Here is a 55,294-nt window from a genome sequence, read left to right as displayed (position 1 = left end):
CTTAGGGTGGACGCATGAACGATCGCATGGTGTGGATCGACTGCGAGATGACCGGCCTCTCGCTGTCCGACGACGCGCTCATCGAGGTGGCCGCCCTCGTCACCGACTCCGAGCTGAACGTACTCGGCGAAGGGGTGGACATCGTCATCCGCCCGCCGGAGCAGGCGCTGGAGACGATGCCGGAGGTCGTGCGTCAGATGCACACCACGTCCGGACTGCTCGCGGAGCTGCCGAACGGCACGACGCTGAAGGACGCCGAGGAGCAGGTGCTGGCGTATGTGAAGGAGTACGTGAAGGAGCCCGGCAAGGCCCCGCTGTGCGGAAACTCCGTCGGCACCGACCGCGGCTTCCTGCTGCGGGACATGCCGACCCTGGAGGACTACCTGCACTACCGGATCGTCGACGTGTCCTCCGTCAAGGAGCTGGCCCGCCGCTGGTATCCGCGGGCGTACTTCAACAGTCCGGAGAAGAACGGCAACCACCGGGCCCTCGCCGACATCCGCGAGTCGATCGCCGAGCTGCGCTACTACCGAGAGGCCATCTTCGTCCCGCAGCCCGGCCCGGACTCCGACACCGCCAAGTCGATCGCGGCCAAGCACGTCCTGCCCGCGCGCTAGCCGCCCCCCGAACGGCTCGGCGCTCCCGGCGGACGGCACACGGAGCGGCGCGCGAAAACGTGTGCGCGAGCACCCCTTCCGACCCTGTAGACTTCTTCTCGGCCGGTCGGGGAAACGACAAGTTCCACCGCCGGTCGTGGTGGGTGTAGCTCAGCTGGTAGAGCACCTGGTTGTGGTCCAGGATGTCGCGGGTTCGAGTCCCGTCACTCACCCTCGCCGATCAGCCGGTGACGTCGTCGCAAGACGCGTCACCGGCTGATTCGTTTGTACGGCGGCGGTGGGCCCCCGGGGTCTCACCGCCGGCGAAGGCACGGCCGGCGGCTCCGTGAGGTTCGCCGCGGACCGGCTACGACGACGCGCGCTGCACCAGTTCCGTGGAGAGCACCGCGTGCCGTCGCTCCAGGCCCCGGGACGCGGCCGGCCGGCGGTCGGCGATCTCGGTGAGCAGCAGATCGATCATGGCGCGGCCCATCTCCTGGATGGGCTGGCGGACGCTGGTCAGCGGCGGGTCCATGTGGCGGGCTATGGCGGAGTCGTCGTAGCCCACGAGGGCCACGTCGTCGGGGATGCGGCGGCCCGCCTCGCGCAGCACCTGCCGGGCGCCGGCCGCCATCACGTCCGAGCCGGCGAAGACCGCGTCCAGGTCGGGGCGGCGCTCCAGCAGCACGGACATGGCGCGGCGGCCGCCCTCCTCGGTGAAGTCACCCGGCTCGACGAGGAGTTCGTCCGCCTCCCGGCCCGCGTCGCGTAGGGCGTCGCGGTAGCCGTCGACGCGGCACTGGGCGCCGTACACGTCGAGGCGGCCCGTGATGTGGGCGATGCGGGTGCGGCCCCGGGACAGCAGGTGCTCCACGGCCGAGCGGGCGCCGCCGTAGTTGTCGGAGTCCACGGAGGTGAGCGTCTCGCCGGCCGAGCGGGGGCCGCTGATCACGGCCGGGATCTCCAGCTGGCACAGCATGTCCGGCAGCGGGTCGTCGGCGTGCACGGAGACCAGCAGGACGCCGTCCACCCGGTGGGCCGCCAGGTACTGGGCGAGACGGCGGCGCTCGCGGTCGCTGCCCGCGAAGATCAGCAGCAACTGCATCTCGGTGTCGGCGAGTTCCGAGCCCACACCGCGCAGCATGTCCGAGAAGTACGGTTCTGCGAAGAATCGGGTCTCCGGTTCGGGGACCACGAGGGCGATGGCGTCGGTGCGGTTGGCGGCCAGGGCGCGGGCGGCCGTGTTGGGGACGTAACCCAGCTCGGCGACCGCGGCCTCGACGGCGGCGCGGGTGGCGTCGCTCACCCGGGGCGAGCCGTTGATCACCCGCGAGACCGTGCCCCGGCCGACTCCGGCCCGGGCGGCGACCTCCTCGAGCGTGGGCCGGCCACCGCTCCGGCCCCGCGCTCCGTGGCTTACCATGGGCTCCGCCCCTCTCGACCGACTCGTGGTGCTGGCCTGGAATGTAACAGGACCGTTCGCCGCAGTGACCGTCCCGGGGCGCCCCCACCCTCCGCGTGACCGGCCTCCGGCCCCTCCTCGGCTCCCCGTCCTCCCCTTCCCCGCCGGTCGGCCGGATACCGACGGTGGCCGCCGCCGAGCGCCCTCGGTTAACGCTCAGATAACTGAACACAGTTGTCCGCGTCCGCTCCCTTGACACCCCGGCGCCGACCCGCGACTCTTCAACACATCACTGGTGGGAGCGCTCCCACAGTACCTGACACCTACACAACCCGCACGTTCCCCGCCCGAGCCGCAGCGCGCAAGAACGGGCCCAAACCATGCAGTTGGCCGGGGGGTCGGCACGTCAGGCAACAGGAGGACGCAATGCGCACGAGCATCCGCCGGTCACAGCGGCTGATGGCCCTCGCGGCCGTGGCCGCACTGACCACCGGGCTGCTGGCCGGCTGCGCCAAGGACTCGGACGACGGCTCGTCGGACGGCTCCGGCGGCGGAAACGGCAGTGGCAAGGGCAAGATCACGCTGACCGTCGGCACCTTCGGCGTCTTCGGCTACAAGCAGGCCGGCCTCTACGACGAGTACATGAAGCTCCACCCGGACATCAACATCAAGGAGAACGTCACCACCCGTACCGACGTGTACTGGCCGAAGGTGCTCACCCGCCTGCAGGCCGGCTCCGGCACGGACGACATCCAGGCCATCGAGGTCGGCAACATCACCGAGGCCGTGCAGACCCAGGCGAGCAAGTTCGTCGACCTCGGCAAGCAGGTCGACAAGTCGCAGTGGCTGGACTGGAAGAACGCCCAGGCCACCACGAAGGACGGCAAGCTCATAGGCCTCGGCACGGACATCGGCCCGATGGCCATCTGTTACCGCAAGGACCTGTTGCAGAAGGCCGGGCTGCCGACCGACCGGACCAAGCTCGCCCAGATGTGGAAGGGCGACTGGGCCAAGTACGTCGACGTCGGCAAGCAGTACATGAAGAAGGCGCCCAAGGGCACCAAGTTCGTGGACTCCGCGGCCTCCGTCTACAACGCGGCCCTCGGCGGCGGCGACGAGCGCTACTACGACAAGGACGGCAACGTCGTCTGGGACAAGTCCGACGGCGTGAAGAAGGCCTGGAACGCCGCCATGGACGTCGCCACCAGCGACATGTCGGCGAAGCTGAAGCAGTTCGACCCCACCTGGGACCAGGGCTACGCCAACGCCACCTTCGCCACCGTCGCCTGCCCGGCGTGGATGCTCGGCTACATCGAGCAGAAGTCCGGTGACTCCGGCAAGGGCAAGTGGGACGTGGCGGCGGCGCCCACCGCGGCCAACTGGGGCGGCTCCTTCCTCGGCGTGCCGCTCGCGAGCAAGCACCAGAAGGAGGCCGTCGCGCTGGCCAAGTGGCTGACCGCGCCCGAGCAGCAGGCCAAGGTCTTCGCCAAGCAGGCCAGCTTCCCGTCGACCCCGTCGGCGTACGCGAGCCTGAAGCCGGCCGCGGACACCACGGCGTACTTCTCGAACGCGCCGATCACCCAGATCTTCGCCGACTCGGCGAAGACCATCCCGGTCCAGTACTTCGGCGTCAAGGACCAGCCGATCAACTCCGCGATCACCGACGTCGGCATCCTCCAGGTCGAGCAGAAGGGCAAGTCGCCGTCCCAGGGCTGGGACGCGGCGTCCAAGGAGATCAAGGACGTGCTCGGCCAGTGACCAGCTCCAAGCAGGCTCTCGCGCAACCCGCGGCGAGCGCCGATGCCGCGCCCGGCACCCCGCCGGGCGCGGCCCGGGGCGCTCACGGTCGCGGTACCCCGGCGGGCCCCGACTCCTGGCGCAGCCGGCTGTACCGCTGGGACATGAAGGCGTCGCCGTACGCGTTCGTGTCCCCCTTCTTCATCCTGTTCGGTGCCTTCACCCTGGTCCCGCTGCTGTACACGGCCTGGTACTCGCTGCACGACGTGCAGCTGTCGGCCCTGGACCACCAGACCTGGGCGGGCCTGGACAACTACAAGAACCTGTGGTCCTCGGACTTCTTCTGGAACGCGCTGAAGAACACCCTGACCATCGGTGTCATCTCGACCGTGCCGCAGCTGCTGGCCGCGATCGGGCTGGCGCACCTGCTGAACTACAAGCTGCGCGGTTCCACCGTCTGGCGTGTGGTGATGCTCACCCCGTACGCCACCTCGGTGGCCGCGGCGACCCTGGTGTTCACGCTGCTGTACTCGTGGGACGGCGGCATGGTCAACTGGATCCTGCACTTCTTCGGGGTGAACCCGATCAACTGGCGCGAGTCCGACTGGGGTTCGCAGTTCGCGGTGTCCTCGATCGTGATCTGGCGGTGGACGGGCTACAACGCGCTGATCTACCTCGCCGCCATGCAGGCGATCCCGACCGATCTGTACGAGTCGGCGGCGATCGACGGCGCCAACCGCTGGCAGCAGTTCCGGCACGTGACCATCCCGCAGCTGCGCCCGACGATCCTGTTCACGGTCGTGGTCTCCACGATCGGCGCGACCCAGCTCTTCGGCGAGCCGCTGCTGTTCGGCGGGGTCAGCGGGTCCAAGGGCGGCTCCGAGCACCAGTACCAGACGCTCGGCCTGTACATGTACGACCAGGGCTGGATCATCGGCAACCTCGGCAAGGCCTCCGCGATCGCCTGGTCGATGTTCCTGATCCTGCTGATCATCGCCGCGGTCAATCTGCTGCTCACCCGACGGCTGAGGAAGTCCCAATGACGACCACTGAACTCACCCTGCCCCGGAAGGCCGGCCGTCGCCGGGTGATGGGCGCCGGCAAGCAGCTGCACGCGGGCCCGGTGGCCTACGTGGTGCTCACCGTCTTCGCGCTGGTCTCCCTCGCCCCGCTGGTGTGGACGGCGATCGCCGCGTCCCGCACCGACCGGCGGCTCGCCCAGACCCCGCCGCCGCTGTGGTTCGGCGGCAACCTGTTCGCGAACCTGCAGACGGCCTGGGACCAGGCGGGGCTCGGGACCGCGATGTTCAACTCGGTGATCGTGGCGGGCACGATCACGGTGAGCACGGTGCTGTTCTCCACGCTGGCCGGGTTCGCCTTCGCCAAGCTGCGGTTCCGCTTCTCCAGCCTGCTGTTGCTGCTGACCATCGGCACGATGATGATCCCGCCGCAGCTGGCCGTCGTACCGCTGTACCTGTGGATGTCCGACCTCGGCTGGTCCAACCAGCTGCAGACGGTGATCCTGCCGAGTCTGGTCACCGCCTTCGGCACGTTCTTCATGCGGCAGTACCTGGTGCAGGCGCTGCCGACGGAGCTGATCGAGGCGGCCCGGGTGGACGGGGCGAGCAGCATCCGGATCGTCTGGCACGTGGTCTTCCCCGCGGCGCGCCCGGCCATGGCCGTCCTCGGCCTGCTGACGTTCGTGTTCGCCTGGAACGACTTCCTGTGGCCGATCATCGCCCTGACCCAGCAGAACCCGACGGTGCAGGTGGCCCTGAACTCGCTCGGCACCGGGTACGTCCCGGACCAGGCGGTGATCATGGCCGGCGCCCTGCTGGGCACCCTGCCGCTGCTGATCGCCTTCATCCTCTTCGGCAAGCAGATCGTGGGCGGGATCATGCAGGGCGCGATCAAGGGCTGACGGCACCCCGACGGCTTCGCCGGCGGTCCTCCGCCCCGGGGGCCGGGCCACCGCCGCCCCGGCCCCTTCCCCCTCCTCCTCTTCCGCACCTGCCGCACCAGGTCTCCTACGACCCCAATGGGAGCGCTTCCATGCCTGAACCCGCTACCTCCGTGACCTTTCCTCCCGCCTTCCTCTGGGGCGCCGCGACCTCGGCGTACCAGATCGAGGGGGCGGTGCGGGAGGACGGCCGCACCCCCTCGATCTGGGACACCTTCAGCCATACCCCGGGCAAGACGGCCGGCGGCGACACCGGTGACATCGCTGTCGACCACTACCACCGCTACCGCGACGACGTGGCGCTGATGGCGGAGCTGGGCCTGACCGCGTACCGCTTCTCGGTCTCCTGGTCCCGGGTGCAGCCCACCGGCCGGGGACCCGCCGTCCAGCGCGGCCTGGACTTCTACCGCCGGCTGGTGGACGAGCTCCTCGCCCACGGCATCAAGCCGGCGCTCACCCTCTACCACTGGGACCTGCCCCAGGAGCTGGAGGACGCGGGCGGCTGGCCGCAGCGGGACACCGCCTACCGGTTCGCCGAGTACGCCGAGCTGGTCGGCGCGGCGCTCGGCGACCGGGTGGAGCAGTGGATCACCCTCAACGAGCCCTGGTGCAGCGCGTTTCTGGGTTACGGCTCCGGTGTGCACGCCCCGGGCCGCACCGACCCGGCGGCCTCCCTGCGCGCCGCCCACCACCTCAACCTCGCGCACGGCCTCGCGGCGTCCGCGCTGCGCTCGGTGATGCCGGCCCGCAACGAGGTGGCGATCAGCCTCAACTCCTCGGTGGTGCGGCCGTTTTCGCAGGACCCGGCCGACCTGGCCGCGGCCCGCCGCATCGACGACCTGGCCAACGGCGTCTTCCACGGCCCGATGCTGCACGGCGCGTATCCCGCGTCGCTGCTGCAGGCCACGTCCTCGATCACCGACTGGTCGTACGTCCTCGACGGCGACCTGCGCACGATCAACGTCCCGCTGGACGCCCTCGGCCTGAACTACTACACCCCGGCACTGGTGTCGGCCGCCTCCGGGCAGACCAAGGGCCCCCGGGCCGACGGCCACGGCGCCAGCGCGCACTCCCCCTGGCCGGGCGCCGACGACGTGGTCTTCCACCAGACGCCGGGCGAGCGCACGGAGATGGGCTGGACGATCGATCCGACGGGCCTGTACGACCTGATCCAGCGCTACACCCGCGAGGCCCCCGGGCTGCCCCTCTACATCACCGAGAACGGCGCGGCCTACGACGACAAGCCCGACCCCGACGGCCGGGTGCACGACCCGGAGCGCATCGCCTATCTGCACGGCCATCTCGCGGAGGTCCGCCGCGCCATCGCCGACGGCGCCGACGTCCGCGGCTACTACCTGTGGTCCCTGATGGACAACTTCGAGTGGGCGTACGGCTACGGCAAGCGGTTCGGCGCGGTGTACGTGGACTACGCGACGCTGGAGCGGACGCCGAAGTCCAGCGCGCGGTGGTACGGCGAGGCGGCGCGCACGGGGACGCTGCCTCCGGTGGAGGACGCGGCCTGAGACACCAGGAAGGGGCGCGGCAATCCCCCCGGAGTGCCGCGCCCCTTCAGCGTGGGTGCGTCAGTTGAACGCGCCGAACGCCTTCGAGAAGGCGAACTTGTCCTGGAGGATCGAGCTGCAGGTGGCGTCGGCGGAGTTCTTCGCGCCGCCGTCGCACTGCTTGTCACGGGCGGCGGACCACATCGACAGCCCGCCGAGGCCCTTGGACTTGGCGAAGTTCACCAGCTGGGTGGCGTCGTCCACCTTGAACACCTCGGAGGAGACGTCGTTGACGCCGATCATCGGGGTGACGGCGACCGTCTTCCACGCGGCGGAGTCGGACAGCCCGAGCACGCTCTTGACCTGGGCCTGGGTGGCGGTCGCGGCCTGCTGGGCGTAGTCGCCCATGTCGCCGTTGTACGAGGCGCCGTAGTCCATCGCCATGATGTTGACGGTGCCGATCCTCACGCCGTTGGACTTGGCGTCGGACAGCAGGTTCACCCCGTCCTGGGTGAGGCCCTCGGGCATCACGGGGAGGGTGAAGGAGACGTCCAGGTCCGGGTGCTGCTGCTGGAGCTTGGCGATGGCCTGGGCGCGGCGGGTGTTGGCGGCGGTGTTGGGCAGCGCGCCGCCCTCGACGTCGAAGTCGACCTTGGTCAGCTTGAACGCGTCGATCGCCTTGCCGTAGGCCGCGGCCAGCGCGTCCGCGGAGGAGCAGGTGGTGGCCAGTTCGGAGCCGGAGGCGCCGCCGAAGGAGACCCGCACGTCACCGCCCTTGGCGCGCAGCGAGCCGATCTGCGCGGCCACCGCGTCGCTGGTCAGGTCGGTCACGCCGCCCCACTTGGGGGTGCAGCCGCCGCCGTCGGTGACGAAGGCGAGGTTGTAGTTCTTCACGCCGGTCGCGTCGGCCGCGCCGACCAGGTCGAAGGCCGGGTACAGCGAGGTGTCGACGTACGGGGCGAAGCCGGCGGAGGCGGTGGTGCCGCTGCCGGTGGTCTGGGACGCGGTCGGCGTGGGGGCGCTGCTCTTGGTCGGGGTGGGCGTGGGGGTGGCGGTCGGCGACGGGGACTGGGTGGGGCGGCCGCTGGGCTCCGGGGTGGCGCCGCCGTCCGCGGAACACTGTGCGTTGCCGATACGACAGCCCGTCGGGTCGCCCTTGCCGTCGACCACGAAGCCGACGGTCACCGACTTGCCGGCGGCGAGGCCGTCGGTGTCCCACTTCGCGGGCTTCACGGTGACGTGCGAACCGCTGACGCTCGACTCGCCGTTCCACAGCGAGCTGAGCTTGGCGCCCGCCGGGAGGTCGAACTCCAGGGTCCAGGTCTTCTCGGCCTGGCCGCTGTTGTTGGTGACGACGTACTGCGCGGTGTAGCCGGTCGACCAGTCGCTGGTCTTGGTGTACGCGGCGTTCACGCCGGCCGCGTTGGCGGTGCCGGTGAGCACGAGAGCGCCGCCGCCGACCACGGCCGCGGCCACGAGAGAGCCGATCGCCTTGTTCCTGCCGCTGATCCTGCGCCGGTGCGTGGTCATGGGCGTGCCTGCCTTCGCTGTTCAGGGGGGTGGGGTGCGGCAGCACGCTAGCGATGTGGAATCGGGCAAATGGCCTGATCGGGACGGGGATTGCAGACCTTAGGGTTCGCTTAAGGAAGGGATCGGGGACGATTAATGGTCGAGACCAGTCGCGACCGGTTTGCGCAGTCGGCGGCGGCGCATCCGGTGTCCCCGCCCGGCCGGTTTGCGGCCGTCCAGCTGGAACCAGATCCGCACCTCGGTGCCGCCCAGCACCGAGGAGCCGATGCGGACGTCGCCGCCGGTGGACTCGGCGAGCCGGCGCACGATGTCCAGGCCGAGGCCGGTGGAGCCGGCGGTGCCGGAGCCGCGGCCGCGGGCCATCGCCGCCTCCGGGTCGGGTATGCCGGGGCCCGCGTCGGAGACCAGCACGATCACCGCGTCCTCGCCGTTGTGCACGTCCACCGCGAAGGCGGTGCCCTCGGCGGTGTGCCGGAACACATTGCCGAGCAGGGCGTCGAGCGCGGCGGCCAGATCGGCGCGGGCCACGGGTATCCGCACCGGCCGCTCCACGCCTGCCAGCCGCCACTTGCGGCCCTCGTCCTCGGCGAGCGCGGACCAGAACTCCATGCGCTCACGCACCACTTCGGCCGCGTCGCAGCCGGCGCCGGGCCCGGGCGCGGCCGTCTGCGGTTTGGCCTCGCGGGCCGTGCGGATGATGGTGTCGACCTCGCGCTCCAGCTGGGCGACGGCGGCCCGGGTCTGCTCGGCGGCCGGTCCGCCGCCCAGCGAGGCCGCGTTGAGCCGCAGCACGGTGAGCGGGGTGCGCAGCCGGTGCGAGAGGTCGGCTGCCAGTTCCCTTTCGTTGGCGAGGAGCTGGACGACCTGGTCGGCCATGGAGTTGAACGCGACCGCCGCGAGGCGGAGTTCGGTGGGCCCGTCCTCCGGCACCCGCGCGCCCAGCTTGCCCTCGCCCAGTTCGTGCGCGCCTTCGACCAGCCGCTGGGCGGGCTGCACCATGCGCACCCCGAGCCGGTCGGCGACGGCGACCGAGCCGACGATCAGGGCGAGGCCGACGGCCGCGAGCACCGCCCAGGCCGTGCCGACGCCGTTGGTGACCTCGGACTCGGGGACGTAGACCTCGACGACCGCGATGTCGCCGGAGCCGAGCGCGACCGGCTGGAGCAGGGTGGAGCCGCCGGCCACCGTGGTCGTGGAGGCCCGGCCCATTCTCCGTACGGCCTGGATGTCGCGGTCGGCGGCGCGCTGCCGGCCGATGTCGAGCGCGGACCGGCCGCCGTCGGCGGGCAGATGCACGGCCATCCCGGAGTCGGCGCCGGCCGAGGCCACGACCCGCTCCAGCTTGTCCCGGTCGGTGGTGATGGACAGCGCGGGCGCGACCGCGGCGGCCTCCCGCTCGGCGTTGGAGAACGCCCGGTCGCGGGCCATCTCCTTGACGACCAGGCCGAGCGGGACCGCGAAGGCGACCACGACCATCGTGGTGACCGCCAGGCAGACCTTGACCAGGGCCCACCTCATCGCGCCGGCTCCCCGTCCGCCGAAGGCTCCGTGGGCGGTTCGAGCTTCACGCCGACGCCCCGGAGCGTGTGCAGATAACGGGGCCGGGCGGCCGTCTCCCCCAATTTGCGGCGCAACCAGGACAGATGGACGTCGATGGTCTGGTCGTCGCCGTACGACTGCTGCCAGACCTCGGCGAGGAGCTCCCGGCGCGGGACGACGACCCCGGGCCGGCCGGCGAGGAAGGCGAGCAGGTCGAACTCGCGGCGGGTGAGGTCGAGGCGGGCCCCGTCCAGCTCGGCCTGGCGGCGCAGCGGATCGACGGTCAGCCCGCCGACCCGGAGCACGGAGGAGGGCGGGGCCTCCGCGCCGGTGGAGCGGGCCCGGCGCAGCACGGCCGCGATCCGCGCCGAGAGGTGCTCCACGGAGAACGGCTTGGTCAGGTAGTCGTCCGCACCGGCGTTCAGCAGCCGGACGATCTCCGACTCGTCGTCCCGGGCGGTGGCGATGATGACGGGGACGTCGGTGATGCCGCGGAGCATCTTCAGTGCCTCGGAGCCGTCCAGGTCCGGCAGTCCGAGGTCCAGGATGACCACGTCGAATCGGAAATGGGCGACCTCGCGCAGCGCCTCCAGTGCCGTACCGACGCTGCGCACGGTGTGTGCGGCCTCGGTCAGGTGCCGGATGAGCGCCGAGCGTACGAACTGGTCGTCCTCGACCACGAGCACACTTGCCATGCGCCGCACCGTACGCCATACGGCCCACACCCGGCTGGCGCCTGTGGATAACCCGGGACATGTGCGCACGGCGGTCCCCCTGGGGCAGTATGGCCCGCGATGCGCAGAGGACTCGTACACGTACTGGCGTGGCTGCTCGCGACGGGAGCGGCGGTCACGCTGTCGTGGTGGGGCGTGCACACGGTGATGGCCGGGACGGCGTACGACCCCCCGCGCGCCCTGCCGGTCACGGCCGCCGGCGCGACGGCTCAGGGCTCCAAGCCCCTGCCCTCGCCGACGCCTGACCCGTCCCCGTCGCGGCGGCCGTCGAGCACCCCGACGGCACCGGCCGCCACCCCCACCCGGTCCCCGAGTCCCACACCCACCCCCGCGTCCTCCCCCTCCGCGTCCGCGTCCGGCCAGGTCAAGTCGTACGACACCGACGGCGGCCGGGCGGTGTTCGATCTGGGCACGGCCGACGCCACGCTCGTCTCGGCGACTCCGGGGACCGGCTGGTCGATGCAGGTGTGGAAGACCGAGACCTGGATCCGGGTGGAGTTCACCCGGGACACGGACCGGGTGTCGGTGTTCTGCACCTGGCACGACGGGCCGCCGCACGTGGAGATCGGGAACTACTGAGCCACGCCCGCTGCAAGACGCAGGATCACCGGAACACCGACGGCGGCGGGGCCGGGGAGGCCACCGCCGCTTCGTCCGTCACGGGGGCCGCGCCGCCGGTGAAGTCCCTGAGCTGCTTGCCGTGTTCGACCCGGGCCGGGTGCGGGTCGGAGGCGGCCCGGCGGGTCAGTTCGGGCAGCGGGAGCGGGGCGTCGGAGGCGACCAGGACGGCGTTGCCGAAGCGCTTGCCGCGCAGCACGGCGGAGTCGGCGATCAGCGCGAGTTCGGCGAACCGGGCGGCGGCGGTGGCGATCTGGCCGCGCAGATGGGCCAGCGGCGGGCCGTCGGCGAGGTTGGCGGCGTAGACCCCGGACGGCTTCAGGGCGCGGCGGACCTCGTCCAGGAACTCGGTGGAGGTCAGGTGGGCCGGGGTGCGGGCGCCGCTGAACACGTCGGCTATGACCAGGTCCGCCCAGCCGTCCGGCACCTTGGCCAGGCCCGCGCGGGCGTCCGCCGACCGCACCCGGATCCGGGCCGCGGGGTCCAACGGCAGCTCCCGGCGGACCAGTTGGACCAGGCTCGCGTCCCGCTCGACGACCTGCTGGGTGGACCGGGGCCGGGTGGCTGCGGTGTACCGGGCGAGGGTGAGGGCGCCGCCGCCGAGGTGCACGGCGTGCACGGGCCGTCCGGGCGGGGCGACGAGGTCGATGACATGGCCGAGGCGGCGCTGGTACTCGAAGGACAGATACCCGGGGTCGTCCAGGTCGACGTGCGACTGGGGCGCGCCGTCGATCAGCAGGGTCCAGGCCCGGCTGCGGTCGGGGTCGGGGACGAGCTGTGCGAGCCCGCCGTCGACCGCCTCCACGACGGCCTCGGCGGCGGACGGCCCGCGTCGCGTGCGCCGCGCGTCCCGTGTGTTCCTGGACCTGCCCATCGGACCATTTTCGCAGGCCGGCCACTCCGGCGCCCGGCCGGGCGGTCCGCAGGCTCGCTGCGGCGGCCCCGGGCGGTGGCGCTACCTGCAGCTGTCGGCCGCCTCGATCATCCGGGCCGCCTCCCCGAGGGCCCGGCGCAGCACGGTCGGGTCGGTGGCGAGATCCGCCTCGCCGGGCGGCAGCAGCCAGTCGGAGCCCTCCACCGGCGGCTCGGGGTTCAGCCGGAGCCCGCGTCCGTCGGTCCGCGTGCAGGTGCTGCCGGGCACGTCCCAGCCGGCCGCGGTGCCCGCCGGGACGAGGAAGCCGAGGGTGGCGCCGCCGTCGTGCAGCACGGGGCCCACCGCGTCACCGGCGCCGCGCCGCAGGATGTCGACCGCCTCCAGGCCCTGCCGGGCCGGCACCGTCACGAGGTCGCACGCCGACGCGTCCCTCACGGCCCTGGACGGCGGCGCACACGCTTCGTTGCTCTGGCGGGACTCCCCGGTCTCCATGACGTCCTCCACCACACAGCCCTGTTGCGGTCCACCGGGTTCAACGCGCGAGCACGTCAACGGCTACGGCCGAAGTGCGCCGCAAAGGATGGCACTTCATGGCAGATCGTGGATGAGATATCCGGTTTGTAGCCAAACACAGCGTGGCGGGTCCCTCACAGCAGGTACGTTCATGCCCGCCGGAACCAGGGCGTCACTCGGACAACTCGTCACGAACCCGTCCCGGTTCCGGCATGGTTCGACGGTTCGCACGAGAGGACCCGGCCATGGCGTCGTCAACCGTGACCTCGTCACAGCCCGACCGGCCACCCCGGCCGAACCTCGCCTTCCGGCAACTGCGCGGCAGGCGCTCACCGGCCGAGTTCGCGGCGCTCGTACGGCGCGCCGCGCGCGAGATCGGTGAGCGGGTGAGCTGTGACGCGCGTTACGTCGGCAGGGTGGAGGCGGGTGAGATCCGCTGCCCCAACTACGCCTACGAACGGGTGTTCCTGCACATGTTCCCCGGCCGCACGCTCACCGACCTGGGCTTCGCTCCCCGCTCGTCCGTCCGCGGCCGCGCCGCGCGTACGACGGCGGACGCGGCCGGGGAACTCGCCGCCGAGGCGCCCGCTGAGTCGGCCGGGACCGTCGATCCGTATGACCCGCAGGACCCGTGCGGCGCGCCAGGACCGTACGCGAACGACCACCTGAACCACGAGGAGAGCGACGTGCTGCGTCGCGCATTCATGACCGGCGGAGGCGCCACGGTGGCCGCCGCCACGCTGGGCCCGCTGGGGCTCGCCACGGACGCCGCGCCGGCGGCCCGCCCCCCGCACCGGCCCGGCGGCCCCGAGGCGGCCGCCCTGGAGGAGGCCGTCCGGCGGATCCGGCTGCTCGACGACCGGCACGGCGCGGACGGCCTCTACCGGCGCGCGGCGGCTCCGCTGCGCGCGGCCTACGCCCTGCTGGACGCCGGCGCGACCCGGCAGACCACCGCCGACCGGCTGCACGCGGGCGCCGGTGAACTCGCCATCTCCGTGGGCTGGCTGGCGCACGACTCGGGCCGCTTCGAGGACGCCCGCTCGCACTACGCGGAGGCGCTGGCCACGGCCCGCATGACCGGCGACCAGGGGCTGGAGGCGCACGCCTTCTGCAACACCGCGTTCCTGGCGCGGGACGCCGGCCGGCCCAGGGAGGCGGTGCGCGCCGCGCAGGCCGCCCAGCGCGCGGCGGCTCCGCTGGGCTCGGCGCGCCTGATGTCCCTGCTCGCGCTGCGCGAGGCGGGCGGCTGGGCGGGGCTCGCCGACCGCACCGGCTGCGAACGGGCGCTGGCCCGCGCGCAGGCCCTCTTCGCCCGGGGCCGCTCGGACGCCGACCCGGAGTGGATGAGCTTCTACGGCGAGGCCGAGCTGGAGGGGCTGGAGGCGCAGTGCTGGTCCACGCTGGGCGACTGGCGGCGGGCGTCGCGGCACGCGTACCGCGCGGCCGAGCTGCAGGATCCGCACTTCACCCGGAACATCGCGCTCTACACGGCGGAGCTGGCCGACGACCTCGCCCGTGAGGGGCGGCCGGACGAGGCGGCCGCCGCGGGGCTGCGCGTGCTGTCCCTGCTGGACCAGGTCCAGTCGTCCCGCATCCAGGGCATGCTGGCCGGCACCGCGCGCGTGCTCCTGCCGCACCGGCGGGCGTCGGGGGTGTCGGAGTTCCTGGAGCGGCACGCGTCGATGCCGCGGGCGGCGCGGGTCTGACGGCCGTCAGCGCGAGCGGCACGCCTCGATGCCGTGAGCGGCGCGGGCCCGACGGCCGTCAGTGCACCAGGTGCCCGAGGTCGTTCCAGCTCTCGATCGCCGGCTCGCCGTAGGCCCAGCCGAGGACCGACAGCGAGGTCGGGTTGAGGCGGATCCGCGCGGCGAAGTCCAGCGGGAGGCCCAGCCAGCGCGCGCCTATGGAGCGCAGGATGTGGCCGTGGGCGAAGACCAGGACGTCACGGTCGGCCGAGCGGGCCCACGCCACCACCTCGTCCGCGCGTGCAGTCACCTCGGCGATGCTCTCGCCCTGGGGCACCCCGTCCCGCCAGATCAGCCATCCCGGGCGCACGGCCTGGATCTCGGCCGGGGTCAGGCCCTCGTAGGCGCCGTAGTCCCACTCCAGGAGCGTGTCCCAGGTGGTGGCGCGGTCGCCGAAGCCGGCCAGCTCACAGGTCTCACGCGCGCGTGCCAGCGGGCTGGTGCGCACCTCCGCTTCCGGCAGCCCGTCCAGCGGGGCCCGGTGCAGGCGTTCGCCGAGCAGCTTGGCTCCCCGCCGGCCCTCCTCCAGCAGCGGCACGTCGGTCCTGCCGGTGTGCTTGCCGGACAGCGACCAGTCCGTCTGTCCGTGCCGGGCCAGCAGGATGCGCGGTGCCATGGGAGACCTTTCCGGAAGCGGGACGCCACACAGACGTCGTGAAAACAAGAAAAGACGACTTCTCCATCATCGCGTACACCCCGCCGGGGCAACCCGGGGGGCGATCTCGGCGTCTTTGTGGGCCGGAGCGCCCTCATGGGCGGGATACGCACACCGTAAAGTGGCACGGTCGCCCGCCGGGGCGCGCCGCACAGCAGAAGGGGGAGGGCGATCGGATGCCGCAGACCGAGACACCGGCCACCGAGGAGGCCCGTACCCGGCTGCGCTGGTGGACCGAACTGCCACTGATCGTCCTGGTCTACGGCTGCTACTCGGCCGGCCGGCTCCTCGTCCGCGGTGACGTCTCCTCCGCCGTCGACCACGGCCTGGCGATCCTGCGCTTCGAGCAGGACCTGCACCTGAACGCCGAGCATCCGCTCAACCGGCTGTTCACCCGCGAGCCGTGGCTCGGCGTGCCGGCCGACTTCTGGTACGCCTCGCTGCACTACGTGGTCACGCCCGCCCTGCTGGTCTGGCTGTTCCGGGCCCGCGCCGAGCACTACCGGCGGGCCCGCACCTGGCTGATGACGTCCACGTTCATCGGCCTGATCGGCTTCACCCTGCTGCCGACCTGCCCGCCCCGGCTGCTCTCCGACGGGCACGGTTTCGTGGACACCATGGCGCACTACAGCTCGTACGGCTGGTGGGGCGGCGACGCGAGCGCGCCGCGCGGCCTGGGCGGCATGACCAACCAGTACGCGGCCATGCCGAGCCTGCACGTCGGCTGGGCGCTGTGGTGCGGGCTGATGCTGTGGCGGCACGGCGGCACGCGCGTGGCGAAGATCCTCGGGGTGCTCTACCCGCTGGGCACCGCGCTCGTGGTCATGGGCACCGCCAACCACTACCTCCTCGACGCGGTCGCGGGTGTCGCCGTGATGGGTGTCGGCGCCCTGCTCGCGCCGCGGGTGATGCGGGCCGTGGACCTGGTCCGGGCCCGCCTGCTGCCGCGCACCGCACCGGTCGCGCCGGGCGCCGGTTCCCCGATTGTCAGTGCCGGATGCCAGACTTCCGCGGGTGAGCGATTTCCACGGCAGCGCCAGGCGCAGCTCGACGCCGGGGCCGAACCGGACACCTCCCCCAGCGACGCGGGAGAAGGGGCTCCGGCACCGGCTCGCTGAGCTGCGCGGTCCCGACGTACCGGCCAAGGCCCTGGACGCGCGCGCCCTCGCGGCACTCGCCGCGAACCCCGGGTGCGCGCGGCGGGCGATCCTGGACGGCGCCGGAGTGGACAAGGCACGGCTGGCGAGCGCGCTGGGCGCGCCGTCCGCGTTCGGGCAGTCGCAGTTCGCGCTGACGCGCGGCAACGCGTTCGAGGCGAAGGTGAAGGCGGACGGCGGCGCGGAGCTGCTCCGGCTGGCGCACGCCCGCCTCGACCCCGGCGCGGCACCGCCCGAGGGAGCGGCCGTGCCGGACCTGACCGCGCACGGCCCCGAGGGCCGCACGGCCCGTACGGCGCTGGCGCTGCGCGAGGCCGCGCGGGCGGGCGGCTGGACCCTGCTGGACCACCCGATGCTGGCGCTGGACGTGGCCGGCTCGCTCGCCTTCCTGGAGCCGGACGCGGTGGTGGTGCACCCGGACGGCAGCTGGTCGGTGGTGGAGATCAAGTCCTTCCCGATGCTGGACGGTTCGGCGGACCCGGCGAAGGTCGGCGCGGCGGCCCGGCAGGCGGCGGTGTACGTGCTGGCCCTGGAGGAGGTCGCCGCCCGCCTCGACCCGGTTCCGGTCGTACGGCACCGGATCCTCCTGGTGTGCCCCAAGGACTTCTCCAACCTGCCCGCGGCATCCGCCGTCGACATCCGCAAGCAGCGCGCGGTCACCGCCCGCCAGCTGGCGCGGCTCACCCGGATCGAGGAGATCGCCGGGTCCCTTCCGGAGGGCACGTGCTTCGCGCCCGACCGCAGCGCCGAGGAGCTGACGGCGTCCGTCGAGGCGGTCCCGGCGACGTACGCACCGGAGTGCCTGTCCGCCTGCGAGCTGGCCTTCCACTGCCGGGAACGCTCCCGCGAGGAGGGCGCCGTCACCCACCTGGGCCGACCGCTGCGCGCGGAACTGGGCGGGCTGACCACGGTCGCGGACGTCCTCGCAGCGGCCCACGGCGAGACCGGCGACCCGACCGACCCAACGGTCACGGCCCTGCGCCGGGCGGCGGCCCTACGAGCGGAGGCCCTGCGGGCTGTGGACGGAGCGGCCGTGCGCACCGAGACCCTGCGGGCTGCGGCCGAAGGCGAAGTAGCCGAATCCACCCACCCGGCGGCCGGGACGTCGGCGGAGGTGGGCGTGTGTCGCTGATCGCCGCCCTTGCCCGGCTCGAGGCCGTCGAGAGCGGGCGGGCGCAGCCCGCCGCGACCGTCCGGCACCGGCATCTGTCGGCGCGCCCGCTGGTGTTCGTGCCGCTCACCACCGCCGGTGAGGCCGGCGCCCCGCTCGGCGCGCTGGTCGGCACCGACCGGGACGCGCCGCGTCTGCTGGTCGTGCCGCAGCCGCGCGACCGTGATCTGCGCTTCGCCTTCCTCGCCGAGCTGGCCGACGTCGTCCTGCCGTACATCGACTCCTACGCCGAGTCCGTGGAGGCGGCCGAGCGCACCGAGACCGACCCGGAGACCGGCAAGCGGGTCAAGGTCGAGGTCGAGCTGTGCTCGGACGCCCCGCAGCTGATCGTGCCGAGCCGCGCGGGCCTGGACTTCGTACGGCTGCTGGGCCGCTCGATGCGGTTCCGCCGGACCGCCGAGCAGGACCCGGAGGCCCCCTATCCGGCACCGCCCCGGGTGCCGCTGCTCGGCCGCTGGCTGACCCACTACGGCGAGCGGTCCCGGGTCCCCGGCTCCTCGCTGCTGCTGGCCCTCACCGACGTCCTCTCCCGGCACTGGGCGACCGGCCAGTCCAGCCTGGAGGACCAGCACCTGGGCGCACTCCTCGCCTGGATCGACCCCCCGGAGGGGACCGACGGCGCCGAGGCGGCGCGCCGGGCCGAGCTGGCCCGGGACGCGGCCGGCCGGCTGCTGTGCCCGCCGGCCGGTCCCGCCACCGACCCGGCGTTCGACAACAAGCTGCTGGCCCCGGCCATCGAGCGCTACGACCGCGCGCGCACCGCGCTCGCCGCCGCCGAGGACGCACCGGCCGCCGACGACCGGCTGGCCGCGCTCACGGCGGCCGAGCGGGCGATCCGCGACCTGGTGGCGAGCGTCACCCGGCCCACCTGGGACGCGGTGTGGCGGGGCCTGGACCTGCTGCGGGCGCTGCCGGAGGGCGCGCATGTCGAGGAGCGCTGGACCCGCGACCGCTGGTCCTTCACCGGCCACCGCGACCGGGTCCTGGCCGGCGAGCCCCCGCAGCCGCGCCGGGACGACGCGGTGACGGCGGCGAACAAGCTGGCCGCGCGCGAGCGCGAGCAGGCCCGGCTGGAGGCGCAGGAGGCGCTGGACGATCCGCTGGTGATGGCGGGGCGACGGCTGGCCGGGGAAGCCTTCGCGGGCGAGGTGACCGATGTCGTCATGGCCTACAGCGAGGGCAAGCGGCCGAGCCCGCGCCCGCTGGTGACGGTCCGCACGGACGACCGGCCGCATCTCGCCGAGCGCGCGAAGGTGTACCGCTCGCTGAACGGCAAGCCGCAGTCGGCGGAGTTCGCCGGGTACGAGGACTCGCCGGACGGGGGTGTGCTGGTCCTGCGCGTCCTGGACAAGATGGGCCGCGGCAAGGAGCCGGAGCCCGGTTCGGTGCCGGAGAAGGGCGACCGGGTCTGCTTCACGCTCTTCGAGCACGAGCAGCGCGGCGGCGCCAAGCTGCCCGACCCGGAGGAGACGCCGTGGACGCACGGCGGCCCGCCGGGTGAGCCCGCGCCGGAGGCCCCGGACACCGTGACCGAGGAGGACGTGCTGTGACGACGGTCGACTTCGACCCCTCGGCCGCCGCGGCCCGCGCCACCGACGCGATCCTCCACGACACCCTGCACGGCACCGAGCGCGGTGTGGTCGTGGACTCCCCGCCCGGCGCGGGCAAGTCGACGCTCGTGGTGCGCGCGGCCCTCGAACTGGCCGATGCCGGGCGCCCGCTGATGGTGGTGGCCCAGACGAACGCCCAGGTGGACGACCTGGTCCTGCGGCTCGCCGAGAAGAACCCGCAGCTGCCGGTCGGCCGCCTGCACAGCAGCGACACCGACCCCTACGACAAGGCGCTGGACGACCTGCCGCAGGTCCGCACGTCCGCGAAGGCGGCCGACCTGAACGGCCTGCCGGTGGTCCTGTCCACGGCGGCGAAGTGGGCGCACGTGAAGGCCGACGAGCCGTGGCGGCACGCGATCGTGGACGAGGCGTACCAGATGCGCTCCGACTCCCTGCTCGCCGTGGCCGGCCTGTTCGAGCGGGCGCTGTTCGTGGGCGACCCCGGGCAGCTGGACCCGTTCGCGATCGTCGGCAGCGAGCAGTGGGCGGGCCTGTCGTACGACCCCTCGGCCTCCGCCGTGACGACCCTGCTGGCCCACAACCCGACGCTCCCGCAGCACCGGCTCCCGGTCTCCTGGCGCCTGCCGGCCTCCGCGGCGCCCCTGGTCTCGGACGCCTTCTACCCCTACACGCCCTTCCGCAGCGGCACCGGCCACGGCGACCGCCGCCTCGCCTTCGCCGTGCCCTCCGACGGCTCCGGCCCGGACCGGGTGATCGACGAGGCCGCGGAGTCCGGCTGGGGCCTGCTGGAGCTGCCGGCCCGGCACACCCCGCGCACGGATCCGGAGGCGGTGCGGGCGGTGGCCGCGGTCGTACGGCGGCTGCTGGACCGGGGCGGCGCGGCGGTCTCCGAGCGCTCGGACGACCCCACCCCGCTCACCGCCGACCGCGTCGCCGTCGGCACGGCGCACCGCGACCAGGCGGCGGCCATCCGCGCGGCGCTCGCCGAGCTGGGCGTCGCGGACGTCACGGTCGACACCGCGAACCGTCTGCAGGGCCGGGAGTACGACGTGACGGTCGTCCTGCACCCGCTCTCCGGCCGTCCCGACGCCACCGCGTTCCACCTGGAGACCGGCCGCCTGTGCGTCCTGGCCTCCCGTCACCGCCACGCCTGCATCGTGGTCTGCCGCGCCGGCGTCGGCGACCTCCTGGACGCCTACCCGTCCACGGAACCGGTCCAGCTGGGCACCCTGGTGAAGTTCCCGGACGGCTGGGAGGCGAACCACGCGGTTCTGGCGCACCTGGCAGAACACCGGGTGAGCTGGCGGCCGTGACGGTCTGTTCCGCCTCTGTCCGACAGCAGCCCGCACGGCTGGGAAGCGAACCACGCGGTACCCGCGCACCTGGCAGAACACCGGGTGAGCCGGCGGCCGTGACGGGTCCGGGGTGATCGGCCGCCGCGGGGGGAGCTTCGGACGGGGCGGCCTCTTGCGGGGGCGCGGGACAATGGACGGTGGCCCACCTGAAGGCGGTGCCCAGCGAACCGTACGAGGAGGAGACAAGACATGGCGGAGCCCACGCCGCGTCGCAACGAACCGCGGCTACGCCCCGCGCCTCTGATCTTCGAGCCCGCGGAGGCGGCCGCCGATCCCGAGCACTTCTTCGACCTGGAGTCGATCGAGGATCCGCGGGCGCTGCTGGCCCGGGCCACGGAGCTGACCCAGGCGTTCCGCGCGGCCGCCGACCGGGCCGTGGAGTTCCAGGCCATCGCCGCGGCCCAGCTCGCCGACCCGCGCCGGTTCGACCGGCTGACCCCGGCGGACATCGCCGAGCGGGCGGAGTGGACCGAGGACTACGCGAAGAAGATGGTCGAGTTCGGGCGGGACCTGATGCGGGGCAACGCCGAGGGGCGGACGTCCCCGGATCCGGTGTGAGTCCACGCCCTGTGTGATTCCGGCAGTAACCCGTCTGGCATATGCCAGGCGGGCAAGATACTCCTCCCTCGCCTTCCCTGTCCCGGTTTTCGGCAACTCAGAAGGACCGTTCGCTCACGCCCGGTATACCTGAGTGTCATGAGCAGCGCACCGAACGTGACCCGAGTCACCTCCGACGGCGTCGACTGGCTCGCCTCGGCGGCGACGTACCCGCGCAGCACGGTCGCCCTCTGGGAGGAGCGCCCGGACGCCCCGGTGGTCCTGCCCTGCGGCACCGCCTTCGACGTGGTCAGCGCCCCGGCGATCTTCGGCCGCCGGATGCTGGACCGGCTGTGGGACGACGGCCCCGGCTCGGGACCGGTCGCGGTGTTCCGGGGCCGCGTGCTGCTGTTCGCCGCGCCGGGCACGGCACAGCGGCTGCCCTCGCTGCTGGCCTGGGAGGAGTGGGGCTCGAACCGTACGGAGGCGGTGCCGCCGCTGCTGTGCCACGGCACGGGCGACGCGGTGACCGTCCCGGCGCCGACCGGCTGCGACACCCCCGGCGACTCACGCTGGCTGGTCGCCCCGGACACGCGTCACCCCTGGCTGCCGGGGCCGGAGGTGGTCCTCTGGGCGGCCGTCCGAGCGGCCCGCGAGGCGGTGCGCATATCGATTTTTCCTCCCGCCGACCAGGATGCTAATGTCTACGACGTCAGCAGGCGCCGCTAGCTCAGTTGGTTAGAGCAGCTGACTCTTAATCAGCGGGTCCGGGGTTCGAGTCCCTGGCGGCGCACGATGGCGATGGCGAGGCATGTCCGCGGAAAAGCGCGGACCGGCCTCGCCATCGTTGGTTTTGCGCGGCTTCGCCGCGCGTTGTGGGGGCTTCGCCACCCACACCCCCATGGCTCCGTGAACCGGGGCCGAGAAGCGCCGGCCGGTGGAACGTCGGTCGAAAAGCGCCGGGTCGCTGCACAGGGGCCGAGAAAGCGCGCCGGGGTGGCGATGGCGAGGCATGTCCGCGGAAAAGCGCGGACCGGCCTCGCCATCGTTGGTTTTGCGCGGCTTCGCCGCGCGTTGTGGGGGCTTCGCCACCCACACCCCCATGGCTCCGTGAACCGGGGCCGGGAAGCCCCGGGACAGTGATCGTCAGCCGGAAACGGTCTGGGTGATGCGTACCGTCCAGGCTCCCGACGGGGTTCTGTCCTCCACACCCACCGTGACGCCCGTGCCGGGGACGGTGAAGGTTTCGCCCAGGGCTACCGGGGCGTCGGCGAGGGGTGGGTAGACCGAGGTCTCCCAGCAGGCCTCGGTGTGCGGGTGGGCGTCGACGACCTCGATCGGGCCGCCGCCGGACTCCGCTCCGCTGCTGATCCGGTACACCAGCACCCCCTGCCGGCAGGACGTCCGGTCGTTGCCGGCCGTGCCGCGCGCCTCGAAGCCGAGGACGCTGTCGGGGCCGGTGCGCACCAGCGCCAGCTTCACCCCGTGCCCGAGGCCGAAGGCCGGCGCGCCCGCCGTGCCCTGCACCGGGATGCCGGGCCCCGCCTCCAGGGGCTCCAGGGTCAGCCGGGTCGGGCCGGCGCCGCGCACGCACACCACCTGGCGCGGATCCAGCCAGCCCAGCTTCCACCGGTGCCAGGCGAAGAGATCCGGCGCGAGCCCGAACTGGCTGCCCATCAGATCCCAGTCACCGACGTAGGTGTCCCAGTCGCCCTTGCCGTCGACCGGGCGGTGATAAAGGTCGGGCAGGTCGAAGAGATGGCCGGTCTCGTGGGCGAGGACGAGCCGGTCCGGCGGATGCTTCTCGAACACGGTGACGACCCGGCGCACGTCCGTGCCGTCGACGTGCATGGGCGTGTCCAGGTTGATGACCTTCGTGGCGTCCGAGTCGACGCCGGGCGCGTCCGGATCGGCGACGAAGTACACGACCTGGTAGCGGGAGAAGTCGACCTCCTTGTCGGCCACCTTGAACGCGTCGTGCAGATAGGCGGCCCGGTCGTCCGCGTCCCAGTCCCGCTTCATGGCGTACGCCGTGGACGGCCTGGGCATGTGCAGCCAGTGCGTCAGCGGATGCGGGCGCAGGGTGAAGCGGCCGTAGGAGGCCTGGGCGTAGTAGCGGCTGGTGGCCGGGAAGTGGTCGGCCGTCAGATCGGCGGGAGTGGTGCGCGGGGCGGCGTCCGGGAAGGACAGGAACACCATCACGGCGTCGATCGTGCCGGCCGGATGGCTGTAGTCCGGGTTCCAGCTGTCCACGCCCTCGGAGTGGTGGGCGGCGGTCCGGTGCAGGGCGCACGGGGTCGTGGAGTACGGCTCGGCGGCGGCCGGGCCGGAGAGGATCGACGTCGCGGCGAGCGCCGACAGCGTGGTGCACACGGCGGCGGTGCTGCGCAGCATGGGCACGGCGTGACCTCCGGATGCGGTTCTCGGGCCCTGCATCCAGATTGAGAGTGTTCGTCGCGATATGCCCTGTTTGCCTGCACCACAAGGGTGAGCGCGCCACGCGCACGCACCGGCGCGCTCCGGCGCCCGACACCCCGAAACACTCACGGAACGTCACAACAGGTCGGGGGCCTGAAGAACCCGTCCAGGTGCGGGCAGAAACGATCTGTCAGAAACTGTGCTCCGTCCGGGACACTGGTGAATGGCTGGAAGGGCCCGGGGCCAGCCTCTATGATCGGCACACTTTCCGGCACGGACTTCAGATCGAGTGCACTGCGGGAGCGAGCGGTGAGCGGAACGTCCGAAGGGCCGACGCCCGCGGCAGACCTCGACCGGTCAGCCGTCACAGACAGTGACCACACCACCTACCACCGTGTCTTCGCGGCCGCCCCGCTCGCCATGGCCGTCGTGGACCGCGCCGGGCTCGTCGCCGGCGCCAACGCGGCCTTCGGCGAGCTGCTCGGCGCCGATCCGGACACGCTCACCGGCCGGGTCGCCGCCGACCTGGTCGACCTCGCCTCGGACGCGCGCAGCTGGCACGCCTACCGCGAGGTGCTGCGCGACCGGCAGGCGAAGCTGCGCTGCACCCGCCGGCTGAAGCACCCCGAGGGTCACTCCGTGTGGGTGCAGGTGACCGTGGCCCCGCTGAGCGGCGGGTCCGGGGTCCTGCTCTCGGTCGCCGACGTCAGCGCCCGCCGTGAACTCCAGGCGCGCCTAAGGCACTTGCAGATGCACGACCCGGTGACCCGGCTGCCCAACCGCACGCTGTTCTTCGAGCGGCTGACCGGCGCGCTGGAGGCGGAGTCGTACGAGCGCAGCGGCACCGGCCGGATCGGGCTGTGCTATCTCGATCTCGACGGCTTCAAGGCGGTCAACGACACCCTCGGCCACCGGGTCGGGGACCGGCTGCTCGCGGCGGTCGCCGAGCGCCTGACCCGGGTGGCCGACGAGGCGGGGTACGCCCGCGCGGTGACGCCGCTGGTGGCCCGGCTGGGCGGCGACGAGTTCGCGCTGCTCGTGGAGGACTCCACCGGCACCGAACAGCTCGCCGACCTCGCCGAGTCGGCGCTCAAGGCCCTGGAGGAGCCCTTCGATCTGGCCGGCCAGCGGCTGTCGTTGACCGCGTCCATCGGCGTCGTCGAACGCCATGCCGCCGGCACGACCGCCACCGGCCTGATGCAGGCGGCCGATACGACCCTGTACTGGGCGAAGGCCGACGGCAAGGCCCGCTGGACCCTGTTCGACCCCGAGCGCAACGCGCACCGGATGACCCGTCAGGCGCTCTCCTCCACCCTGCGTCCCGCCATCGAGCGCGGTGAATTCACCCTCGAGTACCAGCCGTTGGTCGGCATGGAGGACGGACGCCTGGCCGGGGTCGAGGCGTTGATCCGCTGGAATCATCCTCAGTTCGGCACACTGACGCCGAATCGGTTCATCGGACTGGCCGAGGAGGACGGCTCGATCGTGCAGCTGGGCCGCTGGGCGCTGGCCACCGCCTGCCGCCAGGCCCGCCGCTGGCAGACGGACCACCCCGAGGAGCCGCCCCTGTTCGTCAGCGTCAACGTGGCCGTGCGGCAGGTGTGGGACTCGGATCTGGTGGCCGATGTGGCCCAGACCCTCGCCGAGACCGGACTCGCCCCGCATCTGCTGCAGCTGGAGCTGACCGAGTCGGCGGTCATGGGCTCGGCCGGGCGCCCGCTGCAGGCCCTGCAGGCCCTCAGCGACATGGGCGTGCGCATCGCCATCGACGACTTCGGCACCGGCTACTCCAACCTCGCCTATCTCAGCCGCCTGCCAGTCTCCACGCTGAAGCTGGACGGTTCCTTCGTCAGGGGGTTCCAGTACGAGGAGGCGGCCAAGGGAGTCGTGCCGAACCCGGCCGACGAGGTCATCGTCGAGGCGATGATCCAGCTCGCCCACCGGCTCGGCATCACCGTCACCGCCGAGTGCGTGGAGACCTCCGCGCAGGCCGACCGGCTGCGCCGCATCGGCTGCGACACCGGCCAGGGCTGGCTGTACTCCCGTCCGGTGCCGCCGGATCGTATCTCCGAGCTGCTCGACGAGCAGACCTACGTGGTCGGCAAGCCGTAGGCGTCCGCGATCAACTCGTAGGAGCGCAACCGCAGTTCACCGCGGTGGGCGTGGGAGACGATCATCAGCTCGTCGGCGCCGGTGCGCTTGTGCAGGTCGTCCAGGCCGGAGCGGACCTCGTCGGCGGTTCCGTGCACGATGTTGGCCGTCCAGGAGGTGATGAACTCCTCCTCCATCGGGCTGAACTCGTGCTTCTCGGCCTCGTCCGGGTCGGGGAAGAGGCCGGGCCGGCCGGTGCGCAGCCGCAGCATGTTCAGGGCCATCGCCCGGGTCTGGCGGCGGGCCTCACGCGCGTCGTCGGTGGCCAGGGCGGAGACGCCGATCAGGGCGTACGGCTCGTCGAGGACGTCCGAGGGGCGGAAGGTCTGCCGGTACAGGTCCAGGGCCGGGATGGTGTTCTGCGCGGAGAAGTGGTGCGCGAAGGCGAACGGCAGGCCCAGCATTCCGGCGAGGCGCGCGCTGAAGCCGGAGGAGCCGAGCAGCCAGATCGGCGGGCGGTGCGGGGACTGGACGCCGCCGGGGGTACTGCCCTGCACGGGGCCGGGGATCGCGTGGATGCGGCGGTACGGGTGGCCGTCGGGGAAGTCGTCGTCCAGGAAGCGGGTGAGTTCGGCGAGCTGCTGCGGGAAGTCGTCGGCGCCCTCGTTCAGGGTGTCGGTGCGGCGCAGGGCGGCGGCGGTGGCGCCGTCCGTGCCGGGGGCGCGGCCGAGGCCGAGGTCGATCCGGCCCGGCGCCATGGCCTCCAGCGTGCCGAACTGCTCGGCGATCACCAGGGGCGCGTGGTTGGGCAGCATGACGCCGCCCGAGCCGAGCCGGATGCGCTCGGTGCGGGCGGCGAGGTGGGCGAGGATCACGGCGGGCGAGGAGGAGGCGACACCGGGCATCGAGTGGTGCTCGGCGACCCAGTAGCGGTGGAAGCCGCGCGCCTCGGCGAACCGGGACAGCTCCACGCTGGTGCGCAGCGCGTCGCTCGCGGTGCTGCCCGCGCCGACGGTCACCAGGTCCAGTACGGAGAGGGGGACGGGGGCGGTCCCGTGCGTCGTGCCCCGGATCTCGTCTGCCTCGGCTGCGGACACGGTGTGGGCCTCCTGTGTGTGGCGTGGGCTGTCCTGCCGTGCGGTAACAGGAGGCAGTCTCCGGTTATTCCCCGGCGCGGCTCACACCTGCACGATCGGCTCCCGCGTGAACAGCGCCCCCAGCGTCGGCGCGTTCACCCGGCGGTCGGCGAGCCTGAGCCCCTCCCACACCGAGACCTGGTTGGCGGTGAGCACCGGCTTGGACAGCGCCTTCTCCAGCAGCTGCAGGTGCGCGGCCGTGTGCAGGGCGGTGTCCGGCAGCAGGACCGCCTCCGCGTCCGGGGCGTCGGCCGCCCGCGCCAGCGTCAGCACGTCCTCCTCGCCCCAGGTGCCGACCTCGGCGGCGGTGATGATCCCCGAGGAGCGCGTCCCGGTGACCTCCAGCCCGCCGGCCCGCAGGAAGTCCGCGAACAGCGCGGTGATGTCGTCCGGGTAGGTCGCCCCGATCGCGACGCGCCGCAGGCCCAGCTCCCGGGCCGCGTGGACGAAGCCGAACGACGTCGAGGACGCCGGCATCCCGGCCAGCCGGGCGAGCGTGCGCACCTGCGCCTGGGCGCCGTCCCAGCCGTGCACGAAGCCGCCGCTGGTGCACGCCCACACCACCGTCTCGGCGCCGGACAGCCGCAGACTCTCCATGCCCGCCGCGAGCCGCTCGGCGGAGCCCATCTCGCGCAGCGCCGCCACCCGGTGCGCGTCCTCGCCGATGTCGGTGTGGACCAGGTCCACCCGGATGTCGCTGCCCAGGAGCTGCTCGATGCGCGGATAGTCGTCCTCGGCGGAGTGGCCCGGGTAGAGGAGTCCGAGTGCGGTCATGTCCAGCCTTCCTGCGTCTCTTCGGGCAGTACGGGAGGCCAGGCGCGCGCCGCTTCGTCCAGCAGCGCCTGGTAGGGCCCCACGGCCCGGGTACCCATCCGGCGCAGCGCAGCCCACATCGTGACCTGGTTGGCGGAGAGCACGGGGATGCGCAGCTCGGCCTCCAGCTGGGGGATCACGTCGTACGTCGGCAGGTTGGTGCAGGAGATGAACAGCGCGTCGGCGGCGCCGGGGCGGACCGCCTGCCGGGCCATGGCGACGACGTCCCGGTAGGGCACCTTCCAGATGTGCCGGGTCAGCCCCATGAAGGCGCACCCGGTGACCTGGACGCCGGCCTCGGCGACGAAGTCCTCCAGCGCCCGGGTCACCGACACCGTGTACGGCGTGACCAGCGCGACCCGCCGTATCCGCAGTTCCTCCAGCGCCTGAAGCAGCGCGCCGGAGGTGGTCACCGACGGCGGCGCGCCCGCGAGGCTCATCGCCGCGCGCATCGCCCGCTCCCCGGCGATGCCGCCGACGAAGCTGCCGGAGGCGCACGCGTAGGCGACGGACTCGGGCGCGACGGCGGTCAGGGCGCGCACGGCGTCGCCGAGGGTCTCGTGCTCGCTGACCAGCCGGGCCAGGTCCAGGCTCACCTCGACCGGCACGAACGGGGTCCGGGTCAGATGCAGCGACACCTCGTCGGGCACCCAGCGCCACAGCTCGCGGTCGAGCGCGAAGTCGAAGGGGGCCACCACGCCGACCCCGCGCTGGGGGCGGGGGCCGCCGAGAAAGGAGACGTCCATGGCTGCCACCCTCACGCTGGGAGACGAGCGGGCAACGGTGCGCGAATGCGCCCGTGTTGACGACGGTAGGTTCGGGTGCGAGCGTGGTCAATCCGCGCATGTGTGCGCGCTTCATCCCCGCATGTCAGACGGTCGGAGCCGCCCCGTATGACGACCCTCCCCACCCTCCTGGTGCTGGACGCCGACCCGCCGCCCCGGCTCGGCCGGCTCACCGGGCGCGCCCGGATCGTGCACACGGACGCGGCGCATCTGGCCGAGCGGCTGCCGCAGGCGGACGTGCTGCTGGTGTGGGACTTCACCTCGCACGCGGTGCGCGACGCCTGGCCGGGGGACGGGCCCCGGCCGGTGTGGGTGCACACGGCGAGCGCGGGCGTGGACCATCTGCTGGGCCCGGAGCTGGCCGCTTCGGAAACGGTGGTGACGAACGCGCGCGGGATCTTCGACGATCCGATCGCCGAGTACGTCGCGGCGCTGGTGCTGGCGGCCGCCAAGGACCTGCCGCGCACGCTGGAGCTCCAGCGGGAGCGGACCTGGCGGCACCGGGAGGGCCGGCGGGTGGCGGGCACGCGCGCGTGCGTGGTCGGCTCGGGTCCGATCGGCCGGGCGATCGTGCGCACCCTGAAGGCGCTCGGTGTCACGACGGCGCTGGTGGGGCGGGTGCCGCGGACCGGCGTCCACGGTCCGGCCGACCTGGACCGGCTGATCTCCCGCGCGGACTGGGTGATCGCGGCGGCGCCGCTCACCGAGGAGACGTACGGCATGTTCGACGCCCGCCGCTTCGGCGTGATGCAGCCCTCGGCGTTCTTCGTCAACGTCGGCCGCGGCCGGCTCGTGGACGAGGAAGCCCTCGCCCTTGCGCTGACCCGCCGCTGGATCGCGGGCGCGGCCCTGGATGTCTTCACCGCCGAACCCCTCCCGGCCGACAGCCCGTTGTGGGGGCTGCCGGGGCTGATCGTCTCCCCGCACATGAGCGGGGACACGGTCGGCTGGCGGGACGAACTGGGCGAGCAGTTCATCGAGTTGTACGAGCGGTGGGCGGCGGGAAGATCCCTGGTGAACGTGGTCGACAAGAAGCGGGGATACGTCCCCGGGCACTGACCCCTCGACCACACGGCCTCTTGGAGGGTGCATGCAGCTCACCGACCTGACCGCCGTCCAGCTCCTCGACGGTTACCGCAAGGGCGAGTTCAGTCCCGTGGAGGCCACCGAGCAGGCCCTGGAGCGGGCCCGCCGGATCCAGCCGGAGGTGAACGCGTTCGTACGCCTCACCGAGGAGGACGCCCTCGTGCGGGCCCGGGAGTCCGAGGAGCGCTGGCGGCGCGGCGAGCCGGCCGGGCTGCTCGACGGCGTCCCGGTGACCGTGAAGGACATCCTCCTGCTGCGCGGCCACCCGACCCTGCGCGGCTCCCGGACGATCTCCGAGCAGGGCAGCTGGGAGGAGGACGCCCCGTCGGTGGCCCGGCTCCGCGAGCACGGCGCGGTGTTCCTGGGCAAGACGACGACCCCCGAGTTCGGCTGGAAGGGCGTGACGGACTCCCCGCTGTCGGGGATCACCCGCAACCCGCACGACCCGGCGCGGACCGCCGGCGGCTCCAGCGGGGGCAGCGCGGCGGCCGTGGCCCTCGGCGCGGGCCCGCTGTCGCTGGGCACGGACGGCGGCGGCAGCATCCGCATCCCGGCGGCGTTCTGCGGCGTCTTCGGCCTGAAACCGACGTACGGGCGCGTGCCCCTGTACCCGGCCAGCGCCTTCGGCACCCTGTCCCACGCGGGCCCGATGACCCGGGATGCGGCCGACGCGGCGCTCCTCCTCGACGTCATCGGCGCACCCGACCCGCGCGACTGGTCGGCCCTGCCACCCGCGCCGGGCTCCTTCACCGAGGCGCTGCGGGGCGGCGTGCACGGCCTGCGGGTCGCCTACTCCCCGACCCTCGGCGGCCAGGTCGCGGTCCGGCCGGCGGTCGCGGCGGCGGTACGGCGCACGGTGGCGCGGCTCGCCGACCTCGGCGCGTACGTCGAGGAGAGCGACCCCGACTTCAGCGACCCGGTGGAGGCCTTCCACACCCAGTGGTTCAGCGGCGCGGCCCGGCTCACCGAGCGCTTCTCCCCCCGCAAGCGGCAGCTGCTGGACCCCGGTCTGCGGGAGATCTGCGCGCAGGGCGCCCGCTACAGCGCGCTGGACTACCTCGCCGCCGTCGACGTCCGCATGGACCTCGGCCGCCGCATGGGCCGCTTCCACGAGCGCTACGACCTGCTGGTCACCCCGACGCTGCCGCTGACGGCCTTCGAGGCGGGCGTGGAGACGCCGAGAGGCTCGGCCCACCGCCGCTGGACGGGCTGGACCCCCTTCACCTACCCCTTCAACCTCACCCAGCAGCCCGCCGCCACCGTCCCGGTCGGCACCGACGACGCCGGCCTGCCCGTGGGGATGCAGCTGATCGCCGCCCGGCACCGCGACGACCTGGTCCTGCGCGCGGCGCACGCGCTGTACGAGGCCGGGGCGGTCGGGGTGCCGGCGGTCACCGGCGCAGCGCGGACCGGGGAGCACCGGTAGGCGCGCCCGCTCACGCCCGGCGAAAGCTCAGCGTCTCGCCCGCCGCGCCGCTGCGCCACAGGTCGTTGCAGGCCTCGGCCATCTCGTCCAGGCCCTCCACCACCTGGCCCCAGACGATGCCCGGGACCCAGCCCACGTCGGCGTTGAGGAGCAGGTTGTTGCGTTCGTAGAAGAAGGCGAGGTCGACGACCGTGGCGCCGGGGCGGACCTCGCGGTCGTAGCCGTAGGCCTTCGTGCCGAGTTCGGTGCCGGCGAAGGAGAAGTAACAGAGGTCGCCGGGAATCGGGGTGACCGTCGGGTTCTCCAGTGGGGGTTCCGTGGAGGCGAACGGCGGGAAGAGGGCGTAGATCTCGTTGCGGGCGTATTTGGCGTGGTAGACGTCGCCCGCGAGCGGCAGCGCCTCCCACACCGCCGCGCAGGTCAGGGGCGCGCGGTCGGTCAGGAGGCGGGCCGTGCAGTGCACGTCTCGCTTGGTGAGGGACACGGTGACGAAGCGATCGGCCATGAAAACCAGGGTGCATACGACGAGTGCGCTTGGGTAGCCGCGCCGCCATGGCTCCACCAACTGGGAACGACGTACACACATTCCGGTCCAGACCTGGACACACCCGGCGCTCGGTGCTCGGTGGTCTCGCCGCTCTCGGGGTGCTCGGCGCGGCGGGCTGCTCCCGGGTGGCCGAGGCGTCCGGCACCGAGGGCGGCGACCTGCTGGAACGGCTCCGTGCGCAGGGCGTCGTACGGCTCGGGATCGCCGGCGAGGTGCCGTTCGGGTACATCGACAAGGACGGTCACCTCACCGGTGAGGCGCCCGAGCTGGCCAAGGTGGTCTTCAAGCGGCTCGGGGTGGACCGGGTGCAGCCCGTGCCCACCGAGTTCGGCTCGCTGATACCCGGGCTCAACTCCCAGCAGTTCGACGTCGTGGCGGCCGGGATGTACGTCAACCCGGAGCGCTGCCAGCAGGTGATCTTCGCCGACCCCGATTACCAGATGCTGGATTCGTTCATCGTCCGCAAGGGGAACCCGATGGGGTTGCACTCCTACCAGGACGTCGTCGCGAAGAAGGCCAAGTTCGCCACCGGCACCGGGTACGCCGAGATCCAGTACGCGGTCGACGCCGGCTACAAGCAGAGCGACATCCTGATCGTCCCCGACCAGGTCGCCGGGCTGAACGCCGTCGAGGCCGGACGCGTCGACGTCTTCGCCGGTACGGCGCTGACCACCCGCGCGGTGGTGAAGAAGTCCGCCAAGGCGGAGGCGACCCGCCCCTTCGCACCGCTGGTCAAGGGCAAACCGCACGTCGACGGCGGCGCGTTCGCGTTCCGGCCGACCGAGACGAAGCTGCGGGACGCCTTCAACGTGGAGCTGCGCAAGCTGAAGAAGAGCGGCGAGCTGTTCCGGATCCTCAGGCCGTTCGGCTTCACCACGGCCGAGATGACCGGCCTCACCGCGAAGGAGCTGTGCGGCGGATGACCCCGGGACTGTGGGAACTCGTACTCAAGGGTGTCTGGACCACCGTCCAGCTGCTGGTGCTGGGCGCGCTGCTGGCCGCCGCCGTGTCCTTCGTCGTCGGCATCGCCCGCACGCACCGGCTGTGGATCGTGCGCTTCCTCGCCGGCTTCTACACCGAGGTGTTCCGCGGCACCTCGGCGCTGGTGATGATCTTCTGGGTGTTCTTCGTGCTGCCGGTCGCCTTCGGCTGGCAGCTGGTGCCCCTGTGGGCGGGCACGCTGGCGCTCGGCCTGACGTACGGCGCGTACGGCTCGGAGATCGTGCGCGGCGCGCTGCAGTCGGTCGACCCGGCGCAGCAGGAGGGCGGTATCGCGCTCAGCTTCACGCCGGCCCAGCGGATGCGGCTGATCCTGCTGCCGCAGGCGGTGCCGGAGATGATCCCGCCCTTCTGCAACCTGCTGGTCGAGCTGCTCAAGGGCACCGCGCTCGTGTCGGTGATGGGCATGGGCGATCTGACGTTCAGCGCGAACCTGGTCCGGCTGGCGCTGCAGCAGAGCGCGGAGATCTACACGTACGTGCTGCTGATCTACTTCGTGATCGCCTTCCTGATCACCCGGCTGATGCGCGGCCTGGAGAAGCGGCTGAAGGCCGGCGTCGGCAAGAGCGCGGGCACCGAGTCCGCGGCGCGTGAGCTGAAGCGGGCGCAGACGACCGGGGTAGGGGGGCGCGTCGCATGAAGTGGGACTGGAACGCCGTGAGCGGCTTCATGCCGCACTTCTGGGACGGGCTGCTGGTCACCCTTCAGGCCCTGGCCCTCGGTTCGCTGCTGTCCTTCAGCCTGGGCCTGGTGTGGACGCTGCTGATGCGGGCGCCGACCCGCTGGGTGCGCTGGCCGGTCGGGGTGCTCACGGAGTTCGTGCGCAACACCCCGCTGCTGGTGCAGCTGTTCTTCCTGTTCTACGTGCTGCCCGAGTGGGGCGTGACCTTCTCCGCGCTGACCACCGGCGTCTTCGCGATCGGCCTGCACTACTCGACGTACACCATGCAGGTCTACCGGGCCGGCATCGAGGCGGTCCCGGCCGGCCAGTGGGAGGCGGCGACCGCGCTGAACCTGCCCCGGCGGCGGACCTGGACCGCGGTGATCCTGCCGCAGGCGATCCGCCGGGTGGTGCCCGCCCTCGGCAACTACGTGATCTCCATGCTGAAGGACACGCCGATGCTGATGACGATCACCGTGCTGGAGATGCTCGGCCAGGCCCGGCTCTACTCCCAGCAGCACTTCCAGTTCACCGAGCCGGTCACCGTGATCGGAGTGGCCTTCATCCTCATCTCCTACCTGGCCTCCCTTCTCCTGCGAGCCCTGGAGCGTCGCCTTGTCCGTTGAGACCCGTCCACAGCCCTCCCCGACCGACGCCGGGCCGGCCGAGCTGGTCCGCCTGGAGAACGTCACCAAGCGGTTCGGTTCGAACACCGTGCTGGACCGGCTGGACTTCTCCGTCGACGCCGGAAAGCACGTCACCCTGATCGGCCCCTCGGGGTCCGGCAAGACCACGATCCTCAGACTCCTGATGACCCTGACCAAACCGGACGAGGGCACGATCACCGTCGACGGCGAGCAGCTGTTCCCGGCGCCGGAGAAGCAGGTCCGGGAGGTCCGCAAGAAGATCGGCATGGTCTTCCAGCAGTTCAACCTGTTCCCGAACATGAGCGTGCTGCGGAACCTCACCGAGGCGCCGGTGCAGGTCCTCGGCATGTCCAGGGACGAGGCCGAGGTACGCGCCCGCGAGCTGCTGGAGCTGGTGGGGCTCACCGACAAGTGCGACGCGAAGCCGACCCGGCTGTCCGGCGGGCAGCAGCAGCGGGTGGCGATCGCACGCGCCCTGGCGATGCGGCCGCAGGTGCTGCTGCTGGACGAGGTGACCTCCGCGCTCGACCCCGAGCTGGTCGCGGGCGTGCTCGACCTGCTCAGGGACATCGCGCGCAGCACCGACATCACGATGCTGTGCGTGACCCACGAGATGGGTTTCGCCCGGGACATCTCCGACCAGGTGCTGATGTTCGACGGCGGCCGGGTGATCGAGTCCGGCACCCCGGACAAGATCTTCAACGAGCCGGAGCAGGAGCGGACCCGGGAATTCCTGAGCGCGGTGCTGTGACTGCGCGACGGGGGCCGGGAAGACCGCCCGAGGTCCAGGCCCTGGGTCAGGACGCTGGCATATGTCAGAGGGTCTGCGTCGCAGTTGGGAGGGGACCGGCGGGCGGAACAAACTCGCCAACCCCCTCTCCGCGCACCGGGTTTGCCCAGTATCGTGGGGACCGCAGGACCCACCGTACGGCCCAGTAAGCGAGCGCAGGGGGAGACCACCGTGGCGCTGATGCACGAGCCGACCGCCCCGTACCACTCCGCCCAGGACGCGCTGCGCGTGCTGGAGATCGTCGCCCGCCGCTCCTGCGGTGTCACCGACACCGAGCTGGCCCGCCGCACCGGCCTGCGCCCCGAGCGGCTCACCGCCCTGCTGCGCATGCTGCGCCGGGAGGGCTACGTGCAGCAGATCACCGGCGGGGCGTACGTCGCCGGGGAGACCCTGCGCCGGCTCACCTCCGCGCACGACCGGGAACGGGCCGTGCGCGAGAAGCTCCAGCACACCCTGGACCGGCTGCGCGACTCGGTCGGCGCGGCGGTCTACATGAGCCGGTACGTCGACGGCGAGGTCAAGGTCACCCAGTACGCGGCCGGCCCCACCACCCCGGCGGTCAACGAGTGGGTCGACTTCCGCACCGCCGCGCACGCCACGGCGGTCGGCAAGAGCCTGCTCACGCAGCTCGACCACAACGCACGCCGCGACCACCTCTCCCGGCACAAGATGGCCCGCCTCACCTCGCGCACCATCACCAGCGACAAGCTGCTGCTGTCCCGCCTGGAGTCCCAGCCGCCGACGGTCCCGGTCCTGGACCTGCAGGAGTACGCGATCGGCACGGTCTGCGCGGCGGTCCCGATCACGGCCGGTTCCTCGGTGGGCTGCCTGGCGCTGTCGCTCCCCGTGGAGCACGCGCACCGGCTGCGGCAGGCGGCGGACACGCTCAACCGGAACGCCGCCCCGGTGCTGCTGTCCCTCACGATCTAGGTCCGCCCCGGGTGGTCACGAGCACCCCTCGGGACCAGGTAGTATTTTCTTCGTCGCCGGACGCGGAAACGAGAAATCCGCGGAGGGCGGGAGTCATGCGCCGCTAGCTCAGTTGGTTAGAGCAGCTGACTCTTAATCAGCGGGTCCGGGGTTCGAGTCCCTGGCGGCGCACGATGGCGATGGCGAGGCATGTCCGCAAAAAGCGCGGACCTGCCTCGCCATCTCTGGTTTGGCGCGGCTTCGCCGCGCGTTGGGCGGGCTTCGCCACCCGCACCCCCATGCGCGGTGAACCGGCGCCGGGAAGCCGGCCTACTCCGTGAACATCATGTGCGCGGTCACGAGGAAGACGACGCAGAAGGCGATGGCCACGCAGCAGAAGGCCGCCCCGAAGCCGGTGCCGGCGGCGAGCCGGGCGCGGGCGGGCGGCAGCGCGGTGGCCCGCTCCGGCCGCTCGGGCAGGTACCGCACGGTGACGACGTCGCCCTCCAGGACGGTCGCGGGCCCGTTCCTCTCCTCGAACCGGATGCCGCGGCCGTCGTGGGTGGTGAACTCGTGGACGTGGTGCACGGCCGTGCGCACCGAGGTGTCCCCGCCGCCCCCGCTGGTCGTGGTGAACATCCTCAGGCACCGGCCCTCGGCGGTCAGCCCTCGGGACCAGGTCCGGTTGATCCGCCAGGCGCGGCGCAGCAGCCCGGCCAGGGCCGCCGCGAAGCCCGCGGTCATGAGGGTGGGTACGGCGTAGAAGAACAGCTCGAACATGAGGTCCCCCGAGGTCCGGTACGCCGTACCGCTCGGCCGGCGTGGGGGGAACGTACCCGGCGGCGGGGGCGGCGGCCCTCAAGGGAACCTCAGTTTCCGTGCTGTGACGGGACGCCCCTCAGAAGGTGACGTCCGAGCAGGCGTAGAACGCGTTGCCCGTGTCGGCGATCGTCCACACCGCGAGGATGACGTGGTGCCCGCTCAGCCCGGTCGGCAGGGTGCCGCTGTGGCTGAGGGTGGCCGGCGGGCGCTGGCCGTTGTACGGGACCGTCAGGAACGGGGTGAGGTTGAGGTCCGAGCGGGACAGGGGGTGGTTCTGGTTCCAGCCCTGCTTGGTGACGTAGTACTTGAAGTCCGTCGTGGCGTGCATGGCGGTGAACTGCCAGCGGAAGGTGTACGTCTGGCCGCCCGTCACCCTGGTGGTGGGCCATGCCCCGCCGGACGGGGTGGTCGGCGAGCTGAGCTGGGCGAACCGGCTCAGGCCGCCGTTGCAGATCTGGCCGTCGGCGGGCCCCGCGGCCGGGAAGCCCTTGGGGCCCTCGACGCTCTGCGGCTCGTACTGGATGTCGCCGCAGCCCGTCACCGTGCCGTTGGCGCACAGTTTCTGCCTGCTGATGGGGAGGTCGGTGTAGCCGTGCCCGCTGGCGCCGCCGGTGGAGAGCGCGAACGCTCCGGCGGTCACCACGCCCAGCACGACCGCGGACAGCTTGGTCCTGGTGTGCATACTGCCGCTCCTGAGAACGTGGGGAGTTCGATGAGCTGTGCAGGTACGTAGGTCTAGACCAAGTGTCAGGTTATTGCCGCTAGTTGAACATGTCCATACCAATCGCAGGCCGGGTCCGCGACGGCTCTCCCGCGCCGCTCACGCCGGCTCCCCGCGCCCCGAGCAGAACGCGACCGTCAGGTCCCGCACCAGCGCCTTGCGCTCGTAGTCGTCGAGTTCGACCAGGCCGCGCGCGGACAGCCGGGTCACCGTGTCCTCCACCGCGTCCACCACCGCGCTGAGCATGCCGGCCCGCTGCCGGGCGTCCAGCCGGGCGATCCGGCCCCGGCGCATCGCGGCCGCGACCTCCGGGGCGTACTCCGCCCGCACCGGCTGCACCGAGAACACCTCCAGGCCGGCCGGCGCCGCGTCCTGAGCCACCAGTCGGCTCAGCGCGTCCCCCGCCTCCGTCACCCCGCCCTCGCCCGCCGGCTCCACCGGCACCCGGGCCAGCGCCGCCTCCACGCACGCCCGCAGATAGGCCTCGTGGTCGCCGACGCCCAGCAGGGCCCGCGCGGTGTCCCGCACCCGCCACACCACCAGCACCACCACCCGCAGCGGCATCCCCTCGGGATCCGCCGCCGGCATCGCCTCGCTGCGCCAGTGCCGCAGCCGCACATCGGCCGGACGCCGCTGCAGCAGCGGGTTCACCCAGAACAGCCCGGTGCGCCGTACCGTCCCCCGGTAGCCGCCGAACAGGCCGAGCACCCAGGCCCGCCCGTCCCGCCCCCGGCCCAGCCCGCCGAAGCCGATCATCCCGAGGATCCAGGCCCCGGCGTACGCCGCCCACTGCGCCGCACCGAGCCCCGCCCGCGGGGACACGGGCAGCCGCAGCGCGTGCACGACGCCCGGCGGCAGCACCCCGGCCCACCACGAGACCGCCAGGCCGGCGGCGATCCCGGCCGCCCCGGCCAGCATCCCGACCGCCCCGGGCAGCACCGGCGCCGGACGTTCCACCAGCTTCGGGTCGGGCTGCGGCAGCGGCCGGCGGCGCACCGGATCCGCTTCCTCCGCGCGCGGCTGCTCACCGGTGCCCTGCCGGGCGGGCACCACGGCGGGCGGCAGCGCCACCGTCGCCGGGTCCACCGGGTCGGGGCCGTCGCGGTAGAGCAGATGGACCGGGATGTCGGTGGTGTCGTGGTGGATCAGCCGGGCCGTGCGCCCGCCCTCGTCCACGGGGTCCTCCGGGTGCCCCTCGGATTCGGGCGGTGTGTGTGACGTGGTCGTCGTCATGAGTGCCTCCAGCCTCCGCGCCAGATGCGCCGTGAAATGGGAGTGGGATGTAGCCGTGAACGGGGGTGATGTGGAGCGGTGAGGAGCGGGACGGTCAGCCGCCGGCCGTCCGGTTGGGGGCCGCCTCCAGGAAGAGCCGGCGCCAGGTCTCCGGACCCGGGTGGCCGTCCGCGGCGCCGCCCCGCCAGCCCTGGGTGCGCTGGAAGGCCTCCACCGCACGCCGGTCCGCGTCGCCCCAGCGCGGTCCGGGACCCGTGGGGTAGAACCCGCCGAACCCCTTCTCCACCAGGCGGCGGCCCAGCTGCTCGATGGAGGCGTTCTCCGCGCCCGGACGGAAGTGGTTCCGGCCGGGGTAACCGGCCACGCCGTGCGAGGCGGGCGCCCCCTGCGTGGCGTACGCGGCGAGCCGGTCGATGTCCGTCGCGCCGGGGACCACCGCGTCCGGCAGCGCGTCCGGCAGCGAGTCCTTGCTGGTCCCCGTGCTCAGGCCCTTGTAGCGGTAGGGGACGTACTTGTCGGTGTTGCTCCAGTAGGGATAGGGGGTGGGCTGGCTGCGGGCGTGCGGGGGCGTCTGCTCGTAGACCGTGTAGGCGGTGTGGGTGTCGTCCGTCCAGCCGCCGAAGATCACCACGTGGGAGCCTTTCTCGGGGTTGTCCGGGTTGTGGTAGAGCAGGATGTCGCCGGGCTCCAGCTCCTCCTTGGTGATCTTCACGCCGAACCCGCCGAGGCTGCCCGTCCACTCGTTGCCCGGCAGCCCCCAGGCCATGGAGACGTAGCCCGAGCAGTCCTGCCGGTAGCCGTCGGTCCAGTACTTGTCCATGCTGTACGGCACCTTGGCGGCCGCCCAGGTCTTGGCCCGTTCGATGATCTTGGCCCGGGTGGTGGCGGGGATCGGGGCGGTGCCGGGCCCCGCCGGTGTGCCCTTGGGGCCGTGCAGCGGGCCCCTGGCGCCCTGGGGGGTCGCGGGCTCGCCGTCGCCGGGCACGTGCGGGCGCTGGTCGGCGGGATGGCCGGCGGGGGCCGCGGCGGCCGGGGCGACCGCGCCGAGGACCGCGGACGCGGCGGCCACCGCGACGATTCCGCAGGCCGCGGCGGGACCGCCGAGGCGGCCCGCCGACGGGCGGGGACGCGGCCGCCGCCCCTCGGCGCAGCCGGGGCAGTCACAGTCGGCGGCGGGGTGGAACTCCTGGAACACCGGAGCCGTCATGCGATCTGCCTCACATTCGGTGGTGGTTTGTCCGCGAGTGTGCACGTTGATCAGTCTGCTAACTGGCCAGCGGACCGCCACTTTGACGGTCCGAATGATGTACACGGCCCCCTCCCGGCCGCCGGCCGATCACCCGGGGGTGGTCAAGGGCACCCCCGGAGGTCGGGTAGAGTTCTCCACGTCAGCAGGCGCCGCTAGCTCAGTTGGTTAGAGCAGCTGACTCTTAATCAGCGGGTCCGGGGTTCGAGTCCCTGGCGGCGCACCGACCGAATGGCCCCTCGCACCAGCGGGGGGTCTTTTCGCTTGGCCGAAAATCACCCCTGCCCGGAACCGAGCCCTCTGGCCGACCGGCCGGATACGCTCTCGCCATGGCGGCCCGGGACCTGCAGGAACGGATCAAGAAGCTGATCGTCGACCGGCGGCTGCCCTCGGGCGCCCCGCTGCCGACCGAGCCCGAGCTGATGGAGTACCTCGGCGCGAGCCGGAACTCCGTGCGCGAGGCCCTGAAGGCGCTCCAGGCGATGGGGATCGTGGAGATCCGGCACGGGTTCGGGACGTACGTGGGCTCGATGTCGTTCGCACCCATGATCGAGGGCCTGGCCTTCCGCACGGTCGCCGGGCACTACCGGGGCGAGGACTCGCTGCTGCAGCTGCTGGAGCTGCGCGAGGCCGTGGAGACCGGGCTGGTGTCGCGGCTGGCCGGGCGGCTGCCCGCGGCGGACCTCGTTGAACTGGACGCCCTCGTGGACCGCATGGAACGGGAGGCCGCCGAAGGGGCGGGCCTCGCCGAGACCGACCGCGCCTTCCACGCCACCCTCTACCGGGGGCTGGACAACGTGCTGCTGAGCGAGGTGCTGGAGGCGTTCTGGGACGCCTTCCACCGGGTGCAGCGGGACCTGGTGGACGTGCCGCAGGACCCCAGGGTCACCTGCCGGCAGCACCGGGAGATCCTGGACGCGGTCCGCTCCGGCGACTCGTTGCGGGCGGAGGAGGCCATAAGGGATCACTTCGGCAACATCCGTGTCCGCCTCTCCACCACCGGCGCACCCCGGACACCCGGAAGCACCGGCGCGTCCCCGCCCCGCGAGCCCCACGCGCGCCACAATGAACGGGTTTGAGCGGTAAACACCGTGTTTCGCGTCTTGCGATCATGCGGAGCACCGTAGAACCCTGGATGTCCAAGCTGCCGCTGTTTGGCGGCAGTTGGGGGGAAACGGTTGCGAGACGGCGGGGAGGGGGCCCCGCTCCTGAATCGACGCCGAGGGGGGCGTCGCGCGACCGGACGGCCGCCGTTGCCTGTCGCCGAGGTGGGGATGACAGGGGGACCGCGGACCACCGCTGATTCCGCACGCGCGGGCGCAAGGGGAAGCCGGCCGAGCGGAAAGGAACCGACGAAACACGCGGTGACCTGCGTGTGGGGGGAATGACTCATGACGTCGACGCCGACCGGCGCCGGACAGAGCCACGTTCACGACGACTCGTCACAGACCGCACAGCTGAGGGTGATCGGCCACCGGACGGGCCGGTTACGCCGGATCAGGAAGACCCTGCCGAGATACGACTACGAGCACTACAGCCGGCTCGCCGGCCCCCTCACCCAGCCCGACCCGGCCAAGCCGTACACCGTGCGGTACCGGTCGCTGCTCTCGCAGGAGCCGCACCGCGTGCGCGCCGCGCTCATGCTGGGCGCGGCCCCCGTGCTCTCCCTGGTCCTGCTGTTCTGGCTGCTCCAACCCGAGCACTGGACCGAACGCGACTATCCCGCCTACGACTTCCTGCCGGCCCTCGACGTGGTCATGCTCGTCTCGATCGGCCTGATCGAGTTCTTCCGCTGCATGAACGTGCTGTCCAACGCGCACGCCACGCTCGTCGCCCGCGACCCGGTCCCCGTGGTCCCCGAGACCGGCACCAAAGTCGCCTTCCTCACCACCTACGTGCCCGGCAAGGAGCCGCTGGAGATGGTGACGAAGACCCTCCAGGCGGCGGTGAGGCTGCGCCACCGGGGCCTGCTGCACGTGTGGCTGCTGGACGAGGGCGACGACCCGGCCGTCAAGGAGGTCTGCGCCCGGCTCGGCGTGCACCACTTCACCCGCAAGGGCGTCGAGCGGTGGAACCAGCCGAAGGGCCCGCACCGCGCGAGGACCAAGCACGGCAACTACAACGCCTGGCTGGAGGCGCACGGCGACGACTACGACTTCTTCGCCTCCGTCGACACCGACCATGTGCCGCTGCCCAACTACCTGGAGCGGATGCTCGGTTACTTCCGCGACCCGGACGTCGGCTTCGTCATCGGCCCGCAGGTCTACGGCAACTACGACACGTTCGTCACCAAGGCCGCCGAGTCCCAGCAGTTCCTCTTCCACGCCCTGATCCAGCGCGCCGGCAACCGCTACGGCGCCCCGATGTTCGTCGGCACCTCCAACGCCGTGCGCATCAGCGCCGTCAAGCAGATCGGCGGCCTGTACGACTCCATCACCGAGGACATGGCGACGGGCTTCGAGATGCACCGCGCCAGGAACCCGGCGACGGGAAGGAAGTGGAAGTCGGTCTACACCCCGGACGTGCTCGCCGTCGGCGAGGGCCCGGCCGCCTGGACGGACTTCTTCACCCAGCAGCTGCGCTGGTCCCGCGGCACCTACGAGACGATCCTCAAGCAGTACTGGAAGGGCCTGTTCACGCTGGGGCCGGGCAAGCTCTTCAACTACACCATGATGATCGTCTTCTACCCGATGTCCGCCCTCAACTGGATCCTCGCCGCGCTGAGTTGCGCGCTGTTCCTGGGCCTGGGCGCCTCCGGCGTGAACATCGACCCGACCGTGTGGCTCATGCTGTACGGCAACGCCTCCGCCCTCCAGATCGGCCTGTACGTCTGGAACCGGCGGCACAACGTCTCCCCGCACGAGCCGGAGGGCTCCGGCGGTGTGGCGGGCATGGTGATGTCCGCGCTGTCGGCGCCGATCTACGCACGCTCCCTGATGGACGCCGTACTGCGCCGCAAGAGCGGTTTCGTGGTGACGCCCAAGGGGGAGTCGGCGAGCCCCGACACGCTGTTCGGGACGTTCCGGGTGCACTGGTTCTTCATCCTGGTCTTCGGCGGCTCGCTCGCGGCCGGCTTCGCGCTCGGGCACTCCCACCCCGCGATGATCACCTGGGCGTGCCTCGCCCTGCTGATCACCGCCTCGCCGATCCTCGCCTGGCGGTACACGCTGCGGCAGGAACGCAGGCAGGCCGCGCCGGCGGCGGAACCGCAGGACGCGGTGCCCGCGGCGTACGCGGCCCATCCGCCGCTCCAGCGGCCCGTCTGGGCGGCCGGCGCGGACGGGGAGCGGGCCGGGGAGAACGAGCAGACCATGCAGATCGCGCTGGGCGGACTTGGGGGACATAAGGAATGAGGGACCAGGCCGGCCGCCGTCGCGTCCGCAGGCTCGCGATCGGTACGGCGGTGGTGTTCGCGCTGGCCGGGATGAACGGGCCGTGGGTCTATCGCTTCGGCACCGCGCGGTATCACCAGTACAAGATCAACAGACCCGAGTACAAGGCCGAGAACGGCCACTGGGACATCATCGAGTTCCCTCCGCAGTACCGCCAGGACACCATCCACGCGGCGCTCCTGCACACCGGCAAGGTGCTGCTCGTCGCCGGCTCGGGCAACAACCAGGACAACTTCGACGAGAAGAAGTTCGACACCCGCATCTGGGACCCGGTCAAGGGCACGATCAAGAAGATCCCCACGCCCAACGACCTGTTCTGCACCGGCCACACCCAGCTCGCCAACGGCAACCTGCTCATCGCGGGCGGCACCAAGCGGTACGAGAAGCTCAAGGGCGACGTCAAGAAGGCCGGCGGCGTCATGATCCTCTACAACGAGAACCCGGACAAGCCGATCACGCTGCCCGCGGGCACCGGGTTCACCGGCAGGAAGAACGGCAGGACGTTCGTCTCCCAGGACCCGGTGCTGGTCCCGCGCGCCACGAAGGTCTTCGACAAGGCCGGCAAGTGGCTGCGGAACAACCCCGGTTACGGCCGGGTCTACGTCGAGGCGCAGAAGGAGGGCGCCGCGTACGAGACCGGCACCCAGGACAACTACCGCATCCGGGGCCTGACCGGCGCCGACGCGCGCAACACGTACGGCATCGCGCAGAAACTCGCCCTCGACAAGAAGGACTTCGAGGGGATCAAGGACGCCTACGAGTTCGATCCGGTCGCCGAGCGGTACATCAAGGTCGACCCGATGAACGAGGCCCGCTGGTACCCGACGCTCACCACGCTGTCGGACGGAAAGATCCTCAGCGTCTCCGGGCTGGACGACATCGGCCAGCTGGTGCCGGGCAAGAACGAGGTCTTCGACCCCAGGACCAAGAAGTGGACGTACACGAAGACGGTCCGGCAGTTCCCGACGTATCCGGCGCTGTTCCTGATGCAGAACGGCAAGATCTTCTACTCGGGTTCGAACGCGGGGTACGGGCCCGACGACGTCGGCCGTGACCCCGGCATCTGGGACGTCGGCACCAACAAGTTCACCCGGCTGCCCGGGCTGAGCGACCCGGACCGGTTGGAGACCTCCGGGACCGTGCTGCTGCCTCCGGCGCAGGACGAGAGGTTCATGGTGATCGGCGGTGGCGGCGTCGGCGAGTCGAAGCTGTCCAGCAGGAAGACGCGGCTGATCGACCTGAAGGCGAAGAACCCGCACTTCGTGGACGGGCCCGAGCTGGAGAAGGGCACCCGGTACCCGCAGTCCTCGATCCTGCCCGACGACACGGTGCTGGTGTCGGGGGGCTCGCAGGACTACCGGGGGCGCGGCGACTCCGACATCCTGCAGGCGCGGATCTACCACCCGGACGGCAACGGCTTCACCCGGGTCGCCGATCCGCTGGTGGGCCGGAACTACCACTCCGGGTCGATCCTGCTGCCGGACGGGCGGGTGATGTTCTTCGGGTCCGACTCGCTGTACGGCGACAAGGCGAACACCAGGCCGGGGAAGTTCGAGCAGCGGATCGAGATCTACACCCCGCCGTATCTCTACCGGGGGACCCGGCCGCCGCTCGGCGGTGGCCCGCGGACGATCGCCCGCGGCGCTTCGGGGACGTTCACCTCCGATCACGCGGCGAGCATCAAGAAGGTGCGGCTGATCCGGCCGAGCGCGTCGACGCATGTCACGGATGTGGACCAGCGGTCGATCGCGCTGGACTTCACGACGTCCGGGAACAGGATCACGGTGACGGTCCCGAAGAACCGGAACCTGGTCACCTCCGGCTGGTACATGCTGTTCGTGGACGACGACCAGGGGACGCCGAGCACGGCGCAGTGGGTGAAGGTGCCGTGAGGCTCACTTGCTGTTCTCGGCGAGGGCGAGTGCGTAACTCGCCCACCACTCCCCTGCCTTCGGACCTCCCTTGCAGGTGCCGTCCGACTCCCCCGGGCGTTTGATCCACAGGTAGGCGTCCACCAGAAGGTCGGCCGTCTTCGTCGTGGGCGTTTCGCCCAGGGCCCGGCCCGGCGGGTTGCACCAGCGCTGGGCCGGGTCGCCCTGGGTGTAGGGGCCGTTGCCGTTGCGGCTGGTGTCGATGACGAAGTGTTTGCCGCCCACCTTCGCCGAGAGCTGCTTGCCGTAGGCGATGGAGTCCTGGGTGGAGTAGAAGTTGGAGACGTTGACGGAGAAGCCGTCGGCCTGGTCGATGCCGGCCTGCCTCAGGGGCTGGAAGATCTGGTCGGGGTGGCCCCAGCCGGCGTTGCCCGCGTCCAGGTAGACCTTGGTGTTCCTCAGGGACTTCAGCCGGGTGACCGCGCCCTTGAGCAGGTCGTAGCGCTCCTCGTGGAACCGGTCGGGGGTGCAGCCGTCCACGAGGTGGAGGACGGCGTCCGGCTCCAGGATCACGATGACGGAGCGGTTTTCGATGCCGCGGGCCACGGCGTCGATCCAGGCGCGGTAGGCGTTGCCGTCGGCCGCTCCGCCCTGGGAGTACTGGCCGCAGTCGCGGTGCGGGATGTCGTAGAGGACGAGCAGGGCCGTGCGGTCGGACTTCTCGGCGGCCTCGGTGAAGCCGCGGGCCTCCTGCTCCGGGTTCTCCGGGCCGATCCACTCCCCCACCGGCTGCTCGGCGATCTTCCGGATCCGCGCGGCCTCGGTCTTCTCGCCGGCTTTCTCGTAGGCGGCGAGCCGGCGCGCCGCGGTGCCGTCCGGGTTGACCCAGAACGGGTCGGCGGCCTTGGGCTGTTGGGTGATCGGGCCCCCCGGGTCCCCGTGCTTCTCCCCGCCCCCGGATGAGCATCCGGCGAGCAGCAGTGCCGCCCCCAGCACCACCGCCGCCGACGCCCGCGCGGACGCACGGGCCCCCCTGCTGTCGTCCATGCGATTCCCCCCTGGGCGCACCGGTCCAGGTGTCCAATCGTGGCATATCCGGCGGCCCGTCACGAGGTCGCGCGGGGGCGCGGCAGGGCGTGCGGGGCGGGGGGTACGGCGGTCAGCCGCTGGTTCCGGTGAGGTAGGCGGAGACCACGACGTTGGCCGTGTAGTGGTGGGCGGTGCGGTCGAAGGCGCCGCCGCAGGTGATCAGGCGGAGTTCGGCGCGGCCGGGGTGGTGGGGGGCGTAGGCCTGGCGGGCGTCGAAGCCGGCGCGGGGCAGGACGCGGACGTCGTCGATGGTGAACCGGGCGACCTTGCCGTCCGAGCGGACCACCCGGACGGTGTCGCCGGGCTTGAGGGTGCTGAGCTTGTAGAAGACCGCGGGCCGGGTCTCGGTGTCGACGTGCCCGACCAGGAGCGCCGCGCCGCGGGCGCCGGGCTTGGTGCCGGCGCCGTACCAGCCGACCACGCCCGGCTGGTCGTAGGGGGGCGGGTCGATGGCGCCCTGGGCGTCCAGGCCGCGGCTCACCACGGGTGCCTGCACGCGCAGTTGGGGGATGTCGAGGCGCTGGGGCAGGGCGTCGCCGAGCGGCTTGGCCGGGCTGGGCAGCCGGGGGGCGACGGCGAACAGGCCGCCGGTGGCGGGGCCGTCCGAGGTGTGCGGCACGCCGGTCACCCCGCGTCCCCACAGCCAGAGCCCGGACAGCAGCAGCGCCGAGGTCAGGCCGGTGGCGAGCCGCCCGGTGCCGGTGGTGTTTCCGCGGTCGTCGGTCATGGGCGGCGGTCAGCGCGGGCCGCGGCCGGCGCGGGCGCGCAGCGCGACGGCGAGGGCCGCGAGTGCCGCGAGGGCCAGGCCGGTCACCGTCTGGACGGTGTCGGGACCGGACTCGGTGGTGGCGACGGTCGCGAAGTGCGCGGTGCCGCCGCCGCCCGCGGGGACGGGGGCGATGGGTGAGGGAGGATCGGTGGGCTCGCGTCCCGGCAGGATGGACGGCCCGGTGCCCGGGCCGGTCCCCGTGGCCGGGCCGGAGACCGTGAGGCGTCCGGTGATCACGTAGTCGGCGCAGGTGACCCTGACGTCGTAGGCGCCCGGCTGCAGGGTGGAGCGGACGCGGGTCTCGCCGGACAGGGTGTCCTGGCCGCCGGTCAGCCGGGCGTCGGAGACGAAGGCGTCCGACACGGCGGTGCCCTGGGACCCGGGGCAGCCGCGGACCCGTACCGAGACGTCGGTGCCGGGCGCCGGGGAGGCGGGGGTCACGGAGACCGAGCCGGCGTCGGCGGCCTGGGCCGCCGGGGCGAACGCGGTGGCGGCCAGGATTCCTGTACAGACAGTGAGGCGTAGTGAGCCCATCGTGAACCTCCAGTTATCAGGAGGCTCCCCCGCCCCGGGCGCCCCCGCATCCTCGGGGGGCGCCAGATTGCTCCGAACGGGTGGACCCGGATTTCGACACCGCAGGTCAGGCCCGTTCTGGGGCGGTCAGACGACGAGGTCGACCAGGTCCGCGATGGAGTCGACGACCTGGGAGGGCCGGAAGGGGTAGCGGTCGACCCGGTCGGGCTGGGTGACGCCGGACAGCACGAGGAAGGTGCGCATCCCGGCCTCCAGGCCCGCGAGGACGTCGGTGTCCATGCGGTCGCCGATCATCGCGGAGGTCTCGGAGTGGGCGCCGATGGCGTTGAGCCCGGCCCGCATCATCAGCGGGTTGGGCTTGCCGACGAAGTACGGCTTCTTGCCGGTCGCGGCGGTGATCAGGGCGGCGACCGAACCGGTGGCGGGCAGGTCGCCCTCGGTGGAGGGGCCGACGTTGTCCGGGTTGGTGGCGATGAACCGGGCGCCGTTGTTGATCAGCCGGACGGCCTTGGTCAGGGCCTCGAAGGAGTAGGTGCGGGTCTCGCCGAGGATCACGAAGTCGGGGTCGTGGTCGGTGAGGATGTAGCCGATGTCGTGCAGTGCCGTGGTCAGGCCGGCCTCACCGATGACATAGGCGGTGCCGCCGGGCCGCTGGTCGTCCAGGAACTGGGCGGTGGCCAGCGCCGAGGTCCAGATGTTCTCCACCGGCACCTCCAGGCCCATCCGGTTCAGCCGGGCGTGCAGGTCGCGGGCGGTGTAGATGGAGTTGTTGGTCAGCACGAGGAAGGGCCGCCCGGACTCCCGCAGCTTCTTCAAGAAGGCGTCGGCCCCGGGGATCGGAACGCCCTCGTGGATGAGGACACCGTCCATGTCGGTGAGCCACGACTCGATCGGCTTGCGGTCTGCCATGTGTGCGTCTCCTGGCGTGCGTACGGTCAAGAAAGGCGGGGGCGCCGGAACCACGGCGTACCGACGCCCCCAGCCTAGTCAGGGCGGCCTGATCCTGACCCCGGCGTTTCGCCGGTCGGTCGGCTCAGCTTCCGGTGGCCGACTTCCAGTCCTCGACGTACGACGTGAGGTTCTCGTCGATGTCGTTCCAGTCGGGCTGGAAGACCTCCACGCCGTCCATCAGCCGGGTGAGGGCGACGGCGTTGGCGTCGGTGGTCTTGACGTCCTGGCGGGCGGCGAATCCGCCTCCGATCCCGCTGACCTCCTGCTGCTGCTTCCGCGCGAGCATGAAGTCGAGGAGCTTCCTGCCGTTCTCGCTGTGCGGGGCCTTGGTGACCAGGCCTGCGGCGTACGGCAGGGCGAAGGTGGTGGGCCTGCCGTCCTGGCCGGCCGGGAACCAGATGCCGAGGTTCGGCATGGTCTTGGACTGGGCGTAGTTCATCTGCACGTCGCCGTTGGCGACGAGCAGTTCGCCCTTGTCCACCTTGGGGGCGAGCTTCCCGGTGGAGGCGGACGGGCCGACGTTGTTGGCCTGGAGCTTCTTCAGGTAGGCGAGGGCGGCGTCCTTGCCGCCGAAGTCGTGGACGGCCTTGATGAGGACGGCCGTACCGTCGCCGGCGACGCCGGGCGTGGAGTACTGCAGCTTGTTCCTGTACCGGGAGCCGAGCAGCTCGTTCCAGGTTTTCGGGGCCTGCTTGAGCTGCTTCTTGTTGTAGACGAAGCCGAAGTAGTTGTTGACGACGGCCGTCCACGTCCCGTCGGCGGCCTTGCCGGCGGCGCCGACCTGGCCGGCGTCCTTCGGGCCGTACTTCTGCAGCAGGCCCTTGCCGTCGGCCTGCTGGATGAACGGCGGGAGGGTGACCAGCACGTCGGCCTGCGGGTTGCTCTTCTCGCGGACGGCGCGCTGCACCATCTCGCCGGAGCCGCCCTCGACGTACTCGACCTTGATGCCGGTCTGCCTGGTGAAGTCGGCGAAGACCTTGTCGTACCAGCCGTCGCCGCTCTCGCCCTTGAGGCCGTCGGCGCTGTAGACGGTGACGACCTTGGCGTCGGAGGCGGCGGAGGAGGAGCCGCAGGCGGACAGCAGCGGCGCGGTGAGAACGGCGAGGGCGGTGGCGGCCTTGAGGGTGTTTCTGGGCATGGCGAGGTGAACTCCTGGCGGGGTGGCGGGGTGGCGGGGTGGCGGGGAGCGGGTTCAGCGGTACGACGCCCGGGTGCGGACCCGGGAGACGGCGAACAGGACGAGCAGGGTCGCGGCCATCAGCACGATGGCGACGGCGGAGCCGGTGAACAGGGCGCCGCGGTCGGTGGCCGCGTAGATCAGGACGGGCAGCGGGGTCCAGTCGGGCGGGTAGAGCATCATCGTGGCGCTCAGCTCGCCCATGGACAGGGCGAAGCACAGGCCGGCGGCGGCGGTCAGGGAGGGCAGCAGCAGGGGCAGGCGGACCCGCCACAGGACCCGGGCGGGGCCGGCGCCGAGGGAGGCGGCGGCCTGTTCGAAGGCCGGGTCGAGGCGGGTGATCGCCGCCGACACCGACTGATGGGCGAAGGCGGTGACCAGCACGGTGTGCGCGAGGATCACGATCCACCGGGTGCCGTTGAGCAGCATCGGCGGCTGGGAGAAGGCCACCAGGACCGACAGTCCGACCACGACGGAGGGCACGGCGACCGGCAGCACGAACAGGGTGTCCACGATCCTGCGGTACCGCTTCTTCAGGGCCGCCCCGGCCAGCGCGGCCCAGGTGCCGGCGGTCAGCGCGAGCAGGCTGGCGCCGGCGGCCGTGAGCAGGCTGGTGGTGAGCGCCTGGAGGGCGTCGCCGCAGGTGGCGGCGCGGTAGTTGCCGGTGGTCGCGCCCGAGGGCAGGACACCGGACCAGTGGGTGGCGAAGGAGGCGCCGAGGATGACGAGGAGGGGCAGCGCGAACAGCGGCACGAACAGGACGAGGAACACCGCCCACACGGCCCACCTCGCCTTGCGGCTATGCACCAGCACGACGGCTCACCACCCGGTACAGGCCGTAGAGACCCACGGAGATCAGGACGTTGACGACGGCGACCACACACGCGCCCGGGTAGTCGGACTCCAGGATCGCCTTGCCGTAGACGAGCATCGGCAGGGTGGTGACCCCTTTGGCGCCGGTGAACAGCACGATCCCGAACTCGTTGAGGCACAGCACCAGCACCAGGCTCCCGCCGGCCGCGAGCGCGGGCAGCGCCTCCGGCAGGACGACCCGGCGGACGATGCGGGGCGCCCGCGCGCCCAGTGAACCGGCCACCTCCAGTTGCGCGGTGTCCAGCTGCGAGAACGCGGCGAGCAGTGGCCGCATCACGAACGGCGTGAAGTAGGTGACCTCCGCCAGCAGCACGCCCCAGGGCGTGGTGAGGAACTGGAAGGAGCCGACGATGCCCGTGCTGCCGTAGAGGAACAGCAGCGCCAGCGTGATCAGGAAGGACGGGAAGGACAGGTAGACGTCGATGAACCGGGCCACCGCCCTCGCCCCGGGGAACGGCACGAACGCGATGACCAGCGCGAGCAGGAAGCCGAGGACCAGGCATCCGGCGGTGGAGGCCAGCGCCAGCCACACGGTGGTCCACAGCGCGTTCCGGAAGGCTTCGGAGGCGAAGACGTCGGCGTACGGCTGGAGGGAGGTGCCGCCGGTGTCCGGCTGGAAGGACTGCCGGACGACGAGGGCGAGGGGGTAGAGGAAGAAGAGGGCGAGGAGCGTAGTCGGAGGGAGCACCCACAGCAGCGCCCCGTAAGCCCGTGTGGAGCCGCGCCGGCCACGAACGGCCCGCGCCTCCCGGACGGCCTCAGCCATGGCTCACCCCCGCGGGCAGCAGCACCGCGTCGTCCGGCGCGAAGTGCAGCGACACCGCGTCCCCGTGCCGGGGCGGATCCCTCAGCTCCCGCACGTCCGCCATCACGGAGTGCCCGTCGACCTCGACGTACAGCCGGTGCGTGGCCCCCCGCCACTGGATCTCCCGTACGACGCCGGCGAGCCGGTTGGGCCCGTCGCCGAGCCCCACCAGATGCGGCCGTACGCACAACGTGGCCCGCGCCCCCGCGGCCGCGTCCCCGGTGTCGGCCTTCAGCGCCCTGCCCGCGAACTCGACGCCCCCGGAGCCCACGGTCACCGGAAGGAGGTTCGCGCCGCCCACGAAGGACGCCGTGAACGCGTCGCCCGGCGCCCGGTACAGCTCCTGCGGCGTGCCGCAGGCCTGCAGGCGGGCCCGGTCCATGACGGCGATCCGGTCGGCCAGCGTCAGCGCCTCGACCTGGTCGTGGGTGACGTACAGCATCGACATGTCCGGCAACTCCCGGTGCAGCCGGGCGAGCTCGGCCAGCATGCCGGAGCGCAGCCGGGCGTCCAGCGCGGACAGCGGCTCGTCCAGCAGGAGCACGTCCGGCCGGATGGCGAGCGCGCGGGCGATGGCGACGCGCTGCTGCTGGCCGCCGGACAGCTCGCGCGGATGCCGGCGGGCGTAGGCGGCCATGCCCGTCAGCTCCAGCGACTCGGCGACCCGCTGCCGGGTCTGTGCCTTGCTCGTCCTGCGGGCCCTGAGCCCGAAGGCCACGTTCTCGTCCACCCGCATGTGCGGGAAGAGCGCGTAGCTCTGGACGACCATCCCGATGCCGCGCCGGTACGGCGGCAGGCCCGTCACGTCCCGGCCGCCGAGGAGCACCCGCCCGGACACGGGCCGTACGAATCCGGCGACCGCCCGCAACGCGGTGGTCTTGCCGGAGCCGGACGGCCCGAGCAGCGCCATGACCTCGCCGGGCTCGACGGTCAGGTCGAGGGAGTCGAGGACGACGTTTCCGTCGTAGGCGACGGTGACGGAGTCGAAGCGGATGCCCATCTCACCGGTCTCCCAGCAGCGCGGGCAGGTCGGCTGCGGAGTCGAGGACGTGGGTGGCGCCGGCGGTGCGGAACTGCTCGTCGCCGTGGGCGCCGGTGCGCACCCCGGCGACCAGCCCGGCCCCGGCGCGTACGCCGCTGAGCACGTCGTACGAGGTGTCCCCGACGACGGCGACCTGCCGGACGTCCTCGGCGGCCTTGGTGCGCACGAACGCCTCAAGGACCATGTCCGGGTACGGCCGCCCGCGCCCGCCGGCGTCGGCCGGGCACAGGGTGAGCGGGACGAGGTCCCGCCAGCCGAGGGCGTTGAGGACGGCGTCCTGGGTGACGCGGGCGAATCCGGTGGTCAGCACGACGGTACGGCCGCTGCCGGCGAGCTTCTCGATGGCCTCGCGGGCGCCGGGGACCGGGGCGATCAGCCCGGCGTCGACCAGGTCGCCGTACGCCTTCTCGAAGGCGGTGTTGGCGCGCCGGGCGCGGTCCTCGTCGCCGAACAGGTGCCGGAAGACGGAGATCTTGGACTCGCCCATGGTGGCGCGGACGTAGGCGAGGTGCTCGGCGTGCTGAGCCGAGCCGGGCTCGACGCCCAGCTCGCGGGCCGCCGCCTCGAAGGCGCGCTCGACCAGGCCGCCGTCGGCGACGGTCGTGCCGGCCATGTCCAGGACGACGAGCCGGATGTCGGTGGGGACGGGGGTCATGGGGTGCTCACCAGTCCAGTTCGTTCGCGGTGGTCTCGGCTATCGCGGGGGCGCAGGTCATGCCGCGCCCGCCGGGCCCGGTGACCAGCCACACCCCCTCGCTCACCTGCTGGCGGTGCACCACCCGGCCGGGGTCGGTGACCTGCGCGTACACGCCCGCCCAGCGGCGCCGGACGCGCGGCAGCGGCCGGCCGAGGAGGGACTCCACGACGCCGGTGAGGTGCTCGTACGGCTCCTCGACGGTGTCGAAGGCGAAGGGGTGCTCGTATGCGTGGGTGTCGCCGATGGTCAGTCCGCCGTCGGCGCGCTGCACCATGAGCAGCTGCATCCGGTGCGCGGCGGCGGTCTCCGGCTGCGGCTGCCGGGCGTTGAGCTCGTCCAGCGCCGGGGAGGCGTAGGCCGGGTAGTAGCGGAAGCTGTCGGCGTCGGCCACCGAGGTCGGCAGTGGCTCGCCCAGCGGGTCGGTCTGCATCATCTGCAGCCGGACGCGGCGCACGGGCAGGTCCGGTCCGGCGAGTTCGCGGACCAGTCCGCCGAGCCAGGCGCCGGTGCACAGCACGACCGCGTCGGCCCGGTGCACGTCGCCGTGGTCGTCCCGGACGGTTCCGGGACCGGTGACCTCGCGCACCTCGCGGCCGGGCAGGAAGGTGTAGTCCGGGGACTTCGACAGCTCGGCGCGCAGCGCGAGTTGGGCGGTACGGGGTTCGACGGCCGCGTCCCGCTCGCAGTACAGGGCTGCGGTGAAGTCACCCCGCAGGGCGGGGTTGAGGGCGCGGGCCTCGCTGGGGATGAGCAGCTTGTAGCCGCGGTCGCCGGCGTCCGCGCGGGCCACGGCGGCCTCGGCGACGGCCAGCTCCAGGGGGCCCCGTACGGGGGTGAGGGAGCCGTTCGCCCGGAAGCCCAGCGCCGGGACCCGCGCGCCGATCTCCTCCCACAGCTCCCGCGCCCGCAGCGCGGTCGCCAGCTCTTCTCCGCCGGCGCGGCCGCTCACCCAGATCTGCCCGAAGTTGCGCAGCGAGGCGCCGCGCGCCTCGGCCTCGCGCTCGATCTGGACGACCTGGTGGCCGCGCTGTAGTGCCTGCCAGGCGTGCAAGGTGCCCACCACGCCTGCTCCGACGACTGTCACTTTCACGACGTCCACGCTCCTCGCGATCGGGTAACCGGAGACATCCGGCTGTCAACGAGAGCCTGAACGACCCATCACGTTTGGGCTAGACCCGTTATCTTTCCGTGATAATCGAGCGGGTCGATGAGGGCCTTTTCTCAGCCTTTGAGGTGGGCGGTGAAGGAGAACCGGTCTCCCCGGTACAGCGAGCGCACACGCTCCAGGGGGCGGCCCTCGGTGTCCCTCGAGACGCGGTGGATCAGCAGCATCGGCAGGGCGGGCGGGGTGCCGATGAGCAGGGCCTCGCGGGGCGTGGCCAGCACGGTCTCGATCCGCTCGTCGGCGTCGCCGAAGGCGATGCCCTGGGCGGCGAGATAGCCGTAGAAGGAGGAGTCGGGGTCGAAGTCGGAGTCCAGCCGGGGCAACCGGGCCACGGCGACGTACGTGCTCTCCAGGCCGACCCGCTCCTCGTCGGCGAGCAGCACGCGCTCCAGGTGCCAGACGGGCTCGCCCCGGGTGAGCCCCGTTTCGGCGGCGAGGGCGTCCGGGCAGGGGAAGCGGTCCAGGGCGACGAGCGAACGGCCGGGCGTACGGCCCTGCCGCCGCACGCCCTCGGTGTAGCTGGCGAGGGACAGCGGCTGGGCGAGCTTGGGCCCGGCGACCACGGTCCCGCGCCCCTTGCGCCGCAGTCGCCCTTCCAGCACCAGCTCCCGTACGGCCTGCCGCACGGTCTCCCGGGCGACGTCGTACCGCTCGGCGAGGTCCCGTTCGGTGGGGATGACGCTGCCCTCCCCCAGCTCCTCCAGCAGGGCGGCGATCCGCGCCTTCACCGCGTAGTACTTGGGGATGCGCCCGTGCTCGGGAATGCCGGAGCGGACGGGGGCGCCGGGGGCCTGGTCGTTCGGGTAGTCCACGCAGGGATCGTCGCAGACGGCACGGGGGGTCTCGTACGCCCCTGGCTCAGCGGTGTCATGCGCCCTCCGCTCAGCGGCGCCTGCGGGCCAGGAGCAGCGCCCCGCAGACCACGGCGAGGAGCGCCCCGCCGGCCGCGAGCAACCCGTGGGCGAGGCCCGGTCCGGTGTCCGCCAGCTCACGGGCCCGCTCGGCGGCCTCCGCCGCGTCCGCGGCGAACGGCAGGGAGGGCCCGGGGCTGGAGGTGCCGGTACCGGTGCCGGTGCTGGGCGTGGCCTGCGGGCTGCCGGACGGCCTCGGCTCTTCGCTCTTCCCGGTCGCGTCCGGCTGCGGCGGCGGCTCGTCGCCGTACGGGCCGATCGCGAACCGGTACGCGTTGGACTCGCCGACCCAGTCGCCGTCGTCGCCCCGGCGCTGGACGACGGCCGCGTTGACGGTGACCTGGTCGGAGGGGGTGTCGGAGGGAAGCGCGAGCCTGAGCTTGACGCTGACGGTCTTGCCGGGCGGTACGGCGAACCCCTCGAACCCGGCGCCGTCGAGCACGCCGACCAGCTCCTGCTCGTCGGTGCTCTCGAACGTCACCGGCAGGGGCC

General features: G+C 72.3%; 52 protein-coding genes and 4 tRNA genes (1 of these 56 running past the window's edge). 28 read left to right on the top strand and 28 right to left on the bottom strand.

Annotation, left to right across the window (positions count from 1 at the left end; translation table 11 throughout):
* Window positions 1–14: 14 nt before the first annotated feature.
* Together orn and AB0950_RS24680 are read left to right on the top strand one after the other, a co-directional pair.
* Window positions 15–617, top strand: a complete 603-nt coding sequence (gene orn, locus AB0950_RS24685) for an oligoribonuclease (RefSeq protein WP_360145142.1) — start codon at window positions 15–17, stop codon at window positions 615–617.
* A gap of 139 nt (window positions 618–756) precedes the next feature.
* Window positions 757–829: transfer RNA gene (locus AB0950_RS24680), tRNA-His, on the top strand.
* A gap of 134 nt (window positions 830–963) precedes the next feature.
* On the opposite strand, the gene AB0950_RS24675 is transcribed toward AB0950_RS24680, so the two are convergent.
* Window positions 964–2,019, bottom strand: a complete 1,056-nt coding sequence (locus tag AB0950_RS24675) for a LacI family DNA-binding transcriptional regulator (RefSeq protein ID WP_360145145.1) — start codon at window positions 2,017–2,019, stop codon at window positions 964–966.
* A gap of 405 nt (window positions 2,020–2,424) precedes the next feature.
* Between AB0950_RS24675 and AB0950_RS24670 the strand changes: the two genes are divergently transcribed.
* From AB0950_RS24670 to AB0950_RS24655, 4 genes are all read left to right on the top strand, one after another.
* The gene (locus tag AB0950_RS24670; protein ID WP_360145148.1) at window positions 2,425–3,756 is read left to right on the top strand and encodes an ABC transporter substrate-binding protein; all 1,332 of its coding nucleotides are present in this window, start codon (window positions 2,425–2,427) and stop codon (window positions 3,754–3,756) included.
* On the top strand, window positions 3,753–4,778 hold the full coding sequence (locus AB0950_RS24665) for a sugar ABC transporter permease (RefSeq protein WP_360145151.1): 1,026 nt from the start codon (window positions 3,753–3,755) through the stop codon (window positions 4,776–4,778). Before AB0950_RS24670 ends, AB0950_RS24665 begins: the two co-directional genes overlap by 4 nt.
* Window positions 4,775–5,656 carry a carbohydrate ABC transporter permease gene (locus tag AB0950_RS24660; protein ID WP_360145154.1) on the top strand — a complete coding sequence of 294 codons (882 nt, stop codon included), beginning with the start codon at window positions 4,775–4,777 and terminating at the stop codon, window positions 5,654–5,656. The genes AB0950_RS24665 and AB0950_RS24660 overlap by 4 nt, the downstream gene beginning before the upstream one ends.
* Before the next feature lie 131 nt (window positions 5,657–5,787).
* Entirely contained in the window at window positions 5,788–7,218 is a 1,431-nt protein-coding gene (locus tag AB0950_RS24655; protein WP_366779410.1) for a GH1 family beta-glucosidase, read from the top strand.
* 60 nt (window positions 7,219–7,278) lie between these two features.
* On the opposite strand, the gene AB0950_RS24650 is transcribed toward AB0950_RS24655, so the two are convergent.
* The 3 genes from AB0950_RS24650 to AB0950_RS24640 form a co-directional block, all read right to left on the bottom strand.
* Window positions 7,279–8,727, bottom strand: coding sequence for a cellulose binding domain-containing protein (locus tag AB0950_RS24650; RefSeq protein ID WP_366779409.1), 1,449 nt, complete (start codon window positions 8,725–8,727; stop codon window positions 7,279–7,281).
* Window positions 8,728–8,859: 132 nt separating this feature from the next.
* The gene (locus AB0950_RS24645) at window positions 8,860–10,245 is read right to left on the bottom strand and encodes a HAMP domain-containing sensor histidine kinase (protein ID WP_360145163.1); all 1,386 of its coding nucleotides are present in this window, start codon (window positions 10,243–10,245) and stop codon (window positions 8,860–8,862) included.
* On the bottom strand, window positions 10,242–10,961 hold the full coding sequence (locus tag AB0950_RS24640; RefSeq protein WP_360145166.1) for a response regulator transcription factor: 720 nt from the start codon (window positions 10,959–10,961) through the stop codon (window positions 10,242–10,244). Before AB0950_RS24640 ends, AB0950_RS24645 begins: the two co-directional genes overlap by 4 nt.
* Before the next feature lie 99 nt (window positions 10,962–11,060).
* Here AB0950_RS24640 and AB0950_RS24635 point away from each other — a divergent pair, with 99 nt between their 5' ends.
* Window positions 11,061–11,579, top strand: coding sequence for a hypothetical protein (locus AB0950_RS24635; RefSeq protein ID WP_360145169.1), 519 nt, complete (start codon window positions 11,061–11,063; stop codon window positions 11,577–11,579).
* Between the two features lie 25 nt (window positions 11,580–11,604).
* On the opposite strand, the gene AB0950_RS24630 is transcribed toward AB0950_RS24635, so the two are convergent.
* The gene (locus tag AB0950_RS24630) at window positions 11,605–12,492 is read right to left on the bottom strand and encodes a fused MFS/spermidine synthase (protein WP_366779408.1); all 888 of its coding nucleotides are present in this window, start codon (window positions 12,490–12,492) and stop codon (window positions 11,605–11,607) included.
* Between the two features lie 81 nt (window positions 12,493–12,573).
* Window positions 12,574–12,984 carry a hypothetical protein gene (locus AB0950_RS24625; RefSeq protein WP_360145175.1) on the bottom strand — a complete coding sequence of 137 codons (411 nt, stop codon included), beginning with the start codon at window positions 12,982–12,984 and terminating at the stop codon, window positions 12,574–12,576.
* A 266-nt stretch (window positions 12,985–13,250) separates the two neighbouring features.
* On the opposite strand from AB0950_RS24625, the gene AB0950_RS24620 reads away from it, so the two are divergent.
* Entirely contained in the window at window positions 13,251–14,711 is a 1,461-nt protein-coding gene (locus tag AB0950_RS24620) for a hypothetical protein (RefSeq protein WP_366779407.1), read from the top strand.
* A gap of 58 nt (window positions 14,712–14,769) precedes the next feature.
* On the opposite strand, the gene AB0950_RS24615 is transcribed toward AB0950_RS24620, so the two are convergent.
* The gene (locus AB0950_RS24615) at window positions 14,770–15,366 is read right to left on the bottom strand and encodes a histidine phosphatase family protein (RefSeq protein ID WP_360145181.1); all 597 of its coding nucleotides are present in this window, start codon (window positions 15,364–15,366) and stop codon (window positions 14,770–14,772) included.
* 215 nt (window positions 15,367–15,581) lie between these two features.
* On the opposite strand from AB0950_RS24615, the gene AB0950_RS24610 reads away from it, so the two are divergent.
* From AB0950_RS24610 to AB0950_RS24580, 7 genes are all read left to right on the top strand, one after another.
* A complete protein-coding gene (locus AB0950_RS24610) occupies window positions 15,582–16,523 on the top strand; it encodes a phosphatase PAP2 family protein (RefSeq protein WP_360572384.1) in 942 nt (313 codons plus the stop codon).
* Between the two features lies 1 nt (window position 16,524).
* On the top strand, window positions 16,525–17,694 hold the full coding sequence (locus AB0950_RS24605) for a hypothetical protein (protein ID WP_366779441.1): 1,170 nt from the start codon (window positions 16,525–16,527) through the stop codon (window positions 17,692–17,694).
* Window positions 17,685–19,283 carry a hypothetical protein gene (locus AB0950_RS24600; protein WP_366779406.1) on the top strand — a complete coding sequence of 533 codons (1,599 nt, stop codon included), beginning with the start codon at window positions 17,685–17,687 and terminating at the stop codon, window positions 19,281–19,283. The genes AB0950_RS24605 and AB0950_RS24600 overlap by 10 nt, the downstream gene beginning before the upstream one ends.
* The gene (locus AB0950_RS24595; RefSeq protein ID WP_366779405.1) at window positions 19,280–20,617 is read left to right on the top strand and encodes an AAA domain-containing protein; all 1,338 of its coding nucleotides are present in this window, start codon (window positions 19,280–19,282) and stop codon (window positions 20,615–20,617) included. Before AB0950_RS24600 ends, AB0950_RS24595 begins: the two co-directional genes overlap by 4 nt.
* 231 nt (window positions 20,618–20,848) lie before the next feature.
* The gene (locus AB0950_RS24590) at window positions 20,849–21,217 is read left to right on the top strand and encodes a hypothetical protein (RefSeq protein ID WP_330339781.1); all 369 of its coding nucleotides are present in this window, start codon (window positions 20,849–20,851) and stop codon (window positions 21,215–21,217) included.
* Window positions 21,218–21,355: 138 nt separating this feature from the next.
* A complete protein-coding gene (locus AB0950_RS24585; protein ID WP_360145193.1) occupies window positions 21,356–21,925 on the top strand; it encodes a bifunctional DNA primase/polymerase in 570 nt (189 codons plus the stop codon).
* A tRNA-Lys gene (locus tag AB0950_RS24580) sits at window positions 21,916–21,989 on the top strand. Before AB0950_RS24585 ends, AB0950_RS24580 begins: the two co-directional genes overlap by 10 nt.
* Window positions 21,990–22,342: 353 nt before the next feature.
* On the opposite strand, the gene AB0950_RS24575 is transcribed toward AB0950_RS24580, so the two are convergent.
* Window positions 22,343–23,632 (bottom strand): M6 family metalloprotease domain-containing protein, encoded by a 1,290-nt coding sequence (locus AB0950_RS24575; RefSeq protein ID WP_366779404.1) that lies wholly within the window; start codon window positions 23,630–23,632, stop codon window positions 22,343–22,345.
* A 291-nt stretch (window positions 23,633–23,923) separates the two neighbouring features.
* Between AB0950_RS24575 and AB0950_RS24570 the strand changes: the two genes are divergently transcribed.
* Window positions 23,924–25,726: a bifunctional diguanylate cyclase/phosphodiesterase gene (locus tag AB0950_RS24570; protein ID WP_366779403.1), complete on the top strand. Its 1,803-nt coding sequence runs from the start codon at window positions 23,924–23,926 to the stop codon at window positions 25,724–25,726.
* Here AB0950_RS24570 and AB0950_RS24565 read toward each other — a convergent pair.
* From AB0950_RS24565 to AB0950_RS24555, 3 genes are all read right to left on the bottom strand, one after another.
* On the bottom strand, window positions 25,705–26,802 hold the full coding sequence (locus tag AB0950_RS24565; protein WP_360145202.1) for an LLM class flavin-dependent oxidoreductase: 1,098 nt from the start codon (window positions 26,800–26,802) through the stop codon (window positions 25,705–25,707). The two genes, AB0950_RS24570 and AB0950_RS24565, sit on opposite strands and share 22 nt — an antisense overlap.
* 81 nt (window positions 26,803–26,883) lie before the next feature.
* The gene (locus tag AB0950_RS24560; protein ID WP_360145205.1) at window positions 26,884–27,615 is read right to left on the bottom strand and encodes a decarboxylase; all 732 of its coding nucleotides are present in this window, start codon (window positions 27,613–27,615) and stop codon (window positions 26,884–26,886) included.
* A complete protein-coding gene (locus AB0950_RS24555; protein ID WP_360145208.1) occupies window positions 27,612–28,400 on the bottom strand; it encodes a decarboxylase in 789 nt (262 codons plus the stop codon). Before AB0950_RS24555 ends, AB0950_RS24560 begins: the two co-directional genes overlap by 4 nt.
* Before the next feature lie 147 nt (window positions 28,401–28,547).
* On the opposite strand from AB0950_RS24555, the gene AB0950_RS24550 reads away from it, so the two are divergent.
* Both AB0950_RS24550 and AB0950_RS24545 read left to right on the top strand, forming a co-directional pair.
* A complete protein-coding gene (locus AB0950_RS24550) occupies window positions 28,548–29,498 on the top strand; it encodes a D-2-hydroxyacid dehydrogenase (RefSeq protein ID WP_366779402.1) in 951 nt (316 codons plus the stop codon).
* 31 nt (window positions 29,499–29,529) lie between these two features.
* Window positions 29,530–30,951 carry an amidase gene (locus tag AB0950_RS24545; RefSeq protein WP_366779401.1) on the top strand — a complete coding sequence of 474 codons (1,422 nt, stop codon included), beginning with the start codon at window positions 29,530–29,532 and terminating at the stop codon, window positions 30,949–30,951.
* A gap of 10 nt (window positions 30,952–30,961) precedes the next feature.
* Here AB0950_RS24545 and AB0950_RS24540 read toward each other — a convergent pair whose 3' ends face one another.
* A complete protein-coding gene (locus AB0950_RS24540) occupies window positions 30,962–31,456 on the bottom strand; it encodes a DUF3830 family protein (protein WP_360145217.1) in 495 nt (164 codons plus the stop codon).
* A gap of 47 nt (window positions 31,457–31,503) precedes the next feature.
* On the opposite strand from AB0950_RS24540, the gene ehuB reads away from it, so the two are divergent.
* From ehuB to AB0950_RS24510, 6 genes are all read left to right on the top strand, one after another.
* The gene (gene ehuB, locus AB0950_RS24535) at window positions 31,504–32,421 is read left to right on the top strand and encodes an ectoine/hydroxyectoine ABC transporter substrate-binding protein EhuB (RefSeq protein WP_366779400.1); all 918 of its coding nucleotides are present in this window, start codon (window positions 31,504–31,506) and stop codon (window positions 32,419–32,421) included.
* On the top strand, window positions 32,418–33,137 hold the full coding sequence (gene ehuC / locus AB0950_RS24530; RefSeq protein WP_361978759.1) for an ectoine/hydroxyectoine ABC transporter permease subunit EhuC: 720 nt from the start codon (window positions 32,418–32,420) through the stop codon (window positions 33,135–33,137). The genes ehuB and ehuC overlap by 4 nt, the downstream gene beginning before the upstream one ends.
* Window positions 33,134–33,784, top strand: coding sequence for an ectoine/hydroxyectoine ABC transporter permease subunit EhuD (ehuD, locus tag AB0950_RS24525; protein WP_360145226.1), 651 nt, complete (start codon window positions 33,134–33,136; stop codon window positions 33,782–33,784). Before ehuC ends, ehuD begins: the two co-directional genes overlap by 4 nt.
* Window positions 33,774–34,556: an ectoine/hydroxyectoine ABC transporter ATP-binding protein EhuA gene (gene ehuA, locus AB0950_RS24520; protein WP_360145229.1), complete on the top strand. Its 783-nt coding sequence runs from the start codon at window positions 33,774–33,776 to the stop codon at window positions 34,554–34,556. The genes ehuD and ehuA overlap by 11 nt, the downstream gene beginning before the upstream one ends.
* A gap of 210 nt (window positions 34,557–34,766) precedes the next feature.
* Window positions 34,767–35,525 (top strand): IclR family transcriptional regulator C-terminal domain-containing protein, encoded by a 759-nt coding sequence (locus tag AB0950_RS24515; RefSeq protein ID WP_360145232.1) that lies wholly within the window; start codon window positions 34,767–34,769, stop codon window positions 35,523–35,525.
* 97 nt (window positions 35,526–35,622) lie between these two features.
* Window positions 35,623–35,696: transfer RNA gene (locus AB0950_RS24510), tRNA-Lys, on the top strand.
* Between the two features lie 138 nt (window positions 35,697–35,834).
* On the opposite strand, the gene AB0950_RS24505 is transcribed toward AB0950_RS24510, so the two are convergent.
* From AB0950_RS24505 to AB0950_RS24490, 4 genes are all read right to left on the bottom strand, one after another.
* Window positions 35,835–36,284 carry a DUF3592 domain-containing protein gene (locus AB0950_RS24505; RefSeq protein WP_360145235.1) on the bottom strand — a complete coding sequence of 150 codons (450 nt, stop codon included), beginning with the start codon at window positions 36,282–36,284 and terminating at the stop codon, window positions 35,835–35,837.
* 118 nt (window positions 36,285–36,402) lie between these two features.
* On the bottom strand, window positions 36,403–37,008 hold the full coding sequence (locus AB0950_RS24500) for a lytic polysaccharide monooxygenase (protein ID WP_360145238.1): 606 nt from the start codon (window positions 37,006–37,008) through the stop codon (window positions 36,403–36,405).
* A gap of 138 nt (window positions 37,009–37,146) precedes the next feature.
* On the bottom strand, window positions 37,147–38,280 hold the full coding sequence (locus tag AB0950_RS24495) for an SPFH domain-containing protein (protein ID WP_360145241.1): 1,134 nt from the start codon (window positions 38,278–38,280) through the stop codon (window positions 37,147–37,149).
* Window positions 38,281–38,374: 94 nt separating this feature from the next.
* Entirely contained in the window at window positions 38,375–39,487 is a 1,113-nt protein-coding gene (locus AB0950_RS24490) for a peptidoglycan-binding protein (RefSeq protein WP_360572406.1), read from the bottom strand.
* Between the two features lie 188 nt (window positions 39,488–39,675).
* Here AB0950_RS24490 and AB0950_RS24485 point away from each other — a divergent pair.
* The 4 genes from AB0950_RS24485 to AB0950_RS24470 all read left to right on the top strand — a co-directional run bounded on the left by AB0950_RS24485 (window position 39,676) and on the right by AB0950_RS24470 (window position 44,810).
* A tRNA-Lys gene (locus AB0950_RS24485) sits at window positions 39,676–39,749 on the top strand.
* Window positions 39,750–39,855: 106 nt separating this feature from the next.
* Entirely contained in the window at window positions 39,856–40,605 is a 750-nt protein-coding gene (locus AB0950_RS24480; RefSeq protein ID WP_360145247.1) for a FadR/GntR family transcriptional regulator, read from the top strand.
* A 312-nt stretch (window positions 40,606–40,917) separates the two neighbouring features.
* A complete protein-coding gene (locus tag AB0950_RS24475; protein WP_360145250.1) occupies window positions 40,918–42,879 on the top strand; it encodes a glycosyltransferase family 2 protein in 1,962 nt (653 codons plus the stop codon).
* Window positions 42,876–44,810: a kelch motif-containing protein gene (locus AB0950_RS24470; RefSeq protein ID WP_366779399.1), complete on the top strand. Its 1,935-nt coding sequence runs from the start codon at window positions 42,876–42,878 to the stop codon at window positions 44,808–44,810. The genes AB0950_RS24475 and AB0950_RS24470 overlap by 4 nt, the downstream gene beginning before the upstream one ends.
* A 3-nt stretch (window positions 44,811–44,813) precedes the next feature.
* On the opposite strand, the gene AB0950_RS24465 is transcribed toward AB0950_RS24470, so the two are convergent.
* The 12 genes from AB0950_RS24465 to AB0950_RS24410 all read right to left on the bottom strand — a co-directional run.
* Entirely contained in the window at window positions 44,814–45,836 is a 1,023-nt protein-coding gene (locus AB0950_RS24465) for a glycoside hydrolase family 6 protein (protein WP_366779398.1), read from the bottom strand.
* 112 nt (window positions 45,837–45,948) lie between these two features.
* Window positions 45,949–46,605, bottom strand: coding sequence for a class F sortase (locus AB0950_RS24460; RefSeq protein ID WP_366779397.1), 657 nt, complete (start codon window positions 46,603–46,605; stop codon window positions 45,949–45,951).
* Window positions 46,606–46,614: 9 nt separating this feature from the next.
* Window positions 46,615–47,181 carry a hypothetical protein gene (locus AB0950_RS24455; protein ID WP_366779396.1) on the bottom strand — a complete coding sequence of 189 codons (567 nt, stop codon included), beginning with the start codon at window positions 47,179–47,181 and terminating at the stop codon, window positions 46,615–46,617.
* A gap of 126 nt (window positions 47,182–47,307) precedes the next feature.
* Entirely contained in the window at window positions 47,308–48,090 is a 783-nt protein-coding gene (locus AB0950_RS24450; protein WP_360145265.1) for an HAD-IIA family hydrolase, read from the bottom strand.
* A 124-nt stretch (window positions 48,091–48,214) separates the two neighbouring features.
* Complete coding sequence (locus AB0950_RS24445) at window positions 48,215–49,270, bottom strand: 2-aminoethylphosphonate ABC transporter substrate-binding protein (protein ID WP_360145268.1); 1,056 nt, start codon at window positions 49,268–49,270, stop codon at window positions 48,215–48,217.
* 54 nt (window positions 49,271–49,324) lie between these two features.
* Window positions 49,325–50,122: an ABC transporter permease subunit gene (locus tag AB0950_RS24440; RefSeq protein WP_360145271.1), complete on the bottom strand. Its 798-nt coding sequence runs from the start codon at window positions 50,120–50,122 to the stop codon at window positions 49,325–49,327.
* The gene (locus AB0950_RS24435) at window positions 50,109–50,948 is read right to left on the bottom strand and encodes a 2-aminoethylphosphonate ABC transporter permease subunit (protein ID WP_360572416.1); all 840 of its coding nucleotides are present in this window, start codon (window positions 50,946–50,948) and stop codon (window positions 50,109–50,111) included. The genes AB0950_RS24440 and AB0950_RS24435 overlap by 14 nt, the downstream gene beginning before the upstream one ends.
* Window positions 50,941–51,987: an ABC transporter ATP-binding protein gene (locus AB0950_RS24430; protein WP_366779395.1), complete on the bottom strand. Its 1,047-nt coding sequence runs from the start codon at window positions 51,985–51,987 to the stop codon at window positions 50,941–50,943. The genes AB0950_RS24435 and AB0950_RS24430 overlap by 8 nt, the downstream gene beginning before the upstream one ends.
* 1 nt (window position 51,988) lies before the next feature.
* Window positions 51,989–52,684 (bottom strand): phosphonatase-like hydrolase, encoded by a 696-nt coding sequence (locus AB0950_RS24425; RefSeq protein ID WP_360572420.1) that lies wholly within the window; start codon window positions 52,682–52,684, stop codon window positions 51,989–51,991.
* Window positions 52,685–52,691: 7 nt separating this feature from the next.
* Window positions 52,692–53,816: a TIGR03364 family FAD-dependent oxidoreductase gene (locus AB0950_RS24420; RefSeq protein ID WP_366779394.1), complete on the bottom strand. Its 1,125-nt coding sequence runs from the start codon at window positions 53,814–53,816 to the stop codon at window positions 52,692–52,694.
* 131 nt (window positions 53,817–53,947) lie between these two features.
* Complete coding sequence (locus AB0950_RS24415) at window positions 53,948–54,703, bottom strand: GntR family transcriptional regulator (protein ID WP_360145285.1); 756 nt, start codon at window positions 54,701–54,703, stop codon at window positions 53,948–53,950.
* A gap of 70 nt (window positions 54,704–54,773) precedes the next feature.
* Window positions 54,774–55,294: the 3' portion of a hypothetical protein gene (locus AB0950_RS24410; protein ID WP_360572424.1), read on the bottom strand. Its footprint extends 337 nt past the window's final position; only the last 521 of its 858 coding nucleotides appear in the window; its start codon lies off the right edge, out of view — the gene reads right to left on this strand; the stop codon is at window positions 54,774–54,776.

Source organism: Streptomyces sp. NPDC007189, from assembly GCF_040703635.1.
In the GTDB taxonomy this organism is placed as follows: Bacteria; Actinomycetota; Actinomycetes; order Streptomycetales; family Streptomycetaceae; genus Streptomyces.
The sequence above is the reverse complement of the archived record's forward strand: the minus strand, read 5'-3'. Positions and strand labels throughout refer to the sequence as shown.

Excerpts from the sequence above, each read along its gene's own strand:
- AB0950_RS24655 (WP_366779410.1), top strand. The coding sequence starts at position 5,788 with ATGCCTGAACCCGCTACCTCCGTGACCTTTCCTCCCGCCTTCCTCTGG.
- ehuC (WP_361978759.1), top strand. The coding sequence starts at position 32,418 with ATGACCCCGGGACTGTGGGAACTCGTACTCAAGGGTGTCTGGACCACC.
- AB0950_RS24670 (WP_360145148.1), top strand. The coding sequence starts at position 2,425 with ATGCGCACGAGCATCCGCCGGTCACAGCGGCTGATGGCCCTCGCGGCC.
- AB0950_RS24645 (WP_360145163.1), bottom strand. The coding sequence starts at position 10,245 with ATGAGGTGGGCCCTGGTCAAGGTCTGCCTGGCGGTCACCACGATGGTC.
- AB0950_RS24590 (WP_330339781.1), top strand. The coding sequence starts at position 20,849 with ATGGCGGAGCCCACGCCGCGTCGCAACGAACCGCGGCTACGCCCCGCG.
- AB0950_RS24435 (WP_360572416.1), bottom strand. The coding sequence starts at position 50,948 with ATGGCTGAGGCCGTCCGGGAGGCGCGGGCCGTTCGTGGCCGGCGCGGC.
- AB0950_RS24650 (WP_366779409.1), bottom strand. The coding sequence starts at position 8,727 with ATGACCACGCACCGGCGCAGGATCAGCGGCAGGAACAAGGCGATCGGC.
- AB0950_RS24475 (WP_360145250.1), top strand. The coding sequence starts at position 40,918 with ATGACGTCGACGCCGACCGGCGCCGGACAGAGCCACGTTCACGACGAC.
- AB0950_RS24575 (WP_366779404.1), bottom strand. The coding sequence starts at position 23,632 with ATGCAGGGCCCGAGAACCGCATCCGGAGGTCACGCCGTGCCCATGCTG.
- AB0950_RS24675 (WP_360145145.1), bottom strand. The coding sequence starts at position 2,019 with ATGGTAAGCCACGGAGCGCGGGGCCGGAGCGGTGGCCGGCCCACGCTC.
- ehuB (WP_366779400.1), top strand. The coding sequence starts at position 31,504 with ATGGCTCCACCAACTGGGAACGACGTACACACATTCCGGTCCAGACCT.
- AB0950_RS24625 (WP_360145175.1), bottom strand. The coding sequence starts at position 12,984 with ATGGAGACCGGGGAGTCCCGCCAGAGCAACGAAGCGTGTGCGCCGCCG.
- AB0950_RS24640 (WP_360145166.1), bottom strand. The coding sequence starts at position 10,961 with ATGGCAAGTGTGCTCGTGGTCGAGGACGACCAGTTCGTACGCTCGGCG.
- AB0950_RS24450 (WP_360145265.1), bottom strand. The coding sequence starts at position 48,090 with ATGGCAGACCGCAAGCCGATCGAGTCGTGGCTCACCGACATGGACGGT.
- ehuD (WP_360145226.1), top strand. The coding sequence starts at position 33,134 with ATGAAGTGGGACTGGAACGCCGTGAGCGGCTTCATGCCGCACTTCTGG.
- AB0950_RS24550 (WP_366779402.1), top strand. The coding sequence starts at position 28,548 with ATGACGACCCTCCCCACCCTCCTGGTGCTGGACGCCGACCCGCCGCCC.
- AB0950_RS24560 (WP_360145205.1), bottom strand. The coding sequence starts at position 27,615 with ATGACCGCACTCGGACTCCTCTACCCGGGCCACTCCGCCGAGGACGAC.
- AB0950_RS24555 (WP_360145208.1), bottom strand. The coding sequence starts at position 28,400 with ATGGACGTCTCCTTTCTCGGCGGCCCCCGCCCCCAGCGCGGGGTCGGC.
- AB0950_RS24445 (WP_360145268.1), bottom strand. The coding sequence starts at position 49,270 with ATGCCCAGAAACACCCTCAAGGCCGCCACCGCCCTCGCCGTTCTCACC.
- AB0950_RS24480 (WP_360145247.1), top strand. The coding sequence starts at position 39,856 with ATGGCGGCCCGGGACCTGCAGGAACGGATCAAGAAGCTGATCGTCGAC.
- AB0950_RS24635 (WP_360145169.1), top strand. The coding sequence starts at position 11,061 with ATGCGCAGAGGACTCGTACACGTACTGGCGTGGCTGCTCGCGACGGGA.
- AB0950_RS24495 (WP_360145241.1), bottom strand. The coding sequence starts at position 38,280 with ATGACGACGACCACGTCACACACACCGCCCGAATCCGAGGGGCACCCG.
- AB0950_RS24465 (WP_366779398.1), bottom strand. The coding sequence starts at position 45,836 with ATGGACGACAGCAGGGGGGCCCGTGCGTCCGCGCGGGCGTCGGCGGCG.
- AB0950_RS24470 (WP_366779399.1), top strand. The coding sequence starts at position 42,876 with ATGAGGGACCAGGCCGGCCGCCGTCGCGTCCGCAGGCTCGCGATCGGT.
- AB0950_RS24430 (WP_366779395.1), bottom strand. The coding sequence starts at position 51,987 with ATGGGCATCCGCTTCGACTCCGTCACCGTCGCCTACGACGGAAACGTC.
- AB0950_RS24630 (WP_366779408.1), bottom strand. The coding sequence starts at position 12,492 with ATGGGCAGGTCCAGGAACACACGGGACGCGCGGCGCACGCGACGCGGG.
- AB0950_RS24620 (WP_366779407.1), top strand. The coding sequence starts at position 13,251 with ATGGCGTCGTCAACCGTGACCTCGTCACAGCCCGACCGGCCACCCCGG.
- AB0950_RS24660 (WP_360145154.1), top strand. The coding sequence starts at position 4,775 with ATGACGACCACTGAACTCACCCTGCCCCGGAAGGCCGGCCGTCGCCGG.
- AB0950_RS24490 (WP_360572406.1), bottom strand. The coding sequence starts at position 39,487 with ATGACGGCTCCGGTGTTCCAGGAGTTCCACCCCGCCGCCGACTGTGAC.
- AB0950_RS24545 (WP_366779401.1), top strand. The coding sequence starts at position 29,530 with ATGCAGCTCACCGACCTGACCGCCGTCCAGCTCCTCGACGGTTACCGC.
- AB0950_RS24460 (WP_366779397.1), bottom strand. The coding sequence starts at position 46,605 with ATGACCGACGACCGCGGAAACACCACCGGCACCGGGCGGCTCGCCACC.
- AB0950_RS24500 (WP_360145238.1), bottom strand. The coding sequence starts at position 37,008 with ATGCACACCAGGACCAAGCTGTCCGCGGTCGTGCTGGGCGTGGTGACC.
- AB0950_RS24455 (WP_366779396.1), bottom strand. The coding sequence starts at position 47,181 with ATGGGCTCACTACGCCTCACTGTCTGTACAGGAATCCTGGCCGCCACC.
- AB0950_RS24585 (WP_360145193.1), top strand. The coding sequence starts at position 21,356 with ATGAGCAGCGCACCGAACGTGACCCGAGTCACCTCCGACGGCGTCGAC.
- AB0950_RS24425 (WP_360572420.1), bottom strand. The coding sequence starts at position 52,684 with ATGACCCCCGTCCCCACCGACATCCGGCTCGTCGTCCTGGACATGGCC.
- AB0950_RS24540 (WP_360145217.1), bottom strand. The coding sequence starts at position 31,456 with ATGGCCGATCGCTTCGTCACCGTGTCCCTCACCAAGCGAGACGTGCAC.
- AB0950_RS24615 (WP_360145181.1), bottom strand. The coding sequence starts at position 15,366 with ATGGCACCGCGCATCCTGCTGGCCCGGCACGGACAGACGGACTGGTCG.
- orn (WP_360145142.1), top strand. The coding sequence starts at position 15 with ATGAACGATCGCATGGTGTGGATCGACTGCGAGATGACCGGCCTCTCG.
- AB0950_RS24505 (WP_360145235.1), bottom strand. The coding sequence starts at position 36,284 with ATGTTCGAGCTGTTCTTCTACGCCGTACCCACCCTCATGACCGCGGGC.
- AB0950_RS24610 (WP_360572384.1), top strand. The coding sequence starts at position 15,582 with ATGCCGCAGACCGAGACACCGGCCACCGAGGAGGCCCGTACCCGGCTG.